This window comes from Finegoldia dalianensis (assembly GCF_046255015.1).
GTDB lineage: Bacteria > Bacillota > Clostridia > Tissierellales > Peptoniphilaceae > Finegoldia > Finegoldia magna.
In genome coordinates this window covers 230,687-288,357 of the sequence record NZ_JBDLBQ010000001.1, presented here as the reverse complement: position 1 = coordinate 288,357, position 57,671 = coordinate 230,687, and the positions used below count along the sequence as shown (strand labels likewise).

Annotated in this window: 53 protein-coding genes and 1 other RNA gene (2 of these 54 running past the window's edge); 47 read left to right on the top strand and 7 right to left on the bottom strand. The window is 29.0% G+C overall.

Features of this window, described 5'->3' with window-relative positions; translation table 11 throughout:
• From scpB to rnpB, 14 genes are all read left to right on the top strand, one after another.
• Nucleotides 1-394: the 3' portion of an SMC-Scp complex subunit ScpB gene (gene scpB / locus ABDJ34_RS01560; protein ID WP_094208657.1), read on the top strand. 155 nt of this gene lie to the left of the window's left edge; 394 of the gene's 549 nt are visible here — the last part of the coding sequence; its start codon lies off the left edge, out of view; the stop codon is at nucleotides 392-394.
• Nucleotides 381-1,091, top strand: a complete 711-nt coding sequence (locus ABDJ34_RS01555; RefSeq protein WP_353316228.1) for a pseudouridine synthase — start codon at nucleotides 381-383, stop codon at nucleotides 1,089-1,091. Before scpB ends, ABDJ34_RS01555 begins: the two co-directional genes overlap by 14 nt.
• Nucleotides 1,084-1,431 carry a hypothetical protein gene (locus tag ABDJ34_RS01550; RefSeq protein WP_353316227.1) on the top strand — a complete coding sequence of 116 codons (348 nt, stop codon included), beginning with the start codon at nucleotides 1,084-1,086 and terminating at the stop codon, nucleotides 1,429-1,431. The genes ABDJ34_RS01555 and ABDJ34_RS01550 overlap by 8 nt, the downstream gene beginning before the upstream one ends.
• Complete coding sequence (locus ABDJ34_RS01545; RefSeq protein ID WP_412701147.1) at nucleotides 1,421-1,960, top strand: tRNA (mnm(5)s(2)U34)-methyltransferase; 540 nt, start codon at nucleotides 1,421-1,423, stop codon at nucleotides 1,958-1,960. Before ABDJ34_RS01550 ends, ABDJ34_RS01545 begins: the two co-directional genes overlap by 11 nt.
• Nucleotides 1,960-3,162, top strand: a complete 1,203-nt coding sequence (locus ABDJ34_RS01540; protein ID WP_412701146.1) for a BaiN/RdsA family NAD(P)/FAD-dependent oxidoreductase — start codon at nucleotides 1,960-1,962, stop codon at nucleotides 3,160-3,162. Before ABDJ34_RS01545 ends, ABDJ34_RS01540 begins: the two co-directional genes overlap by 1 nt.
• On the top strand, nucleotides 3,159-4,028 hold the full coding sequence (gene cmk / locus ABDJ34_RS01535; protein ID WP_412701145.1) for a (d)CMP kinase: 870 nt from the start codon (nucleotides 3,159-3,161) through the stop codon (nucleotides 4,026-4,028). The genes ABDJ34_RS01540 and cmk overlap by 4 nt, the downstream gene beginning before the upstream one ends.
• A complete protein-coding gene (locus ABDJ34_RS01530; RefSeq protein ID WP_412701144.1) occupies nucleotides 4,018-4,587 on the top strand; it encodes a lysophospholipid acyltransferase family protein in 570 nt (189 codons plus the stop codon). The genes cmk and ABDJ34_RS01530 overlap by 11 nt, the downstream gene beginning before the upstream one ends.
• The gene (locus ABDJ34_RS01525) at nucleotides 4,587-6,614 is read left to right on the top strand and encodes a bifunctional 4-hydroxy-3-methylbut-2-enyl diphosphate reductase/30S ribosomal protein S1 (RefSeq protein WP_412701143.1); all 2,028 of its coding nucleotides are present in this window, start codon (nucleotides 4,587-4,589) and stop codon (nucleotides 6,612-6,614) included. The genes ABDJ34_RS01530 and ABDJ34_RS01525 overlap by 1 nt, the downstream gene beginning before the upstream one ends.
• A gap of 114 nt (nucleotides 6,615-6,728) precedes the next feature.
• On the top strand, nucleotides 6,729-7,739 hold the full coding sequence (locus ABDJ34_RS01520) for a deoxyguanosinetriphosphate triphosphohydrolase (RefSeq protein ID WP_353316221.1): 1,011 nt from the start codon (nucleotides 6,729-6,731) through the stop codon (nucleotides 7,737-7,739).
• A 15-nt stretch (nucleotides 7,740-7,754) separates the two neighbouring features.
• Complete coding sequence (gene dnaG / locus ABDJ34_RS01515; RefSeq protein WP_412701142.1) at nucleotides 7,755-9,551, top strand: DNA primase; 1,797 nt, start codon at nucleotides 7,755-7,757, stop codon at nucleotides 9,549-9,551.
• A gap of 17 nt (nucleotides 9,552-9,568) precedes the next feature.
• A complete protein-coding gene (gene rpoD / locus ABDJ34_RS01510) occupies nucleotides 9,569-10,738 on the top strand; it encodes an RNA polymerase sigma factor RpoD (protein ID WP_306478722.1) in 1,170 nt (389 codons plus the stop codon).
• Between the two features lies 1 nt (nucleotide 10,739).
• Nucleotides 10,740-11,432 (top strand): tRNA (adenine(22)-N(1))-methyltransferase, encoded by a 693-nt coding sequence (locus ABDJ34_RS01505; RefSeq protein ID WP_353316219.1) that lies wholly within the window; start codon nucleotides 10,740-10,742, stop codon nucleotides 11,430-11,432.
• Nucleotides 11,422-12,201, top strand: coding sequence for a Nif3-like dinuclear metal center hexameric protein (locus ABDJ34_RS01500; protein ID WP_412701141.1), 780 nt, complete (start codon nucleotides 11,422-11,424; stop codon nucleotides 12,199-12,201). Before ABDJ34_RS01505 ends, ABDJ34_RS01500 begins: the two co-directional genes overlap by 11 nt.
• Nucleotides 12,202-12,220: 19 nt before the next feature.
• An RNA gene (gene rnpB, locus ABDJ34_RS01495) (RNase P RNA component class A) lies at nucleotides 12,221-12,550 on the top strand.
• Nucleotides 12,551-12,585: 35 nt separating this feature from the next.
• On the opposite strand, the gene ABDJ34_RS01490 is transcribed toward rnpB, so the two are convergent.
• The 3 genes from ABDJ34_RS01490 to ymfI are packed head-to-tail and all read right to left on the bottom strand — an operon-like array spanning nucleotide 12,586 to nucleotide 15,374.
• Nucleotides 12,586-13,935, bottom strand: coding sequence for a sensor histidine kinase (locus tag ABDJ34_RS01490; protein ID WP_412701140.1), 1,350 nt, complete (start codon nucleotides 13,933-13,935; stop codon nucleotides 12,586-12,588).
• Entirely contained in the window at nucleotides 13,925-14,644 is a 720-nt protein-coding gene (locus ABDJ34_RS01485; protein ID WP_412701139.1) for a response regulator transcription factor, read from the bottom strand. Before ABDJ34_RS01485 ends, ABDJ34_RS01490 begins: the two co-directional genes overlap by 11 nt.
• On the bottom strand, nucleotides 14,637-15,374 hold the full coding sequence (ymfI, locus tag ABDJ34_RS01480; RefSeq protein WP_094208644.1) for an elongation factor P 5-aminopentanone reductase: 738 nt from the start codon (nucleotides 15,372-15,374) through the stop codon (nucleotides 14,637-14,639). Before ymfI ends, ABDJ34_RS01485 begins: the two co-directional genes overlap by 8 nt.
• A gap of 116 nt (nucleotides 15,375-15,490) precedes the next feature.
• Between ymfI and ruvC the strand changes: the two genes are divergently transcribed.
• The 17 genes from ruvC to ABDJ34_RS01395 all read left to right on the top strand — a co-directional run bounded on the left by ruvC (nucleotide 15,491) and on the right by ABDJ34_RS01395 (nucleotide 31,812).
• On the top strand, nucleotides 15,491-15,985 hold the full coding sequence (ruvC, locus tag ABDJ34_RS01475; RefSeq protein ID WP_094208643.1) for a crossover junction endodeoxyribonuclease RuvC: 495 nt from the start codon (nucleotides 15,491-15,493) through the stop codon (nucleotides 15,983-15,985).
• 8 nt (nucleotides 15,986-15,993) lie between these two features.
• Nucleotides 15,994-16,590, top strand: coding sequence for a Holliday junction branch migration protein RuvA (ruvA, locus tag ABDJ34_RS01470; protein ID WP_094223498.1), 597 nt, complete (start codon nucleotides 15,994-15,996; stop codon nucleotides 16,588-16,590).
• 8 nt (nucleotides 16,591-16,598) lie between these two features.
• Nucleotides 16,599-17,606 carry a Holliday junction branch migration DNA helicase RuvB gene (gene ruvB / locus ABDJ34_RS01465; protein ID WP_094205723.1) on the top strand — a complete coding sequence of 336 codons (1,008 nt, stop codon included), beginning with the start codon at nucleotides 16,599-16,601 and terminating at the stop codon, nucleotides 17,604-17,606.
• A gap of 9 nt (nucleotides 17,607-17,615) precedes the next feature.
• Nucleotides 17,616-18,653, top strand: a complete 1,038-nt coding sequence (gene queA / locus ABDJ34_RS01460; RefSeq protein WP_412701138.1) for a tRNA preQ1(34) S-adenosylmethionine ribosyltransferase-isomerase QueA — start codon at nucleotides 17,616-17,618, stop codon at nucleotides 18,651-18,653.
• On the top strand, nucleotides 18,646-19,785 hold the full coding sequence (tgt, locus tag ABDJ34_RS01455; protein WP_094208640.1) for a tRNA guanosine(34) transglycosylase Tgt: 1,140 nt from the start codon (nucleotides 18,646-18,648) through the stop codon (nucleotides 19,783-19,785). The genes queA and tgt overlap by 8 nt, the downstream gene beginning before the upstream one ends.
• Nucleotides 19,786-19,808: 23 nt before the next feature.
• Nucleotides 19,809-20,129 carry a preprotein translocase subunit YajC gene (gene yajC, locus ABDJ34_RS01450; protein ID WP_353316215.1) on the top strand — a complete coding sequence of 107 codons (321 nt, stop codon included), beginning with the start codon at nucleotides 19,809-19,811 and terminating at the stop codon, nucleotides 20,127-20,129.
• Between the two features lie 66 nt (nucleotides 20,130-20,195).
• Nucleotides 20,196-21,938 carry a single-stranded-DNA-specific exonuclease RecJ gene (gene recJ / locus ABDJ34_RS01445; protein ID WP_412701137.1) on the top strand — a complete coding sequence of 581 codons (1,743 nt, stop codon included), beginning with the start codon at nucleotides 20,196-20,198 and terminating at the stop codon, nucleotides 21,936-21,938.
• A gap of 64 nt (nucleotides 21,939-22,002) precedes the next feature.
• Nucleotides 22,003-24,174 (top strand): RelA/SpoT family protein, encoded by a 2,172-nt coding sequence (locus ABDJ34_RS01440; RefSeq protein WP_353316213.1) that lies wholly within the window; start codon nucleotides 22,003-22,005, stop codon nucleotides 24,172-24,174.
• On the top strand, nucleotides 24,174-24,620 hold the full coding sequence (gene dtd, locus ABDJ34_RS01435) for a D-aminoacyl-tRNA deacylase (RefSeq protein WP_094205717.1): 447 nt from the start codon (nucleotides 24,174-24,176) through the stop codon (nucleotides 24,618-24,620). The genes ABDJ34_RS01440 and dtd overlap by 1 nt, the downstream gene beginning before the upstream one ends.
• Nucleotides 24,620-25,228, top strand: coding sequence for an MBL fold metallo-hydrolase (locus tag ABDJ34_RS01430; RefSeq protein ID WP_412701136.1), 609 nt, complete (start codon nucleotides 24,620-24,622; stop codon nucleotides 25,226-25,228). The genes dtd and ABDJ34_RS01430 overlap by 1 nt, the downstream gene beginning before the upstream one ends.
• Before the next feature lie 14 nt (nucleotides 25,229-25,242).
• Nucleotides 25,243-27,861, top strand: coding sequence for a valine--tRNA ligase (locus tag ABDJ34_RS01425; RefSeq protein WP_412701135.1), 2,619 nt, complete (start codon nucleotides 25,243-25,245; stop codon nucleotides 27,859-27,861).
• A complete protein-coding gene (locus ABDJ34_RS01420; RefSeq protein ID WP_412701134.1) occupies nucleotides 27,861-28,031 on the top strand; it encodes a cation:proton antiporter in 171 nt (56 codons plus the stop codon). Before ABDJ34_RS01425 ends, ABDJ34_RS01420 begins: the two co-directional genes overlap by 1 nt.
• Nucleotides 28,006-28,527: a hypoxanthine phosphoribosyltransferase gene (gene hpt, locus ABDJ34_RS01415; RefSeq protein ID WP_412701133.1), complete on the top strand. Its 522-nt coding sequence runs from the start codon at nucleotides 28,006-28,008 to the stop codon at nucleotides 28,525-28,527. The genes ABDJ34_RS01420 and hpt overlap by 26 nt, the downstream gene beginning before the upstream one ends.
• Nucleotides 28,520-29,236, top strand: a complete 717-nt coding sequence (locus ABDJ34_RS01410) for a class I SAM-dependent DNA methyltransferase (protein WP_412701132.1) — start codon at nucleotides 28,520-28,522, stop codon at nucleotides 29,234-29,236. The genes hpt and ABDJ34_RS01410 overlap by 8 nt, the downstream gene beginning before the upstream one ends.
• 87 nt (nucleotides 29,237-29,323) lie before the next feature.
• Nucleotides 29,324-29,527, top strand: coding sequence for a cold-shock protein (locus ABDJ34_RS01405; protein WP_412701131.1), 204 nt, complete (start codon nucleotides 29,324-29,326; stop codon nucleotides 29,525-29,527).
• 52 nt (nucleotides 29,528-29,579) lie between these two features.
• On the top strand, nucleotides 29,580-30,458 hold the full coding sequence (hslO, locus tag ABDJ34_RS01400; RefSeq protein ID WP_412701130.1) for an Hsp33 family molecular chaperone HslO: 879 nt from the start codon (nucleotides 29,580-29,582) through the stop codon (nucleotides 30,456-30,458).
• Nucleotides 30,459-30,471: 13 nt separating this feature from the next.
• A complete protein-coding gene (locus ABDJ34_RS01395) occupies nucleotides 30,472-31,812 on the top strand; it encodes an MATE family efflux transporter (RefSeq protein ID WP_412701129.1) in 1,341 nt (446 codons plus the stop codon).
• Between the two features lie 40 nt (nucleotides 31,813-31,852).
• On the opposite strand, the gene ABDJ34_RS01390 is transcribed toward ABDJ34_RS01395, so the two are convergent.
• The 3 genes from ABDJ34_RS01390 to ABDJ34_RS01380 all read right to left on the bottom strand — a co-directional run bounded on the left by ABDJ34_RS01390 (nucleotide 31,853) and on the right by ABDJ34_RS01380 (nucleotide 36,658).
• A complete protein-coding gene (locus tag ABDJ34_RS01390; protein ID WP_412701128.1) occupies nucleotides 31,853-33,082 on the bottom strand; it encodes a lipid II:glycine glycyltransferase FemX in 1,230 nt (409 codons plus the stop codon).
• Between the two features lie 111 nt (nucleotides 33,083-33,193).
• Complete coding sequence (gene ppdK / locus ABDJ34_RS01385) at nucleotides 33,194-35,824, bottom strand: pyruvate, phosphate dikinase (protein ID WP_412701127.1); 2,631 nt, start codon at nucleotides 35,822-35,824, stop codon at nucleotides 33,194-33,196.
• 15 nt (nucleotides 35,825-35,839) lie between these two features.
• Nucleotides 35,840-36,658 (bottom strand): pyruvate, water dikinase regulatory protein, encoded by an 819-nt coding sequence (locus ABDJ34_RS01380; protein WP_094205708.1) that lies wholly within the window; start codon nucleotides 36,656-36,658, stop codon nucleotides 35,840-35,842.
• 206 nt (nucleotides 36,659-36,864) lie between these two features.
• Between ABDJ34_RS01380 and ABDJ34_RS01375 the strand changes: the two genes are divergently transcribed.
• The 12 genes from ABDJ34_RS01375 to holA all read left to right on the top strand — a co-directional run bounded on the left by ABDJ34_RS01375 (nucleotide 36,865) and on the right by holA (nucleotide 52,918).
• Nucleotides 36,865-38,274, top strand: coding sequence for a L,D-transpeptidase family protein (locus ABDJ34_RS01375; RefSeq protein WP_412701126.1), 1,410 nt, complete (start codon nucleotides 36,865-36,867; stop codon nucleotides 38,272-38,274).
• Nucleotides 38,275-38,366: 92 nt separating this feature from the next.
• Entirely contained in the window at nucleotides 38,367-39,437 is a 1,071-nt protein-coding gene (gene dprA / locus ABDJ34_RS01370) for a DNA-processing protein DprA (protein WP_412701125.1), read from the top strand.
• A gap of 49 nt (nucleotides 39,438-39,486) precedes the next feature.
• Nucleotides 39,487-41,454: a transketolase gene (tkt, locus tag ABDJ34_RS01365; RefSeq protein ID WP_412701124.1), complete on the top strand. Its 1,968-nt coding sequence runs from the start codon at nucleotides 39,487-39,489 to the stop codon at nucleotides 41,452-41,454.
• A gap of 143 nt (nucleotides 41,455-41,597) precedes the next feature.
• On the top strand, nucleotides 41,598-42,065 hold the full coding sequence (locus ABDJ34_RS01360; RefSeq protein ID WP_094208627.1) for a tRNA (cytidine(34)-2'-O)-methyltransferase: 468 nt from the start codon (nucleotides 41,598-41,600) through the stop codon (nucleotides 42,063-42,065).
• A gap of 8 nt (nucleotides 42,066-42,073) precedes the next feature.
• Nucleotides 42,074-43,672: a Na/Pi cotransporter family protein gene (locus tag ABDJ34_RS01355; protein WP_412701123.1), complete on the top strand. Its 1,599-nt coding sequence runs from the start codon at nucleotides 42,074-42,076 to the stop codon at nucleotides 43,670-43,672.
• 73 nt (nucleotides 43,673-43,745) lie between these two features.
• The gene (gap, locus tag ABDJ34_RS01350) at nucleotides 43,746-44,747 is read left to right on the top strand and encodes a type I glyceraldehyde-3-phosphate dehydrogenase (protein WP_094205702.1); all 1,002 of its coding nucleotides are present in this window, start codon (nucleotides 43,746-43,748) and stop codon (nucleotides 44,745-44,747) included.
• Nucleotides 44,748-44,813: 66 nt separating this feature from the next.
• Nucleotides 44,814-46,001, top strand: coding sequence for a phosphoglycerate kinase (locus ABDJ34_RS01345; RefSeq protein ID WP_412701122.1), 1,188 nt, complete (start codon nucleotides 44,814-44,816; stop codon nucleotides 45,999-46,001).
• Between the two features lie 4 nt (nucleotides 46,002-46,005).
• Entirely contained in the window at nucleotides 46,006-46,761 is a 756-nt protein-coding gene (gene tpiA, locus ABDJ34_RS01340; protein ID WP_412701121.1) for a triose-phosphate isomerase, read from the top strand.
• Complete coding sequence (gene gpmI, locus ABDJ34_RS01335; protein WP_412701120.1) at nucleotides 46,751-48,298, top strand: 2,3-bisphosphoglycerate-independent phosphoglycerate mutase; 1,548 nt, start codon at nucleotides 46,751-46,753, stop codon at nucleotides 48,296-48,298. The genes tpiA and gpmI overlap by 11 nt, the downstream gene beginning before the upstream one ends.
• Nucleotides 48,299-48,301: 3 nt before the next feature.
• A complete protein-coding gene (eno, locus tag ABDJ34_RS01330) occupies nucleotides 48,302-49,588 on the top strand; it encodes a phosphopyruvate hydratase (protein ID WP_412701119.1) in 1,287 nt (428 codons plus the stop codon).
• Between the two features lie 59 nt (nucleotides 49,589-49,647).
• Complete coding sequence (locus ABDJ34_RS01325) at nucleotides 49,648-51,954, top strand: DNA internalization-related competence protein ComEC/Rec2 (RefSeq protein ID WP_412701118.1); 2,307 nt, start codon at nucleotides 49,648-49,650, stop codon at nucleotides 51,952-51,954.
• Nucleotides 51,920-52,918: a DNA polymerase III subunit delta gene (holA, locus tag ABDJ34_RS01320; protein ID WP_412701117.1), complete on the top strand. Its 999-nt coding sequence runs from the start codon at nucleotides 51,920-51,922 to the stop codon at nucleotides 52,916-52,918. Before ABDJ34_RS01325 ends, holA begins: the two co-directional genes overlap by 35 nt.
• Before the next feature lie 53 nt (nucleotides 52,919-52,971).
• Here holA and rpsT read toward each other — a convergent pair whose 3' ends face one another.
• Complete coding sequence (rpsT, locus tag ABDJ34_RS01315; protein ID WP_002836452.1) at nucleotides 52,972-53,235, bottom strand: 30S ribosomal protein S20; 264 nt, start codon at nucleotides 53,233-53,235, stop codon at nucleotides 52,972-52,974.
• A 122-nt stretch (nucleotides 53,236-53,357) separates the two neighbouring features.
• On the opposite strand from rpsT, the gene lepB reads away from it, so the two are divergent.
• The 4 genes from lepB to hrcA all read left to right on the top strand — a co-directional run.
• Nucleotides 53,358-53,882 carry a signal peptidase I gene (gene lepB / locus ABDJ34_RS01310; protein WP_412701116.1) on the top strand — a complete coding sequence of 175 codons (525 nt, stop codon included), beginning with the start codon at nucleotides 53,358-53,360 and terminating at the stop codon, nucleotides 53,880-53,882.
• 9 nt (nucleotides 53,883-53,891) lie between these two features.
• Entirely contained in the window at nucleotides 53,892-55,703 is a 1,812-nt protein-coding gene (gene lepA / locus ABDJ34_RS01305) for a translation elongation factor 4 (protein ID WP_412701115.1), read from the top strand.
• Between the two features lie 47 nt (nucleotides 55,704-55,750).
• The gene (gene hemW, locus ABDJ34_RS01300; protein WP_412701114.1) at nucleotides 55,751-56,854 is read left to right on the top strand and encodes a radical SAM family heme chaperone HemW; all 1,104 of its coding nucleotides are present in this window, start codon (nucleotides 55,751-55,753) and stop codon (nucleotides 56,852-56,854) included.
• Between the two features lie 80 nt (nucleotides 56,855-56,934).
• Nucleotides 56,935-57,671 carry the 5' portion of a heat-inducible transcriptional repressor HrcA gene (hrcA, locus tag ABDJ34_RS01295; RefSeq protein ID WP_094205693.1) on the top strand. 310 nt of this gene lie beyond the right edge of the window, so only the first 737 of its 1,047 coding nucleotides appear in the window; it begins with the start codon at nucleotides 56,935-56,937; its stop codon lies beyond the right edge, outside the window.

Sequence of the window (57,671 nt, the reverse complement as noted above, 5' to 3'; positions counted from 1 at the left end):
CACTTCCCTGGAAATTAGATGTATCAACGATAACTATCAAATTCAAACTAAAAAAGAATATTACGATTTTTTAAAAGAAATTTTTGTAAAAAATAAAAATACAAGATTAACCAATACAACAATGGAAGTATTATCTATTATAGCTTACAAACAGCCAATAACAAGAATTGAAATAGATGAAATAAGAGGGGTAAAATCTAGTTCATCAATTGATACTTTAACTAAAAAAAATTTAATAAAAGAAGTCGGAAGACTGGATAAAATAGGAAAGCCTATATTATATGGTACTACCGACGAGTTCTTGTACTATTTCAATATTAATTCTTTAGAAGATCTTCCAAAATTAAATGAAATAGAAAAAATTATTAAGGAAAAAGAGAATGAGAATAAATAAGTTCATAGCACAAAGTGGATATTGTTCTAGAAGAAAGGCTGATGAACTAATCAAGTACTCAAAAGTTTGTGTTAATGGAACAATACTTTTAGATTTATCCTATCAAGTAAATGATGGTGATATTGTTGAAGTTGAAGGTAAGAAAATTAGTAAAAAAGAAGAAAAAGTTTATATTGCTATCAATAAACCTGTTGGATATACTTCAACAGTTAAGGATAAATTCGCTGATAAAAAAGTTGTTGATTTAATTAAATCTAATACAAGGGTTTATCCAATTGGTCGTTTGGATAAGGATTCTCATGGATTATTAATATTAACGAATGATGGTGATTTAACTTATGAATTAACTCATCCTAAATTTGAGCATAAAAAAGTTTACGAGGTTTTAGTGAAAGGTAAACCAACCAAAAACAAAATACAAGAATTAAAAAATGGAATAATATTAGATGGTTATAAATTAAAAAAATCAAATATAGAATTTATTGCCAATGTAAAAGACAATACAAAATACATGGTAACTATTTATGAGGGTAGGAACAGACAAATTAGAAGAATGTTTGATTATATAAATCATCCGGTTTTAGATTTGAAAAGGGTTCAAATTGGTAATTACAAGATGGATGATAATTTAAAAAGCGGAGAATACGTACTGTTAAAAAGTAAAGATTTGGACTTAATAAGAGGTAAATATGATTGAAGTTAGACTTGCAAATAACAAAGACGAAGAAATTTTAAAAAATTTTAACTTAAAAATAGAAGAAATTGTAGGAGATTTTTGCTTTATATATATTGACGACTTAAAACCAAAAGGGTATTCTCTGATTAGGACAGAAGGTAAAAGAGCAAATATAGCAGATTTTCAATTACAAGAGGAGAATTCTAACAAGTTATTTTTTCTAAAAAGTATAGGTATGAATTTGAGAGGTTTTGGTATTGAAGAGTTTTATGATAATAATGGTTTAGTAAAATCATTTTTTGAAAATCAAGGAAAAATAGACTTTAATCTACTTTTTAGGGGAAGCTGTAATGATTTATAACAATACTAAAACATTAGTTGAATCATTGATGAAAGATAAAATTCCAACTTCACAAGTCTGTTTAGATATGACATTTGGAAACGGAAACGATTCATACAAAATGTTATCCATAAACCAAAACATTGAAGTTTATGGGTTTGATATCCAAAAAGATTGTATAGATAATTCTAGAAATTTTGAGAACTTGAAAGTTATTAACGATTCTCATCTAAATTTTGACAAATATATTAATCAGAAAATTGATTTTGTGGTGTTTAATTTGGGATACCTTCCAGGTGGAGATAAAAAAATAACTACTGATTATGATACTGTAATTAAAACTTTAGATAAACTTTTTAAAGTGCTAAGCACAGAAGGTCAAGTTGTTATTACTTTCTATCCTGGGCACAAGCCAGGACTTGAAGAAAGTATAAACATAATCGCATATCTTCAAAAATTAAACCAAAAAGAATTCAATGTTATTAGATACGATTTTATAAATCAAATAAACAATCCACCTTTTGTATGCTTAATTGAAAGGATTAAATAATGAATGTAGCAATAATAGGAGCAGGAGCAGCAGGACTGATGGCTGCAAGCTTTATTAAAGACGAAAATAAAATTCATATTTTTGATCATAATGAAAAAATAGGTAAGAAATTGTTCATTACCGGAAAAGGAAGATGCAACATTACCAATTCATGTGATATACAAGAATTAATTGAAAATATTAATACAAACAAATATTTTTGTTACAGCCCATTTTATGACTTTACAAACGAACAAGTCATAAATTTTTTTAATTCAAATGGTCTTAGAACAAAAGTCGAACGTGGAAATAGGGTTTTTCCACAGAGTGATAAATCATCAGATGTGATTAAAGTATTTGAAAAAATATTAAAGGATAAAAATGTACATTTGCACTTAAATGAGCAGGTAAACAAAATTTATAAATCTAATAAATTTTATCTGACTACAAACCGTGATGAATATGGATTTGATAAAGTTATCATAGCCTGTGGAGGTAAATCATATCCAAATACCGGATCAGATGGATCTCTTTACAGTCAAATAACCAAGCTAGGTCATACTATTCACGAAATGAAGCCTGGTTTAAGTGCAATTATTTTAAAAGAGAATGTGGAAGAATTAGAGGGAGTTAGTCTTAAAAACGTCGGACTAAAATGTTATTTGAATAAGAAATTGATATACGATGATATAGGTGAAATGATTTTTACAAGAAAAGGAATTTCAGGTCCCTTAGTACTTACTTTATCAAGTATATTGTGCAACAAAAATGGTGACATTAAAATTTCGATAGATTTGAAACCAGGATTGACAGATCAAAAACTTGATGATAGGATTTTAAGAGATTTCAGCGAAAATCAAAACAAAACAATTGAAAATGCTATAAGTAAAATAACAATCAAAAAATTAATACTGCCAATTTTAAAATCTGCAAGTATAAATCCAAATAAAAAAGTAAATGAAATAACAAAATATGAACGTGATAATTTAAGAAGAATTTTAAAAAGTTTTGATTTTACTTATGTATCAAATGAAAAGCTTGATTACGCAATTATTAGTGTGGGAGGAGTCGATGTTAATGATATTGATCCAAGCACAATGGAATCTAAAATTGTAAAAGACTTGTATTTTTGTGGAGAAGTAATTGATGTTGATGGTTTTACAGGAGGATTTAACTTACAATTTGCTTTTTCAACGGGTTATTTAGCGGGGATAAATATATGAAAAAAATCAAATACGAAAATGAATCAAAACTTTATGATGATATTAATGAATATATCAAAGACAAAAATTTTGACATATTATTGATATCGACGCCTAGAGTTATGAAAGAAATTTTCGACGATAGATTAATTAAAACAAATAAAAATATTTTGATCTCATCAAGAATGCTCAGAAAAAATGACGATGATAATGTGTATATTGAATTGATTAATAATGACGTATATTCTGTTACTGTCGATGGACCAAGTGGATCTGGTAAATCAACAGTTTGTAAATTAATCTCAAATATATTAAACATTGAATATTTGGATACGGGATCAATGTATCGTTCTCTTGCTTATTTTTGTTTGAAGGAAAATATAAATTTGGAAGACGAAGAAGAGGTCATGCATGTATTGAACAATTTTGAAATAACATTTGAATCATCTAAGATTAAAGTTAATGGCGAATTCTTGCGAGATAAAATAAGAACTAATGATGTATCTATGGCAGCATCAAAGGTTTCAACATATTATTCTGTAAGAGAAAGATTAGTTGAAATTCAAAGACAGATTGCTAGTAACAAAGCGATTATTATTGATGGAAGAGATGCTGGTACTAACATACTAAAGAATGCTGATTACAAATTTTATTTGGATGCATCACCCGAAGTTAGAGCCAAAAGAAGATTTAACGAACAAAAAGACGATTCATCTTATGAAACGATTCTAAAAGACATAAAATTAAGAGATGAACAGGATAAAAATAGAAAATATGCTCCTTTGAAACGAGCCGAAGATGCTGTTTATATAAATTCTGATGATATGAATATTGATGAAGTTGTTGAAAAAATAATAGAGATAATTAGAGGTAGAAATGTTTTATAGATTTGCAAGATTTTTATTGAAAATAGTATTTAAAATAAGATACAAATTAGTTGTTCATGGAAATACGAATCTTCCTGAAACTCCTTTAGTTATTTGCGCAAATCACATAAATTTATGGGATCCAATTTTATTAGCGATAATTTTTGATAGACCCATACGATTTATGGCAAAAAAAGAATTATTTGATAATAAATTTCTAGGTTTTTTACTAAACAAGTTTGGAGCTTTTCCGGTTGATAGAGATAATGTAAATATTAAAACGATAAAAGACGCTATCAAGCTTGTAAAAGACAACGAAGTTTTGGGAATATTTCCAGAAGGAACAAGAGTAAAAACAGTTAGTGAAGAAAATATGAAAACAGGAGTTGCTATGATTGCGTCAAGAGCAGGAGCAGATGTTATCCCAGTATTCATAAATTCTAATTATAAGTTCAGATCAAAAGTAGAAGTGTTTGTAAGAGATAAAATAGCTATATCAAGTTTTGATGATGTTTCAAAAGATATAAGAAATAAAGCAATAACTAGAGCTATATACGAAAATATTTACAAGGTGAACTGATGAATATAATAGTACAACAAAATGCGGGATTTTGTTATGGAGTTAAAAGAGCAATAGAGATAATTGAAAATGACCCATCAAAATTAAAGTATACTTTGGGTCAGCTTATCCATAACGAACAAGAATGTAAAAGAATAGAAGCTTTGGGTATAAAACAGATAGACGATTATACTCAAGCAGAGAAAGGCTCCACGATTTTTATTAGATCTCACGGTGCAACATTAAAATTAAAAGAAGAAATAAAAAATAATGGATACAAATTAGTAGATTTAACTTGCCCATCACTATTAAAAATTTATGAAAAAATAAATAAAAAACACGAAGAAGGTTACAAAATTATTATTATTGGAGATCCAAATCATCCGGAAATCATAGCGATGAAAGGACAAGTCGAAAATAATGTTGAAGTTGTTAACTCAATTGATGAGGCAAAAAAAATAAAAGGTGAAAAATTATATGTAATTTCACAAACTACTAATTTAAAGAGGAAATTTTTGGAAATTTCTGATATAATAGTAAAAGGTAATACTAACGTTGTGATAGATAATACTATTTGTGGGGCTACAAAAAGCCGACAAATGGCTTGCTTAGAGCTTTCTAAGAATGTCGATTGTATGATTGTGATTGGTGGCTTGAATAGTTCTAACACAAATAAATTGTATGATATCGCAAAACAAAATTGCAAAAAAGTTTTAAGAATTGAAACATACAAGGATATTTGTATCGATGATAGTATTATTGAATCTAAATTATTAGGTATTACAGCTGGTGCGTCCACACCGGCTTGGATTATTGAGGAGGTTGTAAATTTAATGGATAATTACAGCAAGGATTTTATGGAACAAGTAGAAGAAAGCATGAATAAGATTTACCCAAAAGAAATCGTAAAGGGTGAAGTTATTTATGTAACAGATGATGAAGTCATGGTTAATATTGGCTATAAGGCTGATGGTATTATTAAACTAGACGAATTATCAACAGAAGAAGGTAAATTACCTAAGGATTTGTACAAACAAGGCGACGAAATCGAAGTTTACGTTATTAAGCTAGATGACGGAGAAGGAAATGTTGTACTTTCTACAAAAAGAGTTGAAGGAATTAAAAACTGGAAGAATTTAGTTTCTAGTTTTGATAATGATTCAACTGTAGAAGCAAAAGTAACACAAGTAGTAAAAGGCGGCTTAATAGCTACAATTGATAATGTAAGAGCTTTTATACCAGGTTCTCAAGTAACTACTCACTTTGTAAAAGATTTATCTAAATATGTAGGAGAAACTTTGGTATGTAAAGTTTTGAATATAGATGAAAAGAAGAGACGTTTAGTTTTATCTCACAGAGCTGTTGTAGAAGCAGAACAAAAAGAAATTGAAGATAAGGCTTGGGAAAACATAACTGTTGGTGAAACAATAACTGGTAAAGTACAAAGATTAACAGACTTTGGTGCATTTATCGATTTAGGTGGAGTAGATGGTTTACTTCATATTTCAGATATTTCTTGGAATAGAATTGAATCACCAGAAGATGTTTTAAAAGTTGGAGATGAAATCGAAACTTTAGTTCTTAAAGCTAACAGAGAAAAGAACAGAATTTCGCTTGGCTTGAAACAATTACAACAAAAACCATTTGACGCTTTCGTTGAAAATAATCACGAAGGAGACGTTATTGAAGGAGAAGTTGTAAACTTAGTTGACTTTGGTGCATTTGTTAAATTAGCTGAAGGAATTGAAGGCTTAGTTCACGTTTCTGAAATTTCAAATGAACACGTTGATAAACCATCAGATGAGTTAAATATTGGTGATACAGTTAAAGTTAAAATCTTAGAAATCAATCCTGAAAAGAAAAGAATAGCTTTAAGTATGAAAGCTTTATTACCAAAACCTGAAAAACCAGAAAGAAAACCAAGACCTAAAAAAGTTAAACCTAAAAAAGTAGAAACTAAACCAGAATCAAGTGAAGAAACTTTGATTAACAGCGATTTAGGTGCATTATTAGATTTAAAATTAAAAGAAATCGAAGAAGATAACTAAAATCTACTTTATATCCAAAAAGCCAAACAGGTGTTTGGCTTTTTTTGATGTACTTATGAATTATAACTCGCGTTTTGGGGTATATAAAACATATAGATTAGGGTGTGATTTAATATGAATGTAGATTTTAAATTATATGAAAATTATTATAGTGAATTTGCTACAAAATCAAATGAAGCTGAGAGAATTCAATCCGAACCAAATGATAATTTAAGAAATCCGTTTCAAATTGACAGAGATAGAATTATTCACTCAAAATCTTTTAGAAGACTTAAGCATAAAACACAAGTGTACTTAAATCCTGAAAAAGACCATTATAGAACAAGGTTAACACACACTTTAGAGGTTACCCAAATAGCTAGAACTATTGCAAGATGTTTACGTTTAAACGAAGATTTAGTAGAAGCAATAGGCTTGGGACATGATTTGGGACATACACCTTTTGGGCATGTAGGTGAAAAGATATTAGATAAACTCAATCCAAAAGGATTCAAGCATTATAAACAATCCATTAATGTTGTTCAATATCTAGAACATTCAAGTTCTAGAATAGGTCTTAATTTAACGAAACAAACATTAGATGGAATAGTGAATCATTCAGGTAGCAACAAGGCAAATACATTAGAAGGGCAAATTATTAAATTTTCAGATAGAATTGCCTACATTAATCATGATATCGATGATTCTATTAGATCAAATATTATAAAACATAGTGATTTACCTATAGAAATTACAGAAGAACTAGGAGATAGAGGTTCAAAAAGAATTAATTTCTTAGTAAATGATTTAGTTGAAAATAGTTTCGACAAAAATCACATTGAAATGTCTGATAAAACTTACAGACTAATGGAAGATTTGCGATCATTTATGTTTAAGAACGTATATTTTAACGACATAGTAAGAAAAGATGATAAAAAAGTAGAATATGTACTAACTAATCTATATAGTTACTATTTAGAAGATATCAGTAGATTACCAAAATCGCACACAGATATTTACAATAATATTGAGTTACAAAATAAAACCAAAGATGATATAGTTACAGATTATATCGCTGGTATGACCGATTCATTTGCAAAAAGAACTTTTAAAGAAATTTTCATACCAGATTCTTGGAGCATATAAAGATAGGATGATAAGATGGGATTTATACCACAAGATAAAATAGATGAGATAAAAAGTGTTGCAGACATAGTTTCTGTAATTGGAGATTATGTTGAATTGAAAAGGGCTGGTTCAAATTATGTTGGACTATGTCCATTTCACAATGAGAAGACGCCGTCTTTTAGTGTATCGCCATCAAAAGGCATTTTTCATTGTTTTGGTTGTGGTGTTGGTGGCGATGTTATATCCTTTATAATGCAAAAAGAGGGCTTGTCATATCCTGAAGCTATTAAATTTTTGGCAGATAAGTTAGGTATTTTAGTCGAAACAAATGAAGTAAATAAAGAAAAATACGAACATCGCAAAAAATTATTTGAAATTAATAATGAAGCCAAATTATTTTATTACAAAAATCTATTGATAAATGATATACCGAAGGATTATATAAAAAAAAGAAATCTTAATAATAATTTGATTAATAAGTTTATAATAGGTTACGCCGATGGGAAAAACAGTATTTATCGTCATTTACTACAAAAAGGATATCAAAAAGATGATATAATAGAACTCGGCCTCATAAATCAGGACGAAAAAGGGAATGTTTATGATAAATTTCGAAATAGGTTGATGTTTCCTATTATAGATGTAAGAGGCAATGTTATTGGTTTTGGTGGTAGAGCTCTTGCGGATTCAAGGGCAAAATATATGAATTCTCCTCAGAGCCTAGCTTACGATAAAAGCAAGAATGTTTATGGAGTTTCTAATTTAAAAAATTCTGCCAAAGTTGGGAAAATCATATTGGTAGAAGGATATATGGATGTTATCTCATTGACAAATTATGGATTTGACTATGCAATTGCTTCATTAGGTACTTCTCTAACACATGATCAAGCAAAATTAATCAAAAGATATTGTAAGAATATTTATATATGTTATGATGGTGACTCAGCTGGTCAAAACGCAACATCTCGTGCTATAGAAATATTTAAAGAGCATGATATTAGTCCTAACATTATTGTCATACCTGATAATATGGATCCTGATGATTATATTAAACAATACGGAAATGAAAGTTTCGATAGGCTAATAGATAACGCAGTAGATAGTGTTATTTATGAATATAAGAAAATACTTCAAAAATACGACATTAATGATGTAAAAGAAAAAATACAACTTATAGATGATTTGACAACTTTATTATCAAAACTAGATAGGGAAGTCATTAGGGATGAATATATTAAGAGATTTTCTGATGATTTAAACATAGAATATTTAAGTTTAAAAAAAGATGTCTCTAGTAAATTGAATGAAGTTAAGCCTAACATCGCTTTTCATAATGAGAGAACTGATGATAAAAAAATTACAGAAAAAGATAGTATTAACAATCAGGAGAAAATAACTGCAGTTGAAATAATGACAATTGCTTGTTTTCATAAAGATGTATACTATGATTTGAAAGAAGAATTCTCAAAATTCAAAACTAAGATCAGTTATTATAATAATTTTATCGAGTTTGTAGATTTTTACTATTCTAAAAATAATGAAAATCAAATTGATGAAAAATCAGCTAGAGATTATTTTAAAAATGATATTCAAATGGATCGTACTATCGATTATTTATATAAAAAATCTAGAGATTCAATTAATATTAATAACATCGGAAGAGTTGTATTGGAGATTAAAAAATACCTAATGACCCAGGAAAAAGAGAATATTAAATCTCAGTTAGATCTAATGCAATCAGTAGAATTTAATGAAAAGATTAATAAAGAATATAATGAAATTTTAAATAAAATCTTAGAAATTAATAGACAAATTAAAGAGTACAAATAGTCAGAAAGGAGTTTTTTATGTCAGAAGAAAACTTGGATGTTGAACAAATAAAAAAAGAAGCATTAAATCAATTAATAGAGATAGGTAATGAGAATGATGGCATAGTAACTATCAAGGACTTCAAAAAGATTGATGATATTTCTTCTCTTGATGAAGATGATATAGAAGATATAAGAAATTTGCTAATTGAAAATAATATTGAAATTTTTGAAAGTAATGATGAAATAGAAAAGAAATCATCTTCAAAGGATGACGACAAAGACGATATCGAAGATGACGAGTCTATTGATGATGAAGACGATGACGATATTAAGGATGACAAAAAAATCATCGAAAATGTTTCTGATATTAAAGGAATTAATGTCGACGACCCAGTAAAAATGTATTTAAAAGAAATCGGAAAAATTCCTTTGTTATCAGCTGAAGAAGAAGTTCAATTAGCGCAAGAAATGGAAAATGGATCTAAGAGAGCTAAGAAAAAGTTAGCAGAAGCAAACTTACGTTTGGTTGTGAGTATTGCTAAAAGATACGTGGGACGTGGAATGAGCTTTTTGGATTTGATTCAAGAAGGTAATCTCGGACTTATGAAAGCAGTTGATAAATTTGACTATACTAGAGGTTTCAAGTTTTCAACATACGCTACTTGGTGGATAAGACAAGCTATTACAAGAGCAATTGCTGACCAAGCTAGAACAATAAGAATTCCTGTACACATGGTAGAAACTATTAATAGACTTGTAAGAATTGAAAGACAATTATTACAAGATTTGGGAAGAGACCCTACAAATGAAGAAATAGCAAAAGAAATGGGAATTGAAGTAGAAAAAGTTAGAGAAGTTAGAAAAATAGCTCAAGAACCTGTAAGTTTGGAAACACCTATTGGTGAAGAAGAAGACAGTCATTTAGGAGATTTTATTGAAGATGATACTGCTATCGCTCCAGATGAAGCAGCAAATTTTACTATGCTTAGAGAAGAATTAGAAGGCATTTTAAACACTTTAAATGAAAGAGAAAGAAAAGTATTAGCATTAAGATTTGGACTTGTTGATGGTACTCCTAGAACACTTGAAGAGGTTGGCAAAGACTTTGATGTTACAAGAGAAAGAATAAGACAAATAGAAGCAAAAGCTTTGAGAAAATTAAAACATCCATCTAGAAGTCAAAAATTAAAGGATTTTTTGGAATAAAATGAAAAAACGTAGGCTTGAAGAAATAATTAACTTAGTAGAAGATAATTCAATAGTTGCTGATATAGGAACAGATCATGGAATTGTTCCGTATGAATTAATAAAATCAAATAAAGCAAAGAAAGTTATCGCATCCGATATTAGTGAAAAATCATTAGATAAATTAAGGGAAAAATTAGATTATCTTGATGAACCTGAAAAAATAATACTAAATGTATCCGATGGCTTGGATAACTTAAACGAGTATCAAGTTGACACGATAATAATTTCAGGAATGGGAGGAAATTTAATCGTTGATATATTGAACAAAAATATCGATGTTGCTAAAAGCGCAAACTGCTTAATACTAGGAGCAAATAATTCACTTTCAGTACTAAGAAAATTTTTACATGATAATTCTTTTGAAATTATCGAAGAAGTTGATTTGTTTGAAAATGACAAATATTATCAAATAATTAAAGTTAAAGTCGGTAAGCAATTATTTTTAAATGAATATGAGTATGAATTTGGAAAATTTTTAATCGATAATAAATCTGAAAATTTGAAGCAATATATACAACAGCAGGTAGATAATAAGAAAACAATATTGTCGAATATATCAGAAAAAGATTCTGATAATGTAAAAAATGCTATTGATAATATTAATGTCGAAATAAAAGAACTTGAGAAAGTGTTGAATAAAATTGAAGCTTAAAGATTTTATAAGTTGGTATGAAAGATTAGTTCCTTTAGAAATTCAGGAAGACTTTGACAATAGTGGTATTCAATTTGGTAATTTAAATAGAGAAATAAATAAGATTTTGATTTCCTTAGATTTAGATGATAATTGTCTGAATAGAGCTATTAGAGAAAAATATGATTTGATATTTACACATCATCCAGTTATTTTTCATCCATTAAAAAATATTATAGAACAAAAAAATAGTGTAAATACACGATTAATTAGTGCGATAAAAAATGAAATTTGTATTTATTCTTCGCATACCAATTTAGATAGTGTCGAATTTGGAGTAAGTGATGCGCTAGCTAAACAATTAGGCTTGATTAATCCTAAAATTTTAGATTTTCATAAAAACAATACCGGATATGGAAAATATTCTGATATTGAAGAGGATTTTGCAGAGAATTTTATTTGTGATTTGAAAAATAAATTAAATCTTGAAAATGTAATTGTATACGGTGATACAAATCGAAAGATTAAAAGAATAGCGGTGTTAGGCGGAAGTGGTGGTCACTTCATTGAAAATTGTATTGATACTAATTGTGATGTATTTGTATCTTCTGAGTTTAAACACGATGAACAGATAGATGCACAAGATAACAATCTTATACTAATAGATATTGGCCACTATGAATCAGAAAAATTTATTCTTGAACCGTTAAGACAAACTATTCAAAAATCTTTTCCAGATATCAAAATAGATGTTAATTATTTAAAAAAACCAACTAGAAAAATTTTCTAATTATGTTATAATGTTATGGTGACTAAATCAGATAATCGCATGAATTCATGAGGAAAGTCCGTGCACTATAGAGCGAGGATGCTGGATAACGTCCAGTGGGGGCGACCCTAAGGCTAGTGCAACAGAGATATACCGCCATTTATTGGTAAGGGTGGAAAGGTAGGGTAAGAGCCTACCAGCATAAAGGTGACTTTATGGCTATGTAAACCCCATTCAGTGCAAAATCAAATAGGAATAAAGACGGCTGCTCGTCGTCTCCGGTAGGTAGATTGCTTGAACTAATTGGTAACAATTAGTCTAGATAGATGATTATCAAATACAGAACACGGCTTATAGATTTGGTCATAAAAAAAGATTGGTAGCAATATTGTTACCAATCTTTTTTTATTTCACAATTATATCGTCATCAAAAGAAATCATCATAACTGTACCTAAGTTTAGTTTTGAATTAACTGATATATCAGCTCCGATAATATCAGCGTAGTTTTTTACAATTGACAAACCTAACCCATAACCATTTTCTTTTGTGTTTCTGCAATCATCAACTCTGTAAAATCTTTCGAAAATTTTAGGCTTATTTTCTTCACTAATTCCTACTCCAGTATCTTTTACTGAGATAACAATTTTTCTGTTGATATGTCTAGCTCTTAATAATACTGAATCTTTTGTTTGACAAGCTTTAAGTGCATTAGATAATAAGTTGATAATTATATTAGCTAACTTTTCTTTGTCAGTATGGATATCCAAATCCTCTGATATTTCCATATCAAATAAAACTCCTGCTTTATCATATTGTGTTTTCATAGATTTAAATATTTCATGTAAAAATTCAGTTAGATTAAAATCTGTAGGATTATATATAGTTTCTGGAGTTGATTTTTTAAATGTATTATTTAGCTGATTAATTAAGCTAGTCAATCTATCAATTTCTATAAGAAGAGTACTTACATTTTGTTCATTAGGTTCCATAATGCCGTCTTGAATCAATTCTAAATTTAACCTTAAATTAGTTAAAGGAGTTCTCAATTCATGACTAATATTTTGTGCATATTGTTTTCGATTAAATTCTTGAGATTTTAATGAATTTGCCATGTAATTGATATTTTGGGATAATTGATTTACTTCAACTATATTACTTTTTATAACTGGTAGAATGTAGTTTTGTTTTCTTATATTGACTGTAGCTTGAGTTAATTCTTCAATAGGATTAGTCACTTTTCTTGAAAGAAAAATTGATATTATCAAACTTGTAAAGTATGATAAAAATGTGGATAAAATTATTAATCTTAATAAGTTTGTTATGAACACTTCTCCTCTTTGTTTGAAATTATTATTAATCCTATAAATATATTTGATATGACCTATTTTTTTGTTGTTTTCATCGTATACATCTTTTATTATAGTGTTATAAAGTGGAGTTTTCTTAGCTAATTCGAATCCTTCTTTAAAAGAATATAATTCCTTATCGTTATTGTCATAAAAAATAACATCAAGATCTAACTCACTCAAATACCACATGTACTTATCAATACTTTTTATGCTCAATCCTTGTTGTTGATCTAAAAATAAGTTTTTAGTTAGCTGTTCAATTTTGTTTTGTCTGTTTAGTTCTTCATTGTTAACAAAATTTCTGAATGATAATTGAAAAATGAATACCGCAATAAATGATAATAACATGATAGGAAATATAATAGCTCTTAAAAACTCATATAATATTTCCGACTTAAGCTTCATCGTATACACCTAACTTATAGCCAACGCCATAAATCGTTTTAATATAACGAGGTTTTTTTGGATTATCTTCAATTTTATGTCTAATATTTTTAATGTGAGTATCTATAGCTCTGTCAAAAGCCTCATAATCATAACCAAAAGATAATTCTATTATTTCATCTCTAGTAAATATTTTATTGGGATTAGAGAATAAAGTTTTGATTATTTGAAATTCATTGCTAGTAAGATTTATGCTTTCTCCGTCTTTAATAAACGTGTTATCTTCAAAAGAAATACTTACACGTCCATTATCAAAATAAATTTTTTCGGATTTTGGTAGGCCAAGCTTTTCAACTCTTCTGAGAATTGTTTTTACTTTTTGGACTAATATTTTTAAACTGAAAGGTTTAGTAATATAATCGTCAGCTCCAAGTTTTAAACCCTCTAATATTTCAGATTCATCTACTTTAGCTGTAACCATGATTACTGGTGTTTCAGTTCTAGATCTAATTACTTCCATAACTTTTTCACCGCTAACTTTTGGCAACATTAAGTCTAAAATAATTAATGAATAATCTGTTGTATTAATCATAGTAATAGCTTCTTGTCCATCAAATGCTTGATCAACTTGAAATCCTTCAACTTCTAAGTATTTTCTTTCTGCATTTGATATGTTTTTCTCATCTTCAACTATTAAAATTTTTATATCGGCTAAATTTTCTTTAAACAATTACAAAACCTCCATTTGGACTTAATATTTGCCCAGTCATAAATGAATTTTTATCTGATATTAAAAATTCTACAAGATTTGCAATATCTTCAGGTGTTCCAAGTCTTCCCATAGGGGTGTCTTCTATAACATAATCTAAATCATCTTTTGAGATGTTATCTAACATAGGTGTATCTATAGCTCCAGGGGCAATAGCATTTATTTTAATGTTACTATATCCAAATTCTTTAGCTAAGGATTTTGTAAGCCCTATTATTGCAGCTTTTGTTGCTGAGTAACAAGATTCCATTGATCCGCCAATCATTCCCCAAATTGAAGTAATATTAATAATATTTCCTTCCTTTTTATCTAACATATCTTCCAATGCTAATTTGCACATATGATAGGTTCCATGCACATTAACATCAAACATATTATACCAATCATTAACTTTAATATCTTGAAATTGATCTACAATAGATATTCCTGCGTTGTTAATCAATATATCAACACATCTAAATTTATTTCTAATTAATTCGAACATTTTTTTGCATTCATCAAAATTTCTTAAATCACACTTATATGATATTGCATCTATGCCTTTATTTCTAATATTTTCAACGATTTCTTTAGCTTTATCTTCATTATTAAAATAGTGCACAACGATTCTATATTCTGGATGATTTTCTAACATTTTGCAAATTCCTTCTCCAATACCTCCGCTGGCACCAGTTATTAAAATTGTCTTCATTTTTTCTCCTTTTAACTGATTATATTATAACATATAGGCAAATTAACAAGTTAAAATGTTTATGATATAATATTAAAACATGTTAAAATATATTAGAGTATAGGATTTGATAATAAGTGAGAGTTTTAGGAATTGACCCTGGTATAGCAATCGTTGGATATTCTATATTGGATTATGATAATAACAAAATAAAATGTCTTGAATATGGTTGCATCACAACAAGTTCAAAATCACCATTACCTGACAGATTATCATTTATTTACAACGAGATGAACAAAATTATCGATGAATTTCAACCTGAAGATTGCGCATTTGAAGAATTGTTTTTCAATAAAAATGTAAAGACAGCAATAACTGTATCTCAAGCAAGAGGAGTAGAAATTCTAAGCTGTATAAATAAGAATTTATGTCTTTATGAATATACGCCTCTTCAAATTAAACAAGCAGTTGTAGGATATGGAAGAGCTGATAAAAGACAAGTACAAGAAACTGTTAAAACAATTTTAAAATTTAACGATATACCTAAACCTGATGATGCTGCAGATGCTGTAGCTGTGGCTTTGTGTCACATTTTTGGAAGTAAATTTAAATATCTAAATGAAATGAAATAGGAGATAATATGTATTCGTATATTATTGGAGTTATTACTGAAGTTCATGAAAATTACATAGTATTGGAAAACAACAAAATTGGTTATAAAATATTCATAACTGATTTTTTTAGGGATAATGTTAGTGCATTTGATGAATATAAAGTATATACTGAATTTGTCGAAAGAGAAGATGCAAGTATTTTGTACGGATTTTCATCTCAAAAAGAAAGAGACTTATTTAATTTGTTAACAGATGTAACATCTATTGGCCCAAAATATGCAATGAATATACTATCAACTATGACAGTTGATGAATGTAAAACCGCTATTATCACTGATGATATTAAACTTCTAACGCAAGCACCAGGCGTTGGCAAAAAAACAGCATCAAGGATTATTTTAGAGCTAAAAGAAAAAATCGAAAAAGATTTTGTGCCATCAGAAAAACCTGTTAACAAAGAAGTGAAAAAATCAAGTGATTCAGAATTTGCAAGAGAAGCATTATTACAACTTGGTTATTTTAAAAATGATGTGGATGCATTTATCGAAAACACTGATATTTCTGGATTATCAATTGAAGATATAATGAAAAAAGCAATGAAAAGCTTGGACAGTAGTAGGTAGGTGAGAAAATGGAAGATAAAAACGATAGAATTGTTGGAGCATCTTTTACGAAAAGCGACGAAGATATTGATTTTAATTTAAGACCAAAATGGATGAGCGATTATATTGGTCAAGATAAAGTCAAGAAGAAATTGTCAATTTTTATTGAAGCTGCAAAGAATAGAAATGAACCATTGGATCACGCTCTATTATATGGACCACCTGGATTAGGTAAAACTACTTTAGCACACATTATAGCTAATGAAATGGGAGTTAACCTAAGGGTTACTAGTGGACCTGCAATAGAAAAGCCTTCTGATTTGGCAAGTATTCTTACAAATTTACAAAAAGATGATGTCTTGTTTATAGATGAAATACACAGAATCAATCGTTCTGTTGAAGAAATTTTGTATCCTGCAATGGAAGATTATGCTTTGGATATTATAGTGGGAAAAGGACCTTCTGCAAGAAGCTTACGAATAGATTTGGAGAAATTTACACTTATTGGTGCTACTACAAGATCAGGCCAATTGACAGGACCACTTCGCGATAGATTTGGTGTTTTATTAAACTTAGAGTTATATGATATAGAAAGTTTGAAGAAAATAGTTACTAGATCTGCGGGTGTTTTGGGAATAGGCATTGATGAAGAAGGTGCCATGGAAATAGCAAGACGAAGTAGAGGCACTCCAAGAATCGCTAACAGGCTATTAAAAAGAGTTAGGGATTATGCAGAAGTAAGAGCAGACGGAACTATTACAAAGGAAATAAGTAATCGTGGTTTAAATTTGTTAGAAGTAGACAAATGTGGACTAGATTATGTTGATAGAAAAATAATAATGACAATGATTAATAATTTTGATGGTGGACCTGTTGGTGTTGATACAATTGCAGCGGCCACTGGCGAAGAAAGAATTACTATTGAAGATGTTTATGAACCTTATTTGCTGCAAATAGGATTCATCAATAGAACTTCAAGAGGAAGAATTGTCACAGATAAAGCGTACAAACATTTTAATATAGTTAGAAAGAGGTGATTTTATAAGATGAATACAGATGATTTTGATTACGAGTTAGATGAAAAATTTATCGCACAAACTCCATTAGATAAAAGAGATGAATCTAAGCTAATGGTTATGGATAGATTTAACGGAAATACAGAAATAAAAAAGTTTTATAATATTATAGATTATTTAAACCCTGGTGATGTTTTAGTATGTAATAACACACGAGTTATTCCCGCTAGACTTTTTGGACACAGACCAGGAAAAGAAGAAAAAATTGAGGTTTTACTTCTACAACAAACAGAAGATAAGTGGGAATGTTTGGTAAAGCCTGGAAAGAAAATGAAATTAGGTCAAGTAATAGAATTTTCTGATAAAGTAAGCGCAAAAGTCGTAGACATTACAGAAGATGGATCTAGAATTTTAAAATTCGATTATGAAGGAATTTTTGAAGAGCGATTGGATGAACTTGGAAATATGCCACTTCCTCCATATATAAAAGAAAAATTGAATGATAAGGAAAGATACCAAACTGTTTATTCAAAACACAAAGGAAGTGCAGCAGCACCTACGGCAGGTCTTCATTTTACAAATGAACTTTTAGAAAGTATCAAAGAAAAAGGGATTTATGTAGTATTCTTAACATTACATGTGGGACTAGGAACATTTAGACCGGTTAAAGTAGATGATGTTAAAGATCATCATATGCATTCTGAATATTATACTATAAGTCAAAAAACCGTTGATATTATTAATCGACAAAAAAGTAAAGGACATAACATTATAGCGGTAGGAACCACAAGCGTAAGAACTTTAGAAACAGTTACACACAATAATAATTCAAAACTAGTAGCTGAAAGTGGTTGGACAGATATCTTCATATATCCAGGATTTGAATTTACTATCGTGGACAGCTTAATCACTAACTTCCATTTACCTAAGTCTACTTTAATGATGTTGGTTAGTGCTTTTTCAAAGAAAGAATACATTTTTGATGCTTATGAAAAAGCAAAGCAAAATGATTTTAGATTTTTTAGCTTTGGGGATGCTATGTTCATAAATGGAGGCAAGAATGTTTAAATTTACACTAGAGAAAAAATCGTCTCAATGCAAAGCAAGAACAGGGACAATAGAAACAAATCATGGTGTTATAAAAACACCTGTGTTTATGCCAGTAGGCACAAGAGCAACAGTTAAAGCAATGAACAATGATGAATTGAAATCTATTGGTTCTCAAATAATTCTATCTAACACATATCATTTATACTTAAAGCCGGGTCAAGAAATTATCAGAAAAGCAGATGGCCTTCATAAATTCATGAATTGGGATAGACCAATTCTAACAGATAGTGGTGGATTTCAAGTTTTTAGTTTGAGTAAGACAAGAAAAATTACTGAGGAAGGAGTTCAGTTTAGAAGCCATATTGATGGATCAAAACATTTTATATCTCCTGAAAAATCAATGGAAATTCAAAATGATTTGGGATCCGATATAATGATGGCTTTTGATGAATGTGTTCCTTATCCAGCAAGTTATGAATACACAGAAGACTCAATGAAAAGAACACTAAGATGGCTTAAAAGATGTAAAGATTATCATAAAAACACTGATAAGCAAAATCTTTTTGGAATTATTCAAGGTGGTATGTACAAAGATTTAAGAGAATATTCTGCTAAAAATACAATTGATTTTGATTTGCCAGGCTATGCTATAGGTGGATTATCCGTAGGCGAACCTAGAGATTTGATGATTGATTTATTAGATTTTACAACTGATTTTATGCCAGAAAATAAACCGAGATATTTAATGGGTGTTGGTACACCGGATTACTTATTCGAAGCAGTTGAACATGGTGTTGATATGTGTGATTGTGTTCTTCCTACTAGAATTGCTCGTAATGGTACAGCCTTAACTTCTAAAGGTAAATTAGTTGTAAAAAACGCAAAATACAAAGATGATTTTTCTGCACTTGACGATAATTGCGATTGTTATGCTTGCAAAAACCATACTAGAGCATATATCAGACATTTACTAAATGTAGATGAAATCTTAGGCGCAAGATTATTGTCTATTCATAATTTGAGATTTTTAATCAAATTGATGGAAAATATTAGAAAATCTATAGAAGAAGATAGATACTTAGAATTCAAAGATGAATTCTATAGAAATTATGGTTATGATTATCACCAAAAATGTGATAATATTAAATAAGTAAATATTTAAGGAGGATTATTATGCCAAAAATGTTAGCATCATTATTGCCTTTGATTGCACTTTTTGCTGTAATGTATTTTTTAATGATTCGTCCACAACAAAAGCAACAAAAACAATTAATGGATATGAGAAACGCTATAAAAGTTGGAGACGAAGTAATTACAATTGGTGGAGTTAAGGGAACAATAGTTTCTGTAAATGATGATAGTGTCATCTTGGAAACTTCATCACAAAAAACAAGACTTGAATTTGTTAAAAATGCTATTGCATCAAATGTAAAAGCAGCAAAAGTAACAGAAAACAAGCAAGAAGACAAAAAAGAAGATAATGAAGAAAAATAGAAATTGATTTATAGCTCAAACTTAAAATTTGAGCTATAAATCCATTTTTTTATTTGGAGAGAATGAATGAATAAATGGTTAATAAACAATAGAGGTAATAATTTTACTGAAGTATCTCAAAGATATAATATTCATCCATTAATAGCAAAGATTTTATTAAATAGAAATATTACAAATTTTGAAACCTTTTTGAATCCTAATGCAGAGAATTCATACCATAATCCATTTTTAATGAAAGATATGGACAAAGCTGTGGAAATAATTATAAATGCTATTGAAAATGAGAAAAAAATAAGAATAGTTGGCGATTACGATCAAGACGGAAATTCATCGACTATGACTTTATTAGATGGTCTTGGATATTTTACAGATAAACTTTCTTATGATATTCCTAATAGAATGATTGATGGATATGGGATTTCTTTTAGCATAATAGACAAATGTATTGAAGATAATATTGATTTAATAGTAACATGTGATAATGGTATAAGTGCTATAGAACAATGTGATTATGCCAAACAAAATGGAATAAAAATAATTGTAACTGATCATCACCAAACAATAAAACTTGATGGAAAAGAAATCATTCCAAATGCTGATGCAGTCATTAACCCCCAACAGCTGACTTGCAATTATCCATTTAAAAGTTTATGTGGCGCAGGGGTTGCTTATAAATTAATTCAGGCTATAAATATCAAAAAAGGATACGGTATGTTACAATGTGAAAATTTGCTCCAATATGTAGCAATGGGAACTGTATGTGATATCGTAGATTTAAAGGACGAAAATAGATATTTTGTGATTAAAGGATTAGAAGAAATCAATAATACAGAGAATTACGGATTAAAATGCTTGATTGATATGTCTGGAATTAAAAATGGAGTAAATGTTTACAGTTTAGGATTTATTATTGGTCCATGTATTAACGCCGCCGGAAGATTAGATACTGCTAAATTAGGCGTTGAACTATTTCGTGATGAAAACATGGATAATGTAGAAGCTTACGCTAAAGTTTTAGTTGATCTCAATGAAAAAAGAAAAAAATTAACAGAAGATGGATTTAATAAAGCTGTCGAAATAATTGAAAACACAGGACTGATAAATGATGATATATTGATTTGTAATGTTGAAGGAATTCATGAAAGTGTTTGTGGAATCATAGCTGGAAGAATTAAAGATAAATACAATAAACCAACGTTAATATTAACACAATCAGAAAATCAAGATGTTCTTAAAGGATCAGGAAGAAGTATTTCAGAGTATGATATATTCAAAGAATTTGATGAGTTTAGAGAACTGTTTGTATCATTTGGTGGTCATCCTATGGCGTGTGGATTATCAATTGAAGTAGATAAATTAGATGAGTTTAGAACTAAAGTTAATCAAAGAAGCAGACTTACCAAAGAGGATTTTGTAAAAAAAATCCTTATTGATTCAAGCTTTTATGTAGACAAGATAGATTTTGATTTGATAGAAGAAATCGATCGTCTTCGTCCTTTTGGCAAGGATAATCCTAGACCTATTTTGGGAGATAAAAACTTGGAAATTATTTTTGCAAGGATGATTGGAAAAAATAAGAATGTTTTGAAGTTGAAATTACTCAAAAATAATAAAACAATTGATGCAATTATGTTTTCAGAAGCTATAGAAAAATATAATTATTTATTAGAAAAATTCGGTGAAAATGTAATGATTCAACTTGAAAACAGTATTGCTAGTAATGCAAAAATAGATATAATATACTACCCTGAGATTAATGATTTTAATAATGTGAAGAATATTCAATTAAATTTAATTGATTTAAGGTAAGTGTTAACAATAATGCTCATGTTATGGTATAATTATAACAAAATAATTATTAGGAGGTAGCTTTATGCATTATGAACAATCGGATTTACAAAGTTTGATAAAATCTATAAAATCATATAATCCAAATACTGATGTAGATGAGATAACTAGAGCATATGGCTACATGGTTAGAGCTCATGAGGGACAGTTTAGAAATTCTGGTGAGCCTTATGCAATTCATCCGATTGCTGTAGCTAAAATTTTGGCTTCTTTGAACATGGATGATGCGACTATCATAGCCGGGCTATTTCACGATGTCGTAGAGGATACAGAAATAACTTACGAAGATTTAGAGTATTTATTTAGCAAAGAAATAGCTGACCTGGTCGATGGTGTTACAAAATTAAAACAAATTAAATTTAAAACTAAAAAAGATAATCAAGCAGAAAATTTAAAGAAAATGATCTTGGCAATGGCCAAAGACATTAGAGTTATAATAATTAAGTTGTCTGACAGGCTTCACAATATGAGAACTTTGGAATACATGACTCGCGAAAAACAGATTGAAAAAGCCAATGAAGTTTTAGAAATTTATGCACCACTTGCTCACAGACTTGGTATGTCTACAATAAAATGGGAATTAGAAGATTTAAGCTTAAAGTATTTGGAACCAAATATTTATCAAGATATAGTAAATAAAATAAACGAAACTAGACAACAAAGAGAATCCCAAATACAAAATATTATAAGACAATTTCAAGATGAACTTGAAAAATATAATATAAAAGCGGAGATTTTTGGAAGGCCAAAAAGTGTATTTTCAATATATAAAAAAATGTACAAAAAACATTTGGCATTTGAAGAAATCAAAGACTTATCAGCCATCAGAGTTATAGTCAATAAAGAAAGTGAATGTTATGATGTTTTAGGAATTGCTCATAGATTTTTCAGACCAATCCCTAATACTTTCAAAGATTATATTGCAACTCCAAAACCTAATATGTACCAATCTTTACACACTACAATATTAGCTCATGACGGAAGAACTTATGAGATACAAATTAGAACTTGGGAAATGCATAAAACTTCTGAATATGGTATCGCTGCGCATTGGAAGTACAAAGAAGGTACTACTAATAAAAAATCAAAATATGATAGCAAATTAGCGTGGCTAAGAGAAATCATGGATTGGCAAAAAGATTATACAGATTCAAAAGAATTCATGGATTTATTCAAAGAAGAATTTGCCAATGATGAAGTTTTTGTTTACTCACCAAAAGGTGATGTAATGGATTTGCCATCTGGTTCAACACCGATTGATTTTGCGTACAAAGTTCACTCTGCAGTAGGAAACAAATGTGTTGGTGCAAAAGTAGACGGAAAGATTGTACCATTAACTTACAAATTAAAAACAGGAAATGTTGTTGAAATTCTTACAAATCCAAATTCAGGTCCTTCAAAAGACTGGCTAAAAATTGTAAAATCATCTCAAGCTAAAACAAAAATTAAGCAGTGGTTTAAAAAAGAACAAAGAACTGAGAATATTGTTTCTGGAAGAGATATGCTTGAAAAAGAAGTTGCAAAAATGGGCTATAGTTTCAATGAATTACTAAAAAGAGAATGGCTTGAAGAAATTGCAAGTAAATTAAGCTTTTCATCTATTGATGATTTGTACGCTGCTATTGGTTATGGTTCTACAAGGGTTACGCAAGTTATTCCTAAGCTAAAGGAATATCACAAAGACTATTATGAAACAGACCAAGTTGTTAATAAACCAAATCATGTCGATTTTGTTAATGAAGAGCCAAAAGAAAGTGGAGTAGTAATTGATGGAATTGATAATGTAGAAATAAAACTTGCTAAATGTTGTAACCCAATTCCTGGTGACGAAATAGTCGGATACATTACTAGAGGTAGAGGAATTAGTGTTCACAGAAGAGATTGTTCCAATGTAAAATCAGTCAATGACAAAGATAGATTAATCACAGTTAGATGGGGCAATAATTTAATCAATCATAATTATCAAGTTGAACTTCAAATAATATCTTTTAGTAATGTCGGTTATCTTGCTGATATAACTAAAGTTATAAGTGAGTGCAAATTAAACATTAAAACATTTAACACTAGAACAAATAAAGATAAAACAGTAACGATTAATATAATATTAGAAATTAGTTCTAGTTCTCAGATCGATACAGTAATTGCTAGAATTAAAAATATTAAAGGAACTATAGACGTTTTTAGGGTGAATTCATAATGAAATTATTAGTTCAAAGAGTTAATAAAGCAAAAGTTGAAATAGATGGTACGACAAAAAGTGAAATTAAAGATGGTTTTTTAGTACTACTAGGAATTCATAGGGAAGATAATGAACAGGATATTGATTATTGCATCAGAAAACTTGTTAATTTAAGAATATTTTCTGATGAAGAAGATAAGCTTAATCTTTCAATTAAAGATTTAAATTATGAAATTTTACTTGTCTCTCAGTTTACATTGTATGCAAGTACTAGAAAAGGGAATAGACCATCATTTGATAAATGTGCCAAAGGAGAATTTGCTAGAGATTTATACGAAAAGTTTATTGAAAAGTTAAAAAAAGAAAATGTACCTTTTCAAACTGGGGAATTTGGAGCTGATATGAAGGTATCACTTACAAATGATGGACCAGTTACGATAATTATAGATAGTAGGAGTGAATAATGACATTAGACAAAATAGTTACTACAAAATATGGAGAAAACATGTACATTTTATCGGAAGATAATAAATGTTTTGTTGTGGATCCAGGTGCACAAGCTGATGATATTTGTGAATATATCAAAAATCGTAATTTAGAAATACAATTTATATTGATTACACATGGTCATTTTGATCATATATTTGCAGCTGAAGAATTAAAAAATAAGCTAAATACAGTTATTTACGCTCCAGAAAAAGAAAAAGATTTACTTGAAGATCCTGAAAAAAATTATACAAGAAAAGTTGGAAATCCAATTACTTTAAAAGCAGATTATTATGTAAAAGAAGGAGATACGATTGAGTTTAATGATTCTAAAATATCAGTTTTAGAAACTCCAGGCCATACTTATGGATCTAGCTGCTATATTTACAAAGATGTAATGTTTTCAGGAGATATGTTGTTCAAGAATTCAATAGGTAGATATGATTTGCCAACTGCAAGTTTTGAAGACATTAAAAATAGTATTGAAAAGCTAAAACTTTTAAATAATGATATAAAAGTTTATCCTGGACACGGACCAGAAACTAATATTGGTGACGAAAAGAAATACAATCCATATTTTAAATAAAATTTAGGAGAATTATGAAAAATTTAGAAAAAAATTACAATCCAAAAGATTTTGAAGATAAGATATATAAAATTTGGGAAAATGAAGGTTACTTCAAAGGCGTTATTGATAATGATAAAAAACCATTTACAATTGTAATGCCACCACCAAATGTAACGGGTAATTTACACCTAGGTCATGCGTTAAATAACACTATACAAGATATATTGATTAGAAAAAATAGAATGGATGGATATAGTGCTCTTTGGGTTCCAGGAACAGACCATGCTAGTATTGCAACTGAAGCAAAAGTTGTAAGTAAATTAAAAGAAGAAGGAAAATCCAAAGAATCTTTAGGTAGAGATGGATTTTTGGAAGCATCTTGGGACTGGACACGTGAATACGGTGGAAATATCAAAAATCAATTAAAAAAATTAGGAGTATCTTGTGATTGGAGTAGAGAAGCTTTTACTCTTGATGACAATTTAACAGAAGCAGTAGAAGAAGTATTTATAAAAATGTACAATGATGATTTGATTTACCAAGGTGACAGAATTGTAAATTGGTGTCCAAATTGTCATACTGCAATAAGCGACATAGAAGTTGTCCACGAAGATGAATCGGGACATTTTTGGAATATTCGATATAAATTCAAGGATTCTGATGATTATATTGTAATAGCTACTACTAGACCAGAAACATTATTGGGTGATTTGGCAGTCGCTGTAAATCCAGATGATGAAAGATATACTGACATTGTTGGAAAAACTTTGATATTACCATTAGTTAATAGAGAAATTAAAGTTATTGCTGATAGCTATGTAGATATGGAATTTGGAACTGGAATTGTTAAGATTACTCCTTCACATGATCCTAATGACTTTGAAGTAGGTGCAAGACATGAGCTAGGTCAATGTGTTGTAATTGATGAGGATGCAAAGATTGTTGAAGGATATGGTAAATATTCTGGATTAGATAGATATGAAGCAAGAAAATTAATTATCGAAGATTTGGAAAAAATCGGACAACTAGATTCAGTAAAAGAACATGAACATGCTGTAGGTCATTGTGAAAGATGCCATACTACTGTTGAGCCATTAATCAGTAAACAATGGTTTGTTAAGATGGATAAGTTAGCAAAATTAGCTTTAGACGCTTATAAAAATGAAGAAATTAGATTTATTCCAAAAAGATTCGAAAAAGTTTATGTAAATTGGTTAGAAAACATTAGAGATTGGTGTATTTCTCGCCAATTATGGTGGGGACATAGACTTCCGGTTTATTACCATAATGAAACAGGTGAAGTTGTAGTTGCAAGAAAAAATCCCGACCCTGAAAAATATACTCAAGATCCAGACACTTTGGATACATGGTTCTCATCTGCATTATGGCCTTTTTCCACATTAGGATGGCCAAACGAAACAGAAGATTTGAAATATTTCTTCCCTACAAATGTGCTAGTAACAGGATATGATATTATTTTCTTCTGGGTAATTAGAATGGTATTCTCTTCACTTTATAATTTGGGAGAAGTTCCTTTCAAAGATGTTTACTTGACAGGATTAGTTAAAGACTCTCAAGGAAGAAAAATGTCAAAATCTTTGGGAAATGGTATTGATCCTATAGAAGTTATAGATCAATATGGAGCAGATGCGTTAAGATTTGCGTTAATCACTGGTAATACCCCTGGAAATGATTCAAGATTCTACATGGAAAAAGTAGAAGCGAATAGAAATTTCTGCAATAAATTATGGAACGCATCCAGATTTGTTTTCATGAATGTAGAAGATGATGTTAAAAACATCAATGATGTCGAATTACAAATTGAAGACAAGTGGATTATATCAAGCTTAAATGATGTCATTGATGAAGTATCTACTAATTTAAATAAATACGAAATTGGTATAGCAGCTGAAAAAATATATGATTTTACTTGGAATGTATTCTGTGATTGGTACATTGAACTAGTTAAACCAAGACTTTATGGAGATGATTCTATTTTAAAAAAATCTGCAATCTCAGTTTTGATTTATACGTTGACTAATGTAATAAAATTATTACATCCATTTATGCCATATATCACAGAAGAAATATATAGCTATCTTCCTAATAAAAATGATATGTTGATTAACGAAACATGGCCAAAATATTCTGAAACAAAATCATATAAAAACGAAGAACAAATTATTGACAAGTTAGTTGAATCTGTAATTAGTATTAGAAATTCAAGACAAGAAATGAATATTGCGCCTAAAAAACAATCTGATATATATATATTGACATCTGATAAGAGCTTGGAGCAAGATTTTAAACAACTAGAGTCACTATTTAGATCAAGCGTTTCTATAAACGAATATAAGGTTAACGAAGATATATCAGAAGATAATAATATAGTAATTGTTAAAGATTCTTATAAAATCATTATTCCATTGAATGATTTAATTGATTATTCTAAAGAATTAGAAAGACTAGAAAAAGAATTAAATACAGCTAAATCAGAATTAAAGAGAGCGGAATCAAAGCTTAACAATGAAGGATTCTTAAAAGGGGCTCCTGAAGCTCTTGTAGAGAAAGAAAAAGAAAAAGTCGAAAAATATTCACATTTAATTGACGATATTAATAATTCTATTAGTTCTATTAAGGAAAATATGTAATGAAATTCAAAATCACATTTGGTTTTGTTTTGATTATGGTGTTGGTCAGCGTACAATATACTTTAAATAAAATTTTAGTATTATTAGAGAAGATTGAAAAAAAGATAGATGAGAATATAAATAGTTCAAATACAGGGGTGAATAATGAAAGAAGAAATATTATTAAGTGAACAACAAATTAAAGATAAAGTTAAAGAATTAGGTGCTCAAATTACCAAAGATTACAAAGATAAGAATTTATGTGTAGTATCTCTTCTTAGAGGAAGTTTTATGTTCATGTCTGATTTGGTTAGACAAATAGATATGCCAATTTGTATTGATTTTATGACTACATCTTCTTATGAAGACGCTGAAAAATCAACAGGTAAAGTAAAAATCCTTACTGATGTAAGAGAAAATTTAGAAAACTATGATGTGTTAATAGTTGATGACATTATTGATTCTGGAAATACAATCGTAAATACTTTGGAATATATTAAACAAAAAAATCCAAAAAGTGTTAAAACATGTGTATTGCTCGATAAACCAAGCAGAAGACAAGTTGAATATAACGCTGATTACGTTGGTTTTGAAATTGATGATGTTTTTATAGTTGGTTATGGTTTGAATTATAAATCATCATATCGAAATATACCTTACATTTTCATTTGGAATCAAGATGTATAAAGAATTTGCGTATATTTATGATAAATTAACTTTTGATATTGATTATGAAGAATATTCTGAAGTTATCAAAAAAGAATTAAAAAAATTAGACATAAAACCAGAATCTATTCTTGAGTTAGGAATCGGTAGTGGAAATATGACAAAATACTTCTATAACGCCTCAATTAATTATACTGGAGTGGATCTTAGTAAAGAAATGTTGAAAATTTGTGCAGATAAATTTCCTAATATCAGTATTATTAATGAGGATTTATGTCAATTAGAATTAACAAAAAATTATGATTTTATTTTTTCTACTTTAGATACAATAAACTATATACTAGACTCAGAAAAACTACAGAATTTGTTCTCAAATATTAATGAAAATTGTACAGGAGTGTTTATGTTTGATGTAAACACTCCTTATAAGCTAATAGAAGTAATGGGTAACAATCACTTTGTGTATGAATATGAGGATATTTTTTATACTTGGGTTAATCAATATTATGAAGAAGATAATTTGATAGATTTTTATATTGACTTTTTTGTGAAAAATCAGGATAATTCTTATCAAAGGATTAGAGAAACTCAAACAGAAAAAGTTTATAGTTTGGATGCACTAAGATTTATGTTGTACAACAGTGGATTTAATACTGTTAAAATAATAGATTTTGATACAGGTAAAACTCTTAATAATTGTACCCAACGTGCATTATTTATATGTTATTAGGTAACTATAATTATTTCGTTGTATATTTTTATTGTGTATGTTATATTAGTATAGTAAATGAAAACTACGTTAAATATTGGAGGAAATATGACAAAAGGAACTGTAAAATGGTTTAATGCTACAAAAGGATTCGGATTTATCTCAGCAGAAGATCATGGAGATGTATTTGTGCATTATACTGCATTGGAAGATAACGGCGAATATAGAAAACTAGAAGAAAATCAAGAAGTTGAATTTGATATCGCCGATGGACCTAGAGGTCTTCAAGCTTGTAATGTAAAAAAATTATAATAAAATATTATTAATATGCCCCTTTTTAGGGGGTTTTTTATTTGGAGGTTATATGATAAATAAATTATATATTGCTACCGATTCTACAGAATCATTTAGATTTATAATTGTAGATTCTACGGAGTTAGTACAATCAGTAAGAAATATTCATAATACATCAGCAACAGCATCCGCTGCGTTGGGAAGATTAAGTACTATGGCGTCAATTATGAGTCACGAATTAAAAAATGACAAACACAATATTACATTAAATTTACAAGGGAACGGACCAGGTGGAATGTTAATTTCTACAGTTAACGGTAGAGGAGAGGTAAAGAGTTATGTAAGTCATCCAGAAGTTGATTTACCACCAAAATCTAATAAAAAATTAGATGTTGGTAATTTTGTAGGAAATGATGGTCTACTTACTGTTATAAAAGATTTTAAATTAAAGGAACCTTATATAGGTCAAACTAGTTTAGTTAGTGGTGAAATAGCTGAAGATTTTAGTAATTACTTCTATCAATCTGATCAAAGACCAACAGTTGTGGCTTTGGGGGTCTTGGTAGATACCGATTTATCGATAAAAAGCGCTGGAGGATTATTTATTCAAGCATTGCCAGGATATGATGAATCATTAATTGATAAATTGGAAAAAGATATTAATAATTTTCCACCAATTTCTTCACTATTTGTAAATCATGAAAATCCTTTTGACGTTTTAAATCAATTTTTTGCAGACTTTGATTTAAAATTATTGGGTGAAAAAGAAGTAAAATATTTATGTGATTGTAATAGAGATAGAGTTGAAAGATCTTTGATTTCATTGGGAAAAGAAACGTTAAATGAATTGATTGAAGAGGATGGAAAAGCTGAATTGGTATGTGATTTTTGCCATGAAAAATACAATTTTACTAAAGAAGACTTGATAAAATTAAGAAATAATATATAAAGGATGGTGTTAATTGAAAACTAGAAATCTTACTGAAGGTAATATTTATAAGGAATTAATAAGCTTATCATTACCAATTATGGCAACATCTTTTATACAGATGAGTTATAATCTGATGGACTTATTTTGGTTGGGAAGATTGTCTATAGAGTCAGTAGCTGCGGCTGGAACTGTAGGGTTTTTTGGATGGTTGAGTTATGCGATATGTATGATGTTAAGCGTAGGTGCACAAATATCTGTAGCAGATTGCATTGGTAAAAAGGATATGGATTCTGTACAAAAATACATATCTAATGCGATAAAATTTGCATTAATAGTTGGATTTGTATTTATTTTATTAATGGTTTTACTTAAAGTACAAATAATACATTTCTTTAATCTGGATGAATCGGTCACAAAACTAGCATTTGAGTATTACGGATTTTTTGTAGCTTCAATATTTTTTAACTTCATAAATCCAGTTCTAACAGGAATATTAAATGGACAGGGGGAAAGTAAAATTCCTTTTATAATAAACACAATTGCTTTGGGAATTAATATAGTATTAGATCCTGTTTTGATATTTGGATTTGGTTTTATAAACCCAATGGGAATAAAAGGGGCTGCGCTTGCTACTTTTATCGCTCAAATGTCAGCATGTATTATGTTTATGATAGTTAGATTTGAATATTTTAAATACTTGAAAGAAAAAATGCATTTAATTTATGTAAAGAGACTTTTTGATTTGGGATTTCCTATAGCCCTTCAAGAATGCCTTTTTGCGACGTTTTCTATAATAATGGCTGCTATTATAGCTCATTGGGGAAAAGAAGCTATAGCTGCACAAAAAATAGGCAATCAAATAGAATCTATTACATGGTTAACTGTAGGTGGATTCAGTGTTGCATTATCTACCTTTATTGCTCAAAATAACGGAGCGAAAAACTATTCCAGAGTAATGGAAGGATACAAAAAAGGTATGAAGATATGTGTTGGTATAGGAATATTCACAACTATATTCTTATTCACTTTTGCTCCACAATTATTTAAGCTATTTATTCCAGATGATCATAATACGTTAAATATAGGGGTAGTGTATTTAAGAATATTGTCAATCTCTGAAATATTCATGTGTGTAGAAATAGCTACTACTGGATTTTTGAATGGAATTTCATTAACTAAGTATCCTTCTATAAACGGAATTATATTTAATTTCATCAGAATTCCATTGTCCCTTCTGGTTATGTATAATAACTTGAGAATTGAATGGATATGGGTAATTATATCTTCACTTGTTATATGTAAGGGAATTAGCTTGTTTATTGTATTTTACAGAAAAGTTTACAAAAATAAATTAAAATATTTATTGGATTAAAAAACTAGGATTGATTATTATATCAATCCTAGTTTTTATATTATCTGTGTTTTAGCGCAAATTCAAATAATTTATTTATAAATTTATTAAATACTATGTCAAACTCTCCAATTGTAGCTATCATTTCAGTGCCAAATCTTTTTTTAAATTCATATAAGCCGGCTTCATGGTCTTCTACATTATCTTCCGGAGTATATCCTGATACTCCACCGAAGTCATAAGATGTGCATCCTTTTTCTATAGCTCTTTTCATCATAGTCCATTGCATTAAATAATTTGGACTTAAATCTCTAAAATCATTTGAAGATGCTCCGTAAAGATAGTATGATTTTTTTCCACAAAATGTTAATAATGCTCCTGATAATACAATTTCCTCAACATCATTTTCGATGTATCCATTCATTTGCTCGATTAAATCTTTACATCTTTTTCTTCTATTATCTAATACATCTAGTTCTTTTAAGAAATTATTCTTTTTTTCTTCCGTTATATCTTTTTCCAATTTATTTTTAGTTTTTAACTCTTGTTTATCTATTTGCTCTAAGTCATCTTCATTTGATTTTTTTACACTTGATGGAATAAGCTTAGTTAGGTATAATTCACAATCACCATCTGGATTTAAAACATCATATAAATTCTCGAAATATTCATGACTTCTGTGATTGAATTCATCTCTTTTAGCTGTAATTTCCATTAATTTTGAAAACTTAGATAATTCATTCTTGTCGCATCTTTTACATACAAGTCCATTTTTTAAAGATTTTTTTACAACACTTTTAGTTCTAGATTGAAAAGAATTCATAACTTCTTTTTCAGATTTATCTATATCAGTTATCATATAATATCTAGGTTGATTATATTCTAACCCTTTTTTTAAACCATGATGGTAACATCCAAGTTCTTTTAAGTAGTCAATTAATCCATCAATTTCCACAGAAACTTGAGGGTCAAATTTCAAAGAAAAAACTTTGTTTTGTTTGCAAAAATCCTTTAAAATTTGGATAGTTGATTTTAAATCATCTTTATTTTCATAGTCAATCACAGGTCCTTTTGGAGCATAAGCAAAATAATAGGGAAGAACCGGGAGTTTTCTCAATAAAATTAAACAGGCACCAACAAGTTTGCCATCTTTTTTAATTCCAATATTTTTTCCAATCCATCCTTTTTTTACAAATTGCCATTTATATATTTGATTTAATTCTCCATATTTATGGTTTTTAACAAAATTATCATGTTCTTCACTACTAAGTGTAATCATTTCGTAAGCCATTTTATCACTTCCTTAACTTCATACATTATACCATAAATTGTGATTATAATTATTTAATAGAAATCAAAAAAAAGATAGAGTAAACATAGTTACTCTATCTAATAAAACTAATTATTTTAATTTTTCTCTTGCTGCTGCTTGAGCTGCTGCTAATCTTGCGATTGGAACTCTGTATGGGGAACAAGATACATAATCTAATCCAATTCTGTGACAGAATTCAACACTTTCAGGATCTCCGCCATGTTCACCACAAATACCTACGTGTAAATCAGGGTTTGAAGATTTACCTCTTTCAATAGCAATTTTGATTAGCTGACCAACACCTTCTTGGTCCAATCTTTCAAATGGACTTCTTGAATAGATTTTATTTTCTTTATATTCTGATAAGAATTTACCTGCATCATCTCGTGAGAAACCAAATGACATTTGAGTTAAGTCATTTGTACCAAAACTGAAGAAGTCAGCTTCTTCGGCAATTTCATCAGCCATTAAACAAGCTCTTGGTATTTCAATCATAGTACCGATTTGATATTCTAGTTTTTGATTTGTTTCTTCAAATACTTGATTGATTTCTTCAATTATTTGATCCTTAACGTATTTTAATTCTCTCTTTTCTCCAACAAGCGGAATCATAATTTGAGGAACTATTTCATGTGAAGTTTCTTCTTTAACTTTTAGAGCAGCGCTAATAATTGCTCTTGCTTGCATTCTATAAATTTCTGGATAAGTTACAGCTAGTCTACAACCTCTGTGTCCAAGCATTGGGTTTACTTCGTGAAGTTCTAAAATAATATCATTTACTTCATCGTAAGTTAAATCCATTTCTTTCGCTAATTCTTCAATATCATGTTTTTCTTTTGGTAAGAATTCATGAAGTGGTGGATCTAAAAGTCTGATAGTAACTGATAAATCTCCCATTTCTTTGTAAATGTTGTAAAAGTCTTCTTCTTGGAAAGGTCTTAATTTATCAAGAGCTTTTTGTCTTCTTTCGGTAGTGTTTGAGAGAATCATTTGTCTAACGATTGGAATTCTTTCTTCGTTGAAGAACATGTGCTCAGTTCTTGTTAATCCAATTCCTTCAGCACCAAATTCTTTTGCTTGATGTGCATCTTTTGGAGTATCTGCATTAGTTTTTACACCTAATCTTTTAATTTCATCAACCCATTGCATAAATTGGGCAAAGTTACCAGTAAGTTCTGGACTTACTTTAGAAATTTCTCCTTTATAAACATATCCAGTGCTACCATCTAATGAAATCAAATCTCCTTCTTTGATTTCGATGTTTTTACCTCTGATTACTTTGTTTTCTTCGTCTACTCTTATTTCACTAGCACCTGCTACACAACATGCACCCATTCCACGTGCAACTACTGCAGCGTGAGATGTCATACCTCCTCTGGCAGTTAATATACCTTCAGCTTTAATCATACCTTCAATATCTTCAGGAGATGTTTCTTGACGAACTATTATTGATTTAATGCCTTTAGATGCAGCTGTTTTACAATCTTCAGCACTAAAATAAACGTGACCACTAGCGGCTCCAGGTGAAGCAGCTAAACCTTTTGTAATAACTTCAGCATTTTCTAATTCTTTTTGATCAAAAGTAGGGTGTAGGAGTTGATTTAAACTATTTGGTTCGATTCTTAAAATAGCTTCTTCTTTTGAAATTAAACCTTCATTTACTTGATCTACTGCGACATTTAGTGCGCTGATAGCGGTTCTTTTTCCGTTTCTAGTTTGAAGTAAATATAATTTAGAATTTTCAATTGTGAATTCCAAATCTTGCATATCTCTGTAGTGTTCTTCTAATCTTTTAGTTATAGAATGGAATTGTTTATATACTTCAGGCATAACGTCTTGTAATTGACTGATTGGTTGAGGAGTTCTTATACCAGCAACAACATCTTCACCTTGTGCATTCATTAAGAATTCACCAAATAATTTATTTTCACCAGTTGCAGGGTTTCTTGAGAATGCAACACCTGTTCCAGATGTATTTCCCATGTTACCGAATACCATTGATTGAATGTTCACTGCAGTACCTAATTTATCATCGATGCCGTTTAATTGTCTATAAATTTTGGCTCTAGGATTATTCCAAGATCTAAAAACTGCTTCTATTGCATATCTCAATTGATCGATAGGGTCTTGTGGAAAATCTTCGCCCATTTCTTCTTTGTAGATTTTTTTGAATTTTTCAACAATTTTCTTTAAATCTTCGCTATCAAGATCTGTATCATCTGTAACGTTTTTTTCTTCTTTTATTTTATCTAATTCGTTTTCAAATAATACTTTAGGAATTTCTCTTGCAACATCTGAAAACATTTGAATAAATCTTCTATAAGAATCATAAGCAAATCTTTCGTTATTAGTTGATTTGGCTAAACCGATAACAGATTTATCATTTAAACCTAGGTTTAAGATTGTGTCCATCATACCTGGCATAGATATTACAGCGCCAGAACGAACAGAAAACAGTAGAGGATTTTCTTCATCGGAAAATTTCTTGTTTAATTCTTTTTCTGTTTCTTCAATATGTGATTTGATTTCTTCAAATAATCCATCCCATAATTTTTCGTCTTCTTGATAAAATTTGTTACAAGCTTCAGTAGTAATAGTAAATCCTGTTGGAACAGGTATATCCATATTAGTCATTTCGGCTAAGTTGGCACCTTTTCCACCAAGAAGGCTTCGCATGTCTTTATTACCTTCTTTAAAACTGTAAACATATTTTTCTGTCATTTAAAAAACTCCTTTTTAATCATTCATTTTTTTTAGATGTCTGATAATAACTTCTGCCGTTTCTTCGATTGCTCTGTCAGAAACGTTTATTATAGGACATCCGATTTTCTTCATTACCTTCTCAGCATAATCTAATTCATCAAGTATTCTACCCAAATCAGAGTATGTACTTTCAGTTGGCAATCCCATAGATTTTAGTCTTTCTTTTCTGATTTTGTTTAGCTTATCAGGAGAGTTAGTAAGACCGATGACTCTTTTTGGTTCGATTTCAAAAAGTTCCTTTGGGACTGGTGACTCTGGTACAAGTGGAATATTGCAAACTTTGTAATGCTTATTTGCAAGATACATAGATAATGGTGTTTTCGAAGTTCTAGAAACACCAATAATCGTTATATCAGCTCTAGCGACTCCTCTTGGATCTTTTCCATCATCATATCGTACAGCAAATTCTATTGCATCAATTCTTCTAAAATAATGTTCGTCAAGTTTACGTAATGCACCTGGATTTGTTGCTGGAGATCGTTTTGTTAGCCTTTGGATGGCTACAATTGATGGAGTTAAAATATCTACCGATATGAGATTATTCATATCACAAAATTTCTTTAAACTATCAATTAAACTTTCTTCAACTAAACTATAATATATGATAATATTATCCATTTCTAAGCATTTTTGTAATGTAGAATTAAGATGCTCAATAGATCGGATATGTCCAAATAAGTGAAATTTAGCATTTTCACAAGTAATATCAAATTGAGCTAAAGCGGCTCTTGCTATTTGATCACCTGTGTCCCCGGTAGAATCTGATAAAACTACCAGATTAATATTTTCCATAATTCACCCCTTTATTTGTATTATCAATTTAATTATACATCATTTTTTACAATTTTAAAGCAAATCTTTGTTATTTTATTTAAAATTATCACAAATTTGATTAAGTATAGATTATAGAAAAAGTATAATTTAATATAAATGTTTACTAGTGTTGTGTATTTATGATATCATTCTAGGTACAGAAATAATTAATAGAAGGTGATAAATTGAAAAATGATTTACAAAAAGATGAAGACAATAAAACTATTCAAATGAATAATGAGTCTTCAAAAAATAATAGTATTTATAAACTGAAAGAATCAAAAAAATCTCAATCATGGATTTGGGTTGTTTCAATTCTTTTAGGTATTTATATATTGGTTTCAATATTTTTTAGCTTCATGACTTATCCTAACGCGAAAATTAATGGTGAAAGTTTAGGAGTAAGAAAAATTTCTGATGTTAAAAACATTTTTGATGAGCAAACTACATCAATTATAGGAAGAGATAATAAAACTGTTACATTGAATAATTCACAAGCGGGTTTAAAACAAGTTGCTTTGGAAAATCAAACCTATGTACAACATGGTTTTTTGTGGCCAGTAGAACTTATTAAAGGAATAAAAACAGATGTAAAAGTTAAGAAAAGTGTAGATTCTAAAAAATTAAAAGAAACGATTAAAAATAGTGAGCTATTCAAAAATATCAAAGAACCAAAAAACGCCCAATTGATTTTTGAAAACAAAAAAGCAATAATCAAACCTGAAGAATTAGGTAATAAGCTTGATTTGGATAAAGTTTGTGAATCCGTAATAAAAGGATTTAATGAACACAAGGATGAAATCAAATTATCTTCAGAATATATTAATCCTCAAGTTACAAAAAAATCATTGGAGCCAAACAAAAAAGAACTTGAAAATATTGCAAAAGCTTCTATTACTTTAAAATTGCCAAACGGAGAATCACAAAAAATAGAAGATAATTCTATTTTCTTAGATGAAAATTATAAGTTTGAAGATAAAAAAGTTAGAATTTTTGTAGATGACTTGAAAGAAAAATTTGAAGTTGTTGGAAAAGATTTTGATTTTACAACTCATAATGGTAAATCCATAAAAGTTAAAGCAAAAGTTTTTGGAAATGAAATTAACAAAAAACAAACAGTAGCTATGATTACAGATGCTTTAAAAAACGGTAAAACCATAGACAGTGATTTAGTATATAGCAGAAGAAGCCGAAATAATGGAGTTCTTGGAAAAAGCTATATTGAAATAAGCTTGGGAGCACAACATTTGTGGTATTTTAAAGATGGTAAACTAGTATTAGACACACCTGTTGTTACAGGAGATCCATCAATTGACCACGAAACACCAACAGGATTATTTGAAATTTGGTCAAAAGAAACTGATAGATTTTTAAGAGGATTAAATCCAGACGGATCAAAATATAAAGTTCATGTAGATTATTGGATGCAAATTGACTATACTGGTGTAGGAATTCACGATACAAAGGGAAGGGCCGCCTACGGTGGACAAATCTTTAATGGTGCTGGAAGTCATGGTTGTATAAATACTCCTATAAATCATGTTCGTACTATTTTCAATTCGGCTGAAAATGGAATGCCAGTTGTAATCTATTAAAAATTAGTCGATTATTTTATAATAGTCGACTTTTTTTATTGTAAAAAAATAAAAATTAATGGTATTCTATATGTAAAGAAAAGGGGTAAATTATGGATTCAGATTTATTATTATTTTTAAGTAGTTTGAACACGAATTATAATTGGATAGGTCCAATTATTGAAAATTATAATACATTAGATGAGATTATCTACGATAATGCAAAAAAACTTTTAGAAGTAGATCCTAAAATTTACGAATTTATTCTAAAAAATATGAAAAAATTCGATATAAATTTGTACAAAGAAAAATTATGGAAAAACAGTATAAAATTTACTACATATGGTGATTCAAAATATCCGAAAAAATTACTTGAAATAGATGATGCACCATATACTTTGTACTATAAAGGTGATTTGACTGAAGATTTCGATAATTGTGTTTCATTTGTCGGAGCTAGAAAATGTAGTCAATATGGATCTTATGCATGTAAAAAATTTGTATCTGAAATATCACAATATAAAATACCAGTTGTTAGTGGATTGGCTCTTGGTATAGACAAAATTTCTCATCAAACTTCTCTTGAAAATAATAATAAAACAATTGGAGTTTTAGGGTGTGGAATAGACCAAGTTTATCCAAGGAGCAATTATAGAGTGTTTCAAGATATGATTTCATCACATAACGGAGTAATTATGAGTGAATATCCTTTTGGAATAGCACCATTGCCATATAATTTTCCGTTTAGAAATAGAATTATTTCTGGTTTATCACTTGCAACTGTCGTTATTGAAGCAAAAGAGAAAAGCGGTACATTAATCACATCATCTTATGCCTTGTCTCAAGGTAGAGATATATTTGCTGTTCCAGGAAATATTAACTCAGTTTATTCAACCGGAACTAATCAACTAATAAAAGATGGAGCTTACATATTAACCGACGTTTTGGATATTATAACTCAAATCCCTGAGTTTCAAAATAAATATATTGAAAAGCCACAATTAAGTTTTGATTTGAATGATTTAGAACGTAAAATATATAATTTATTGAAAATTGACGCCAATTCACCAGATGAAATTTCTATAAAATTAAATGAAGATATATCTGATGTATTGATGAGTTTAACAAAAATGGAATTGTTGGGAATTGTTGTGGATATTGGAAGCAAATACTCATTAAAGTAGATTAAATAATGTGATATAATAACATTGGAATTTTATAGAGGAGAATGATATGGACAAAAAACAATTAGCTATTAATACTATTAGATTATTATCTGTAGAAATGATTCAAAAAGCGAATTCAGGCCACCCTGGACTTCCTTTAGGTGCAAGCCCTATGACATTTACATTATTTAATGACATAATGCATTTTTCACCAAAACACAGCGATTGGATAAATAGGGACAGATTTATTTTATCGGCTGGACATGGGTCTGCAATGTTATATTCACTTTTACATTTATTTGGATTTGGAATAACTGTTGATGATTTAAAAGAATTTAGACAATACAACAGCTTAACACCAGGACATCCAGAATATTTGCATACAAAAGGAATTGATGCTACGACTGGTCCTTTAGGACAAGGATTGAGCATGGCTGTTGGTATGGCAATTGCTCAAGAATATATGGCCAGCCAATTTAATACCGAAAACCACAAAATTTTTGATAACTATACTTACACAATTGTTGGTGATGGTTGTCTTCAAGAAGGAATAACTAATGAAGCTAGTTCAATAGCTGGATCATTAAAACTTTCAAAATTGATTTGTTTATATGATTCTAACAATATAACAATTGAAGGCGATACAAAAAATATTTTCTCGGAAAATGTCAGAGCTAGATATGAAGCGTTAGGCTGGGATACTTATTTTGTAGAAGATGGAAATGATATAGAAAAAATAAGAGAAACTATCGAACTTGCGAAAACAACAGATAAACCATCATTTATTGAAATAAAAACAAAAATAGGTTATGGAAGTGTTGTTGAAGGAACTGCAAAAGCTCATGGGGCTCCAATTGGCGCAGAAAACATCCCAAGTTTAAAAGAAAAATTAGGATTAGACTTTACAGAAGAATTCCATATTCCACAAGAAGTTAAGGAACTTTTTGCGCAATCAACTTCAGAAAAGGAAAAATATTATTCTGAATGGGAAAGTATGTTTGAAGACTACAAACACACTCACAAAGACCTATATGATAAATTAATGAAATTCTTATCTAAAGAAATTGATGAAGAATATTTAACATCTAAAGAGTTTACTAGCTTCGAAAAAGATGATGCTACAAGATCATACTCACATGTTTTATTAAATAGATTAAAAGATAAACAATTAAATATTGTTGGAGGATCTGCGGATTTAGCTCCATCTAATAAAACATTTATGGATGGTTTAGATGTATTTACGCAAACAAATAGATCTGGAAGGAATATACAATTCGGTGTTAGAGAACACGCAATGGCTGCTATCACGAATGGTATAAGTTTATATGGTGGATTAATTCCTTATTGTGCTACATTTATGATTTTCTCAGATTATTTAAAACCAGCGATGAGATTGTCATCTTTAATGAAGAGACAAGTACTATATATATTGACTCATGATTCAATCGGTGTTGGAGAAGACGGACCTACTCATGAACCAATAGAACAATTAGCAATGCTTAGAACTATTCCAAATCTTAATACTATTAGACCTGCTGATGGCTTTGAAACATCAATGGCATACAAGATAGCATTAGAAAATAAAGAAACACCAACAGCTTTAGTATTATCTAGACAAAAATTAGTTAATTTAAAAGAAACTAACGAACAAGCCTTAAAAGGAGGATATATTCTAAAAAAACAAGAGTCTCCTGATTTAGTAATAATAGCAACAGGTTCTGAAGTTAAACTTGCATTAGATGCAAGTGAGGCTCTTGAAAAAGAAGGAGTTAAGGCTCAAGTTGTATCAATGATGTGTCAAGAAATTTTCGACAAACAAGATCAAGAATACAAAGATTCTGTTATTCCAAAAAATGTTGAAAAAAGAGTTAGCATTGAATGTTTGTCAACTTATGGATGGCAAAAATATACTGGACTTAATGGATTAAATATAGGAATAGATGAGTTCGGAATGAGCGCTCCAGGTAGTAAAATAATGGATCACTTTGGATTTACAACAGAAAAAATAGTTGAAAAAATAAAACAATATTTATAATCGACAGACCGTCAACAATTTTGTGTTGATGGTCTTTTTGTTTTAAAATTTTAATCGTTTTTAAAATTGAAATACTATTTCTTTTATGGTATATTTTTTATGGGAATATTAAAATATAGTTAAAGAATCGTAAAGAGGTGGATATGATAAATATTGTTCTTTTAGAACCAGAGAAACCTTCTAATACAGGAAATATAGGAAGAACTTGTGTTCTAACTAATTCTAGATTACATTTAGTTAGACCTTTTAGCTTTAGACTAGATGACAAATTATTAAAGAGGTCCGGCATGGATTATTGGGATAAAGTTGATTTAGTTATTCATGATGATATGAATGAATTTTTAGAATACATTAAAGGAAATGATAGAGTTTTTTATGTTGAAACTTTTGCAACAAATTATTATCATGAGCTTGAATATCAAGATGGTGATTTTTTCGTGTTCGGAAAGGAATCTTCAGGAATAAATAAAGATTTGGTAGCTAAACATAATGATCATTCTATAAAGATTCCAATGAATATGGAAATTGATAGATCATTAAATTTAGCAAATTCGTGCAATATAGTTTTATTTGAAGCATTGAGACAGATAGATTTTCCAGGATTAAAGTAGGAGGTATTATGGATATTATAACTCCGGTTTTAGGTGGGTTGGCACTTTTCTTGTTCGGAATGACAATAATGGGTGAAGGTCTCCAAAAATCGTCAGGTAATAAATTAAAAAAGATAGTAGGTTCTTTAACTAGGAATAAATACATAGGTGTCTTACTAGGTATAGTAGTAACATTAGTAATACAATCATCTTCTGCAGCAACAGTAATGGTTGTAGGTTTTGTTAATGCAGGTTTAATGCCTTTAAACCAAGCTGTTGGAGTAATTATAGGGGCAAACGTCGGAACTACTATCACTGCACAAATAATCGCTTTTGACATTGCCAAATATGCACCATTAATTGTAGCTTTTGGTGTACTTTTATATATGAGTGCAAAAGATGATAGGAAAAAAAATCTAGGTGAAGTCTTTGTTGGTCTAGGTTTAATTTTCATAGGAATGAATACTATGGGAGATGGATTAAATCCACTATCTAAAGAATTGTGGTTTAAAAATGCTTTATTAAAATTAAACTCACCGATAATTGGAGTTTTTGTAGGATTTTTCTTAACTACTGCAGTACAATCATCTTCGGCCTCTATCGGTTTAATACAAGCTTTGGGAAAACAGGGATTATTAACAATCAATCAAGCAGCTCCTCTTTTATTAGGGGGCAATATTGGTACTACTACTACTGCTTTACTTTCATCAGTAGGAGCAGGGAAAAATGCTAAAAGAGCAGCAATAATACATTTATTATTTAACGCAATTGGTACGATAATTGTACTATTATTTTTAAATAAATTGATGCAGAACATAGTATCCATGTTAACTCCATTAAATGTTTCAAGACAAATAGCAAATTATCATACTTTATTCAATATAATAAACGTTGCAATTCAACTTCCAGTTTCAAACTTTTTAGTTAAAGCTGCTATGAAAATTGTTCCAGGTGAAGAACACGCAAAAGACTTACAATATTTAGATGACAGAATTTTAGAAACTCCTTCTATTGCGGTTGAACAAGCTAGACTTGAAGTTATTAGAATGAGTGACATTGTATATCAAAATTTTAAAAATGTTGATGAATACTTTATGACAGGTAACAAAAAACTAAGATCAAAAATATTAGCAGAAGAAAAAAGAATTAATAATTTGGAAAAACATATCGTTGAGTATCTTGTAAAATTATCTAATAAATCTATTTCAGATGAAGAACATACACAAATTTTTATTATGCAAGATATGCTTAATGATCTCGAGAGAATAGGAGATCATGTTGAAAATATATGTGGAATTGTAACTCTTGTTTATGACGAAGAAAAAGAATTTAGCAAAGTAGCTATCGATGAATATAAAGATTTATATACAAATGTAGAAAATGCAATAATAGATTCAACTATGGCATTTAAAAATAATGATCAATCATTGGCTTCTAAAGTCGCAAATATTGAAAATAATGTAGACTTTTTAGAAAAAAAATATAGACATAATCATATCAAAAGAATTAACAACAATGAATGTGATTCAACAATTGGAGTTAATTTCTTAGATATTCTATCAAATTTGGAAAGAATATCAGACCATTGCACAAATATATCCAATTATACTCTTCATATTGAGGTTTAGAATTTGATTAATAAGATTATATATCGGGTATATAATAAGAGTATGTATTATGAAATATTTCAAGGAGGATTAAATGAAAGTAGCAATTAGTGGATTTGGAAGAATAGGTAGAGATGTAACAAGAATTTTAATTCAAAAAAATGACCCTGATCTTGAATTAGTGGCATTGAACATTACAAGTGACCTTAAAACAAATGCACATCTTTTAAAGTATGACTCAATTTATCGTACTTTTGAAAAAGACGTTGAAGTATTAGCGGATGACAAAATTAAAATTGGTGATAGGGAAATAACTGTTGTAAATAACAGAAATCCAGAAGAATTACCTTGGAAAGAATTAGGTGTTGATCTAGTTATCGATTCAACGGGAGCTTTTAAAGACAAAGAAGGTTTATCAAAACATATTAAAGCTGGTGCAAAGAAAGTATTATTAACTGCTCCAGGTAAATCAGATGTTAAAATGATCGTAGTTGGGGTAAATGACAAAGAATATGACCCAGAAAATGATGATATTATTTCCAATGCATCATGTACAACTAACTGTTTAGCTCCAGTAGCTAAAGTTTTAGATGATGAATTTGGAATTGAAAAAGGGTTAATGACAACAATTCACGCTTATACTAACGATCAAAACATTCAAGACGCTCACCACAAGGATTTAAGACGTGCAAGAGCAGCTGCTTTAAGTATGATTCCTACAACTACAGGTGCTGCTAAAGCTGTTGGTAAAGTTCTACCACAATTAGAAGGTAAAATGACAGGACTTGCAGTTCGTGTACCAACTCCTACTGGATCTATTACTGATTTAACAGTTCTTTTAGGTAAGGAAGTTACAAAAGAAGATATCAATAATGCTATGAAAAAAGCTAGTGAAGGCGAATTAAAAGGAATCTTAGGATATTCTGAAGATCAATTAGTATCTTCAGACATCATTGGAGATGAAAGAAGCTCAATATTTGATGCTGATATGACTTATGCTTTAGGAAATATGGTAAAAATTGCTTCTTGGTATGATAACGAATGGGGTTATAGTTCAAGAGTATTTGATTTAGCAAAGATTATAGCTACAAGATAATAAAACTATTTAGAGTCGATGGTAAAATATTTTTGCAATCGACTCTTTTCAAAGAAAGGTTAATCTATGAATAAAAAAACACTAAAAGATTTAAATGTTGAAAATAAAAGAGTATTAGTTAGAGTAGACTTTAATGTTCCAATAAAAGATGGTATTATTACTGATACGAATAGAATAGAAGCATCTATCGCAACAATAAAGTATTTAATAGATAATAATGCTAAAGTTATTTTAATGAGTCACTTAGGTAGACCAAAAGGCGAACCAAAACCTGAATTCACATTAAAACCGGTTGCTGAAAAACTTTCTGAAATTATTGGTCAAGAAGTAAAATTTGTTGATAATGATAAAGTTGTGGATGATTCTGTTATTGAAGAAAGTAAACAATTACAATCTAAAGAAATTATGCTAATTCAAAATACGAGATTTAGAAAAGAAGAAGAAAAGAACGATGAAGAATTTTCTAAAGAATTATCAAAATTAGCTGATTTATATGTAAACGATGCTTTTGGAACAAGCCATAGAGCTCACGCATCAAACGTTGGAGTGTCTAAGTTTTTACCAAGTGCTGTAGGATTTTTAGTTCAAAAAGAAATAGAAATCATGGGAAAAGCTCTTGATGATCCGCAAAGACCTTTTACAGCAATATTAGGTGGTGCAAAAGTTTCTGATAAAATTGGAGTTATAGAAAACTTATTGGATAAAGTTGATACTATACTAATAGGTGGGGCTATGGCATTTACATTCATTAAGTCACAAGGAAAAAATGTCGGTAAATCCTTAATTGAAGAAGATAAATTAGATTTAGCAAAATCTCTATTGCAAAAAGCTCAAGAAAGAGGAGTTAAAATATTCTTGCCAGTGGATTTCATGGCAGCTAAAGAAATGACTGAAGAATCTGATTCAAAAATAATTGGTATAGATGAATTTACAGACGATATTGCTGGATTTGATATTGGCACGAAAACAATAAAGATTTTTGATGAAGAAATACAAAAGTCCAAAACTATTGTATGGAATGGACCAATGGGAGTATTTGAAATCAAACAATTTAGCAAAGGTACTTTTGAAGTTGCAAATTCTTTAGTAAAATCTGATGCTACAACTATTGTTGGTGGCGGCGATAGTGCTTCAGCAATTGCAAAATCCGGAAATAAAGACAAGGTAACACATGTTTCAACAGGTGGTGGAGCTTCTTTGGAATTTTTAGAAGGCAAAGTGTTACCTGGTATTGATTGTATTGATGAGAGATAGTAATATGAGAAAACCATTAATTGCAGGAAATTGGAAAATGAATATGACAGATGGAGAGACTAAGCATTTCTTAAATGATTTAAAGAATCTGAGAGTTTCTGATAATGTCGAAGCTTGCATTATATCTCCATTCACATCACTAAAAACACTTACAGAAGAATTAAAACATACAAATATTTCTACTGGAGCACAAAATATGTATTTCGAAGATAGCGGCGCTTTTACAGGAGAAATTTCTCCCAATATGCTGAAAGATTTGGGAGTGGACTATGTTATAATTGGTCATTCTGAAAGAAGAACTATATTTAAAGAAGATGATGAACTATTAAATAAGAAAATAATATCAGCTTTAACTCACAAACTTAAACCAATACTTTGCTGCGGAGAAAACTTAGAACAAAGAGAATCTAACAATCATGAAAAAATTGTGGAATCACAAATAAGATCTGACTTAAAAGGAATAAGCGAAAAAGAATTAAAATCTAAACTTGTAATCGCTTATGAACCAATATGGGCTATTGGAACCGGTAAAACAGCTTCAAGTGACGATGCACAATCAATGTGTAAATTTATTAGAAATTTATTGACAGAAATGTATAGTAAAGATTTAGCTGATTCAGTTAGAATACAATACGGTGGAAGTGTAAAACCTGAAAATGTAACTGATATTATGTCGAAAGAAGACATTGATGGAGCTTTAGTAGGGGGTGCGAGTTTAGAAGCAGAAAGTTTTTCTAAACTAATTAATTATGGAGAATAAAAAAGACAAATTAATTCTTATAATCTTAGATGGTTGGGGATTAGGCAAAGACTATCCAGGAAATGTTATTAAATTAGCTGATACTCCAACTTTTGACAGACTAATGAGTGAATATCCAAATTCACAATTAATTGCTTCAGGAAATGAAGTAGGTCTTCCAGCGGGTCAAATGGGAAATTCTGAAGTAGGACACATGAATATTGGTTCTGGTAGAATAATTTATCAAGATTTAAGTAAAATTACTAATGACATAGAATCTGGAAAATTTTATGAAAATGAAGTTTTAAAAAATATCATTTTAAAAACTAAAGAAAAAAATAAAAAACTACACCTATTAGGATTGGTTTCTTTTGGTGGAGTTCATTCTCATTATGATCACCTTGTAGCAATCCTTAGAATGTGCAAAAAATTAGATTTCTATGATGTAGTAATACATTGTTTTACAGATGGAAGAGACGTATCACCAACATCTGCAAAAAATGATTTACAGAAATTACTAGATGATATAAAAGAAATTGGTGTAGGTAAGATTGCATCTGTCTGTGGTCGTTATTATGCAATGGATAGAGACAAGAGATGGGACAGAGTAGAAAAAGCATATAATTGCATTACTAATGGAGTAGGAAATAAAAATAATGACCCAGTCGAATATTTACAAGATAGTTATGATAAAAATATCACTGATGAATTTATTGAACCATGTACAATAATCGATGAAAATGATAACATAACAAAAGTCGAAAATGAAGATTCTTTTATATTCTTTAATTTCAGACCAGATAGAGCAAGACAACTTACGAGAGCTTTTGTAGACGATGATTTTGATGGTTTTACAAGAACAAAATACAAAGGTATTTCATTTGTAACAATGACAGAATACGATAAAACTATCAATAATGTACAAATAGCATATCCAAAACAAGGATATAAAAATGTGTTAGGACAAGTTATTTCTGAAAATGGATTAAAGCAATTAAGAATCGCAGAAACAGAAAAATATGCCCATGTAACATTTTTCTTTAATGGTGGTATCGAAAAGGAATTCAAAAATGAAGATAGGATACTAGTTCCATCTCCAAAAGTATCCACTTATGATCTTAAGCCAGAGATGAGTGCTGTAGAAGTTAAAAATCATGTTGTTGATGTTATTAATAAAGATATATACGACTTGATAATATTAAACTTTGCGAATTCAGATATGGTTGGTCATACTGGTGTAATTTCTGCAGACAAAATAGCCGTTGAAACCGTTGATAAATGTTTAGAGGAAATATTACAAGCTATAGATAAAAACGGGAATTACTATGCTTTGATAACTGCTGATCATGGGAATAGTGAATATTTGATTGATGAAATGACAGGTGGACCATTCACGGCACATACAACGAATCCCGTGCCTTTTATAGAATATCCTGACAAAGAAATCGAGTTGAATAATGGTATCCTAGCTGATATAGCACCAACAATTTTAGAATTGATGAAAATAGATAAGCCTTCAGAAATGACAGGCAAATCTTTAATTAAAAAAGGAGAATAAATAATGAGCTTAATAATTGACATTTATGCAAGAGAAGTTTTAGATTCTAGGGGAAATCCTACAGTTGAAGTTGAAGTTTACACTGAAGCGGGAGCAATGGGATCAGCTATAGTTCCCTCAGGTGCATCTACTGGAGTACACGAAGCTGTAGAATTAAGAGACAATGATGAAAAAAGATTTTTAGGAAAAGGCGTAGAAACTGCCGTTGATAACGTAAACTTAGAAATAGCAGATGAATTGGTAGGCTGGGATGTATTTGATCAAGTTGGAATAGATAATTATCTAATAGAATTAGATGGCACTGAAAATAAATCTAGACTTGGTGCAAATGCTATTTTAGGTGTTTCTTTAGCTGTTGCAAAAGCTGCTGCAGATGAAAATGGACAAAGATTATTTGAATATATTGGAGGCGTAAACGGTAAGACTTTACCTGTACCAATGATGAACATTCTAAATGGCGGACAACACGCTGATAATAATGTAGACATTCAAGAATTTATGATTATGCCTGTAGGTGGAGAAAACTTCAAAGAATCTTTAAGAATCGGTACTGAGGTATTTCATAATTTAAAGAATGTATTAAAGTCTAGAAAATTAAATACAGCAGTCGGAGATGAAGGTGGTTTTGCACCAAATCTTGAATCTAACGAAGAAGCTTTACAAACTATAGTTGAAGCTATTAAAAAAGCTGGATATGAACCAGGAAAAGATGTAATGATTGCTATAGATGCTGCAGCTAGTGAGTTTTATGAAGATGGTAAATACAACATGGCTGGAGATAATGCAGTAAGAACAAGTGATGAAATGATTGAATATTACAAAAACTTAGTTGAAAAATATCCTATTATTTCTATTGAAGACGGATTAGCTGAAGACGATTGGGATGGTTGGAAGAAACTAACTAAAGAATTGGGATCTAAAATCCAATTAGTTGGCGATGATTTATTTGTAACAAATGTTAAGAGATTACAAAAAGGTATAGAAATGGGTGTATGTAACTCTATTCTTATCAAATTAAATCAAATAGGAACTTTAACTGAAACTCTTGATGCCATCGAACTAGCTAAAAGACACGGATACACTGCCGTAATATCTCATAGATCGGGAGAAACAGAAGATACTACTATAGCCGATGTTGCTGTCGCTACTAATGCTGGACAAATTAAAACTGGCTCAACATCAAGAACTGACAGAATCTGTAAATATAATCAATTATTAAGAATTGAAGATATGCTAGAATCTACTGCAGTATACGATGGAATAAAGACTTTTTATAATTTAAGCAAATAATTAAAAATACAAGGAATCACAGCGATTATTAGCTGTGATTCCTATTAATTAGGTGAAAAATGTTAATCACTACGGTAATTTTAATACAGATAATTTTAACAACAATTTTATACATATATTTCAATCCAATATTTCTAGCAGTTGATGTAGTGATTACAGGAATATTTCTGTTTAAAGATAAAAATAAACTTATTGTATCACTATTAGTGTTATTTCTAACTGTAGTTCATTTAAATATTATTAATGATAATTACAAAAATATTAAAGATAATGAATTTGTAGATATTAACGCTGTAGTAATCAATAAAAACAGATCTAATAAAAAGTATATTGTAAAGGTAACTAATGAATATAATATAAAATTTTTATTAACAACAAAAAAAGATTTAAATATTGGTGATATTGTCAATATTAGATCAAAAGTTAATAAAGCATATACGAATGGTAATCCATATATGTTCAACTATAAATTTTATTTACTAAAAAGTAATATATATGGTGATATATACTGTAGGTCTAATCCCGAAATAATAGGAAAATCTAATTCCCATTTATTAAGAATTAGAAGTAAAATTTTAAACCACATAGTTTTTAAATTAGATTCAAATTTTAATAATATTGAATCATCTGTTTTAAAGTCAGTATTTACAGGGTTTAATTTTTTGAGTGAAGATTACACTAATAATGTTAAGACATTAGGAATAAGTCATATATTCGCAATAAGTGGGCTACATATTATTATTCTATACACGATTTTTAATAAATTATTTGGTATTTTTAAGATTAACAGAAAAATTATTTCTTGGTTATCTTTGTTTTTAATTGCAATATATGGATATGCAGTAGGACTACCTTCATCAATATTAAGAGCGTTTATTATGTTAGTTATAGTGGAATTATCTAATCAAATGCAGATAGACTGGTATAATTTAAATAATTTAATTATTGCAGCTATTGTAATTTTGTTTATGAATCCATATAATCTATTTGATGTCGGATTTATTTTTTCATTTTTAGCAACATTTACTATTTTATATTTATATCCAAAATTCAAAAAACAAAATAGCAAACTACGTAATTATTTGATGCTTTCCACTTTAGTTTATATAATATTATTACCAATACAACTGAGGTTTTTTAATGAATTTACATTTGGTTTTATCATTGGAAATACCATTATTTTACCTATTTTTACACTTATCATACAATTGTCGGCTATTGTACTTTTGATACCTAATAGCTTTAATTATGTATTTGTTCAAATTATAAAATTTTGTTTAAAGATTATAAATTATATCTTCATTACAATTAATTCATTTAATATACAAATTCATAGTTTTATGAGCTTTTCTCTATTGATGATTTTTGTTTATTATATAATAATATTTGCAATTTATAACAGACACTACATTAAAACTTTAAACGATTTTAATAAACAAACTTTAAAAAATATGTTCTTGATAAGCGTAATTATGCCGGTAATTTTAAATATTTTTAATCCTATTACGCATATAAACTTTGTAGATATTGGTCAAGGTGATTGCTTACTTGTAAGACAATATTTTAAAAGTTTTATGATAGATACAGGAGGTTCATACAAATCAGAAGATAAATCTGGAACTTACCTTGTAGAATATCTTCACAAAATAGGTTTAAATAATCTTGATTATGTATTCTTGACTCATTTTGATGAAGATCATAGTAAAAATTTAATTAATATTAACAAATCTTATAATCCAATAGTTTTATCTAGAACTAATGGAGAAAAAATATTAAAAAGCAAGTATAATCAAAATAACCATTACGTAAATCTACAAAATAATCAATTACTAAAAATTGGAAATGTTTATATCAAAGTCATTGATAAATCCATAAGTGATGAAGAGAACGATAAATCTATAGTTTATAAAGTATATGTTAATGATATTTCATTACTAATCACAGGAGACATTTCTGCAGAATATGAAAGAAATATTTTAAATGAAGATATAACATCTGATGTGTTGAAAATTTCCCATCACGGAAGTAAAAACAGTTCAGATTTAAATTTCTTAAAAAAGGTTAATCCCAAATTATCTATTATTTCTGTAGGTCTAAGAAATGATTATGGACACCCACATCATCAAACGTTAGATAATTTAAATAAACTAAATATTCCAATAAAAAGAACTGATAAAGATGGAAACATTGAGATTGTATCAAGCAAGATATTTAATACTATAAGATCTAATAGAGATAAATATTCGATTTTTAATTTTTTAGTGAAAGAACAAAATTCAATTATTACAACAATTTTCGTATTATATTACTTTAAGAATAGAGGAGCAAAAGATGGATTTTTCATTGGCGAAACAAAAATTAGATAATAATTTGTTGTCTAATCTAATTTTAATACACGGAGAAGAAAAATTTTATATAGAAAAATACCTGTCATTAATAAAAGAGCACTACAATGCTCAAAGTTTTGATGAATACGAATTATCAGATTTCGAAAAAATATATAGTTCTTCTGAAACTATTCCTATGTTTAGTGATAAAAGACTCATTTTAATCGATGATGTAGATTTAACTAAAACAGGAATTTCAAAAAACAAGGAAAGTATTGATAATATATTACCTTATATTAAAGATATTCCAGAGTATACTTTGATTATAATGACATCATACGGAAATGTATTTAAGTCTAAATTTTTAAAAGAAATAATAAACTATGGATCAGATATTGAATTCAATAAGTTAAACAGAAATCAATTAAAAGCTTATATAATAAACTACCTAAAAGGGAAGAAGATTAATAATAATATCGTTAATATTTTTATTGAATATTCTCTTTATCTTATAAAAAATTCTGAAAAGACTTTAATTGATGTTAATAATGAATTAGATAAGTTTATAAACTTAGAGAAAGATGAAATAACAGAACATGATTTGAATTCTCTAATAAATCAATATGATAAAAATATTTTTGATTTAACAGATTCAATAGCATTAAAAGATTTATCTAAGACGATATATTACTTAAATTTACTTATAAATGACACATCAGACACTTTTAAAACACTTCATATGGTTATTAGATTATTTAGAAATTTATTATATATAAAAGAACTTCTACGTTTGAAAGTTTCGCAAACTGAAATCACAAAGAGAGTAAAAATATCATCATACGAATTAAATAAAGTTCAAAATTTTGTGAAAAATTGGAGATATGACCAGTTAAGATTTGCGATTCATAAAATGTATGAAATAGAAACTACATTAAAAACAAATACGTTAAATTCTAAGTACTATATAGAAAATAGTATTTGCGAAATTTTAGCAAAAAAATAAAGGTTGAATTTACTTCAACCTTTAAATAATGTAATGGATCCTTTACATTATTTCTATGCTAATTTGTTTAATTCTTTAGCCATTCTGCTAATTTTTTTAGCTGCACTGTTTTTAGAAATTGTGTTCTTACTTGCAGCTTGGTCAATCTTTTTAGTTGCTAAATTAAATAATTTAGTAGCGTCTTCTTTATCGTTTTTTTCAACAGCTGCTTCAAATTTCTTTATGAAAGTTTTGATAGCTGATTTTTTAGATTTATTTCTAGCTGTTTCAAGTTTAGTTACATCAATTCTTTTAATTGCTGATTTAATATTTGCCATAATATCCCTCCTTTATTTTTGAACAGTGTTATTATTATACACTATAGAATTAATTATTTCAAGTAATCTAGAACATTAATTGTAAATTATGTTATAATAGGTTGGTAAAGAATGGTGATAGTATGAAGAAATTTTTAAATAGTAAGTTTTCAAATTTGCTATTTGCAATATTTATAGCTTTAGTAGTATGTTTCGTAATAAAAACTTTTATTTTAGAAACACAAATAGTAAAATCATCAAATATGAGTCCCACTTTAACTTCTGGAGATTTTGTTCTCATTAACAAATTAAACAAAATTACTGGATATATTAAAAAAACTGATATAGTTCAGTATCATGATCAGAAGAATTCAGAATCTAATATTGCAAGAGTTATTGCAATGCCTAAGGATTCAGTGGAAATTATAAATGATGATATTTTTGTTAATGGAAAAAGAATATATGAACCTTATATTCTACTACAACAGTCCAAAAAATTAAACAACAATAAATGGGTTTTAAGTAAAGATGAATATTTTGTTATAAATGATAATAGAGAACTAGATGATTATAATGACAGCAGGTATATCGGACCCATTAATAAAGATTCAATAATCGGTGTTGTTTTCTTTAGATTATATCCTGTTGATAAGATTGGTTCGATTTAGGAGATTTAAATGAAACACGATAAAAAATACATAAGAAATTTTTCAATAATAGCGCATATAGATCATGGCAAATCAACTTTAGCTGATAGATTGATTGAAGAGACAGGTATGCTTACTCATAGAGAAATGAGTGAACAGGTTTTGGATTCTATGGATTTAGAACGCGAAAGAGGTATAACTATCAAATTAAAAGCCATTAAGTTATCTTATAAGGCTAAAGATGGTAATGTATATAACCTAAATTTAATAGATACACCTGGTCATGTTGATTTTACTTATGAAGTAAGTAGATCATTAAAAGCGTGTGAAGGTGCAGTATTAATTGTCGATGCAACACAAGGTGTAGAAGCGCAAACATTAGGAAATGTATACTTGGCCATCGACCAAAATTTAGAAATTTTACCTGTAATAAATAAAATTGATTTGCCAAGTGCCGACATTGATTTTGCCAAAAAAGAAATAGAAGATATTATTGGATTAGATGCTGAAAATGTTCCTGCAGTATCGGCGAAAGAAGGAATAAATATAGTAGATGTTTTAGAAGACATAGTAAACAACGTTCCTGCACCAATTGGAGACGAAAATAAGCCTCTAAAGGCATTAATATTTGACTCATATTACGATTTTTATAAAGGCGTTGTCGTTTATGTCAGAGTTTTTGATGGTTGTATAAAGCCAGGATCTGAAATTTTAATGATGTCTACTAACAAATCATTTGAAGTTACTGAATGTGGTTACACATCTTCCGGAATGATAAGCACAGATGAAATTAGCGCTGGAGATGTAGGATATGTTGTCTGCAGTATCAAAAATGTAAAAGATGCTAGAGTAGGTGACACTATAACAGATAAAAACAATCCTGTAAATAAACCTCTGGAGGGATATAAGCAAGTTACACCAATGGTTTATTGTGGTATTTATCCTGCTGAAGGTGAAGATTTCAATTCTGTAAGAGATGCACTAGAAAAACTTCAAGTTAATGACGCAGCTTTAACATTTGAAAATGAAACATCAATCGCACTAGGTTTTGGATTGAGATGTGGATTTTTAGGGTTGTTACACATGGAAATTATTCAAGAAAGATTAGATAGAGAGTTTGACTTAGATATCATTGCTACTGCTCCAAGTGTAATATATAAAGTTCATAAAAAAGATGGAACTGAAGTAGAAATACAAAATCCTACAAATTTCCCAAAGGAAACTGAAATTGATTATGTTGAAGAGCCTGTTGTTCATGCAGAAATCATGACTCCTACAGATTATGTCGGAGTAATTATGGAACTTTGTCAAGGAAAAAGAGGAACTTTCATAGATATGACTTACCTTGATGAAAAAAGAGTAACAATAAAATACAAATTACCATTAAATGAAGTAATTTATGATTTTTATGATGCTTTAAAATCAAAAACAAGAGGTTACGCATCTTTGGATTATGAATTAATTGGTTATGAAAAATCTGATTTAATTAAACTAGAAATAATGATTAATTCAGAAAAAGTTGACGCGTTAACATTAATTGTTCACGAAGATTTAGCTTATGAAAGAGCAAGAAAAATAGTAACGAAACTTAAAGATGAAATACCAAGACATCAATTTGTAATTCCTGTACAAGCTGCAATAGGAAATAAAATTATCGCAAGAGAAACTATAAAAGCATACAGAAAAGATGTACTTGCTAAGTGTTACGGTGGAGATATAACTAGAAAGCGTAAACTATTAGAAAAACAAAAAGAAGGTAAAAAGCGAATGAGATCTGTAGGTAGCGTAGATGTTCCTCAAGAAGCTTTCTTATCAGTCTTAAAATATGATGAAGGAAATTAAATTTGTTAAGCCAAGCGAAAGTTTGGCTTATTTTTATAGGAGGAGTTATGAAAGGAATCTATATTCACATACCTTTTTGTGCTTATAAGTGTAATTATTGTGATTTTTCAACAATGACGAAACAATACCAAAGAGTTGATGAATACTTTGATTTATTACAAAAAGAAATAAATATGTACAAAAATCCTAATGACAGAATAGATACCATTTATATAGGAGGAGGAACACCGAATCTTGTGGATTCTAAATATATTGAAAAAACGTATAACGTAATAGATAGCTGTTTTAACTTACAATTAAAGGAATTTACTATTGAATGTAATCCGGAGTTCGTCACAAAAGAAAAAATAGAAAACTATAAAAAAGTTGGTATAGATAGAATATCATTGGGAGTTCAATCATTTAATGATCAGTACAACAAATTTTTAGGAAGACAGCATACAGTATCGGATGTTTTTAAGTCATTTGAAATAATTAAAGGTTACATTGATAATATTTCAATTGATTTAATATTTGGATTTCCAAATCAAACCTTAGAGTCTCTAGATAATGATCTTTATTATATTAGGAAACTTAATCCAAACCATGTTTCTTGGTATAACATGATATTAGAACCTGGAACAAAATTTTACAAAAACTATAAAGACATAAATAGAAATGATGATATAGAATACGAAATGTATATGAAGATTTGTAATGGTTTAGAAAATTATAAACACTACGAAATTTCTAATTTTGCAAAAGATAATTTTGAATCCATTCACAACAAGATTTATTGGAAAGACGAGCAGTATTATGGATTTGGTTTATCTTCATCTGGATATTTAAATCAACTGAGATATACAAATGAGTTTTTCTACCCCGATTACAAAAACAAAATATTACAAAATGAAAAGCCTATTAGTTTTTCTGAGAAAATTGATTTAGAAAAAAGAGAGTTTGAATTCATAATAACCAATATGAGATTAAAAGATGGATTAGATTTAAAAGAATACTTTCAAAAATTTGGCATAAATTTATATACGAATAACAAAAAATTAATCGATAACTGGATTAATAAAGGATTGTTAACTTTAAACAACAACCATATAAGCTTTACAAATCAAGGCTTTTTCGTGTCAAATAGTTTTTTCGTAGATATTTTAGTATAACACTTGACACAGTATAAATCGTAGTGTATAATTTTATTATCACTCAAGGTAATAGGTTGCTAACAAAAAGAGGTGAGGTCTTGAATGAAAATTTAACACAAAGAAAATTTAATATCTTACTCGCTACTATAGACAATTATATAAAGACTGCTCAGCCAATAGGGTCTCGAGTTTTATCAAAGAATTATAATATAGGTTTCAGTCCAGCAACTATCAGAAATGAAATGAGCGACTTAGGTGATTTGGGATATTTAGTTCAATCTCATATTTCATCAGGAAGAATTCCGTCGCAAAAAGCTTTCAGATTGTATGTGGATTATATTCTAGACAAACTTTATAAAACTGATGATTCTAGCTCTTCGTTAATGTCTATAAGAAAACCCTATGAAAGAATTGTTGAACCTGAGAAATTAATTAAATCTTCTTCTCAATTCATTTCTGAGATAACTCAGTATCCAGTTATTTCTATGTTAAAAAAATCAGATAGGATGCATTTATCTCACATAGAGTTACTTCCAATTAGCGAATATAATTATGTTTTATTAACGTTATATGATTCTGGTGATTTAAATCATACTGTGATTTCATCAGAACAAGTCATAGAACCAAATGAATTAATTAAGATTAATTTTCTATTGAAGAAACTTTTTTTAGGAAAAAATCTAAATGAAGTTTATGATAATTTAGACGAATTTTCTTCAAAATATAAATATAATGATCTTTTTAAAGGTGCAATTACCGATATTATTGAAAATGAAAGAGATAAGTTATCTTCAATGTATGTATCCGTTGAAGGTTTATCAAATATTTTCAAGTA

Coding starts and splice junctions, on each gene's coding strand:
- ABDJ34_RS01425 (WP_412701135.1), top strand. CDS start 25,243: ATGAAAAATTTAGAAAAAAATTACAATCCAAAAGATTTTGAAGATAAG.
- ABDJ34_RS01530 (WP_412701144.1), top strand. CDS start 4,018: ATGTTTTATAGATTTGCAAGATTTTTATTGAAAATAGTATTTAAAATA.
- ABDJ34_RS01410 (WP_412701132.1), top strand. CDS start 28,520: ATGTATAAAGAATTTGCGTATATTTATGATAAATTAACTTTTGATATT.
- rpsT (WP_002836452.1), bottom strand. CDS start 53,235: ATGGCAAATATTAAATCAGCAATTAAAAGAATTGATGTAACTAAACTT.
- ABDJ34_RS01405 (WP_412701131.1), top strand. CDS start 29,324: ATGACAAAAGGAACTGTAAAATGGTTTAATGCTACAAAAGGATTCGGA.
- gpmI (WP_412701120.1), top strand. CDS start 46,751: ATGGAGAATAAAAAAGACAAATTAATTCTTATAATCTTAGATGGTTGG.
- ABDJ34_RS01360 (WP_094208627.1), top strand. CDS start 41,598: ATGATAAATATTGTTCTTTTAGAACCAGAGAAACCTTCTAATACAGGA.
- ABDJ34_RS01525 (WP_412701143.1), top strand. CDS start 4,587: ATGAATATAATAGTACAACAAAATGCGGGATTTTGTTATGGAGTTAAA.
- ABDJ34_RS01325 (WP_412701118.1), top strand. CDS start 49,648: ATGTTAATCACTACGGTAATTTTAATACAGATAATTTTAACAACAATT.
- ABDJ34_RS01390 (WP_412701128.1), bottom strand. CDS start 33,082: ATGGCTTACGAAATGATTACACTTAGTAGTGAAGAACATGATAATTTT.
- hpt (WP_412701133.1), top strand. CDS start 28,006: ATGAAAGAAGAAATATTATTAAGTGAACAACAAATTAAAGATAAAGTT.
- gap (WP_094205702.1), top strand. CDS start 43,746: ATGAAAGTAGCAATTAGTGGATTTGGAAGAATAGGTAGAGATGTAACA.
- ABDJ34_RS01420 (WP_412701134.1), top strand. CDS start 27,861: ATGAAATTCAAAATCACATTTGGTTTTGTTTTGATTATGGTGTTGGTC.
- holA (WP_412701117.1), top strand. CDS start 51,920: ATGGATTTTTCATTGGCGAAACAAAAATTAGATAATAATTTGTTGTCT.
- ABDJ34_RS01540 (WP_412701146.1), top strand. CDS start 1,960: ATGAATGTAGCAATAATAGGAGCAGGAGCAGCAGGACTGATGGCTGCA.
- ABDJ34_RS01430 (WP_412701136.1), top strand. CDS start 24,620: ATGACATTAGACAAAATAGTTACTACAAAATATGGAGAAAACATGTAC.
- recJ (WP_412701137.1), top strand. CDS start 20,196: ATGAATAAATGGTTAATAAACAATAGAGGTAATAATTTTACTGAAGTA.
- lepB (WP_412701116.1), top strand. CDS start 53,358: ATGAAGAAATTTTTAAATAGTAAGTTTTCAAATTTGCTATTTGCAATA.
- ABDJ34_RS01380 (WP_094205708.1), bottom strand. CDS start 36,658: ATGGAAAATATTAATCTGGTAGTTTTATCAGATTCTACCGGGGACACA.
- ABDJ34_RS01550 (WP_353316227.1), top strand. CDS start 1,084: ATGATTGAAGTTAGACTTGCAAATAACAAAGACGAAGAAATTTTAAAA.
- ymfI (WP_094208644.1), bottom strand. CDS start 15,374: ATGAAGACAATTTTAATAACTGGTGCCAGCGGAGGTATTGGAGAAGGA.
- ABDJ34_RS01520 (WP_353316221.1), top strand. CDS start 6,729: ATGAATGTAGATTTTAAATTATATGAAAATTATTATAGTGAATTTGCT.
- lepA (WP_412701115.1), top strand. CDS start 53,892: ATGAAACACGATAAAAAATACATAAGAAATTTTTCAATAATAGCGCAT.
- ABDJ34_RS01345 (WP_412701122.1), top strand. CDS start 44,814: ATGAATAAAAAAACACTAAAAGATTTAAATGTTGAAAATAAAAGAGTA.
- dprA (WP_412701125.1), top strand. CDS start 38,367: ATGGATTCAGATTTATTATTATTTTTAAGTAGTTTGAACACGAATTAT.
- ABDJ34_RS01490 (WP_412701140.1), bottom strand. CDS start 13,935: ATGAAGCTTAAGTCGGAAATATTATATGAGTTTTTAAGAGCTATTATA.
- cmk (WP_412701145.1), top strand. CDS start 3,159: ATGAAAAAAATCAAATACGAAAATGAATCAAAACTTTATGATGATATT.
- ppdK (WP_412701127.1), bottom strand. CDS start 35,824: ATGACAGAAAAATATGTTTACAGTTTTAAAGAAGGTAATAAAGACATG.
- rpoD (WP_306478722.1), top strand. CDS start 9,569: ATGTCAGAAGAAAACTTGGATGTTGAACAAATAAAAAAAGAAGCATTA.
- ABDJ34_RS01355 (WP_412701123.1), top strand. CDS start 42,074: ATGGATATTATAACTCCGGTTTTAGGTGGGTTGGCACTTTTCTTGTTC.
- dtd (WP_094205717.1), top strand. CDS start 24,174: ATGAAATTATTAGTTCAAAGAGTTAATAAAGCAAAAGTTGAAATAGAT.
- ABDJ34_RS01545 (WP_412701147.1), top strand. CDS start 1,421: ATGATTTATAACAATACTAAAACATTAGTTGAATCATTGATGAAAGAT.
- dnaG (WP_412701142.1), top strand. CDS start 7,755: ATGGGATTTATACCACAAGATAAAATAGATGAGATAAAAAGTGTTGCA.
- ruvA (WP_094223498.1), top strand. CDS start 15,994: ATGTATTCGTATATTATTGGAGTTATTACTGAAGTTCATGAAAATTAC.
- tpiA (WP_412701121.1), top strand. CDS start 46,006: ATGAGAAAACCATTAATTGCAGGAAATTGGAAAATGAATATGACAGAT.
- ABDJ34_RS01555 (WP_353316228.1), top strand. CDS start 381: ATGAGAATAAATAAGTTCATAGCACAAAGTGGATATTGTTCTAGAAGA.
- ABDJ34_RS01505 (WP_353316219.1), top strand. CDS start 10,740: ATGAAAAAACGTAGGCTTGAAGAAATAATTAACTTAGTAGAAGATAAT.
- ruvB (WP_094205723.1), top strand. CDS start 16,599: ATGGAAGATAAAAACGATAGAATTGTTGGAGCATCTTTTACGAAAAGC.
- ABDJ34_RS01440 (WP_353316213.1), top strand. CDS start 22,003: ATGCATTATGAACAATCGGATTTACAAAGTTTGATAAAATCTATAAAA.
- queA (WP_412701138.1), top strand. CDS start 17,616: ATGAATACAGATGATTTTGATTACGAGTTAGATGAAAAATTTATCGCA.
- hemW (WP_412701114.1), top strand. CDS start 55,751: ATGAAAGGAATCTATATTCACATACCTTTTTGTGCTTATAAGTGTAAT.
- tgt (WP_094208640.1), top strand. CDS start 18,646: ATGTTTAAATTTACACTAGAGAAAAAATCGTCTCAATGCAAAGCAAGA.
- eno (WP_412701119.1), top strand. CDS start 48,302: ATGAGCTTAATAATTGACATTTATGCAAGAGAAGTTTTAGATTCTAGG.
- yajC (WP_353316215.1), top strand. CDS start 19,809: ATGCCAAAAATGTTAGCATCATTATTGCCTTTGATTGCACTTTTTGCT.
- tkt (WP_412701124.1), top strand. CDS start 39,487: ATGGACAAAAAACAATTAGCTATTAATACTATTAGATTATTATCTGTA.
- hslO (WP_412701130.1), top strand. CDS start 29,580: ATGATAAATAAATTATATATTGCTACCGATTCTACAGAATCATTTAGA.